At 71.0% G+C, this 57,385-nt stretch carries 47 protein-coding genes and 2 pseudogenes (2 of these 49 only partly in view); 25 read left to right on the forward strand and 24 right to left on the reverse strand.

Going from position 1 to position 57,385, the window contains the following annotated elements:
• The 5 genes from H566_RS30265 to H566_RS30450 all read left to right on the forward strand — a co-directional run.
• Positions 1-618 carry the 3' portion of an ABC transporter ATP-binding protein gene (locus H566_RS30265; RefSeq protein ID WP_051379083.1) on the forward strand. It extends 1,389 nt beyond the left edge of the window, so only the last 618 of its 2,007 coding nucleotides appear in the window; its start codon lies beyond the left edge, outside the window; it ends in the stop codon at positions 616-618.
• 295 nt (positions 619-913) lie between these two features.
• The gene (locus H566_RS0120905; protein WP_051379084.1) at positions 914-3,433 is read left to right on the forward strand and encodes a TonB-dependent receptor; all 2,520 of its coding nucleotides are present in this window, start codon (positions 914-916) and stop codon (positions 3,431-3,433) included.
• Positions 3,434-3,628: 195 nt separating this feature from the next.
• A complete protein-coding gene (locus H566_RS0120910; protein WP_028312969.1) occupies positions 3,629-4,243 on the forward strand; it encodes a MotA/TolQ/ExbB proton channel family protein in 615 nt (204 codons plus the stop codon).
• A 26-nt stretch (positions 4,244-4,269) separates the two neighbouring features.
• On the forward strand, positions 4,270-4,680 hold the full coding sequence (locus H566_RS0120915; RefSeq protein WP_028312970.1) for an ExbD/TolR family protein: 411 nt from the start codon (positions 4,270-4,272) through the stop codon (positions 4,678-4,680).
• A gap of 9 nt (positions 4,681-4,689) precedes the next feature.
• Positions 4,690-5,424: an energy transducer TonB gene (locus H566_RS30450; protein ID WP_028312971.1), complete on the forward strand. Its 735-nt coding sequence runs from the start codon at positions 4,690-4,692 to the stop codon at positions 5,422-5,424.
• A gap of 108 nt (positions 5,425-5,532) precedes the next feature.
• Here H566_RS30450 and H566_RS26795 read toward each other — a convergent pair whose 3' ends face one another.
• Entirely contained in the window at positions 5,533-6,891 is a 1,359-nt protein-coding gene (locus tag H566_RS26795) for a chloride channel protein (RefSeq protein WP_051379085.1), read from the reverse strand.
• A 36-nt stretch (positions 6,892-6,927) separates the two neighbouring features.
• Here H566_RS26795 and H566_RS0120930 point away from each other — a divergent pair, with 36 nt between their 5' ends.
• From H566_RS0120930 to H566_RS0120940, 3 genes are all read left to right on the forward strand, one after another.
• Positions 6,928-7,650, forward strand: a complete 723-nt coding sequence (locus H566_RS0120930; RefSeq protein WP_156924534.1) for a DUF1415 family protein — start codon at positions 6,928-6,930, stop codon at positions 7,648-7,650.
• Complete coding sequence (locus H566_RS30520) at positions 7,650-8,885, forward strand: pseudouridine synthase (RefSeq protein ID WP_084545351.1); 1,236 nt, start codon at positions 7,650-7,652, stop codon at positions 8,883-8,885. Before H566_RS0120930 ends, H566_RS30520 begins: the two co-directional genes overlap by 1 nt.
• A gap of 258 nt (positions 8,886-9,143) precedes the next feature.
• On the forward strand, positions 9,144-9,683 hold the full coding sequence (locus H566_RS0120940) for a CPBP family glutamic-type intramembrane protease (RefSeq protein WP_084545352.1): 540 nt from the start codon (positions 9,144-9,146) through the stop codon (positions 9,681-9,683).
• A 58-nt stretch (positions 9,684-9,741) separates the two neighbouring features.
• Here the strand turns inward: H566_RS0120940 and H566_RS0120945 are convergent, their stop codons facing one another.
• The 7 genes from H566_RS0120945 to H566_RS26810 all read right to left on the reverse strand — a co-directional run bounded on the left by H566_RS0120945 (position 9,742) and on the right by H566_RS26810 (position 17,435).
• The gene (locus tag H566_RS0120945) at positions 9,742-10,959 is read right to left on the reverse strand and encodes a DUF5666 domain-containing protein (protein WP_028312974.1); all 1,218 of its coding nucleotides are present in this window, start codon (positions 10,957-10,959) and stop codon (positions 9,742-9,744) included.
• Positions 10,956-11,837: a DUF6502 family protein gene (locus H566_RS27825; protein ID WP_051379086.1), complete on the reverse strand. Its 882-nt coding sequence runs from the start codon at positions 11,835-11,837 to the stop codon at positions 10,956-10,958. Before H566_RS27825 ends, H566_RS0120945 begins: the two co-directional genes overlap by 4 nt.
• Before the next feature lie 65 nt (positions 11,838-11,902).
• The gene (gene aldA / locus H566_RS0120955) at positions 11,903-13,342 is read right to left on the reverse strand and encodes an aldehyde dehydrogenase (RefSeq protein ID WP_028312975.1); all 1,440 of its coding nucleotides are present in this window, start codon (positions 13,340-13,342) and stop codon (positions 11,903-11,905) included.
• A 150-nt stretch (positions 13,343-13,492) separates the two neighbouring features.
• Entirely contained in the window at positions 13,493-13,960 is a 468-nt protein-coding gene (locus H566_RS0120960; protein ID WP_028312976.1) for a DUF1097 family protein, read from the reverse strand.
• 11 nt (positions 13,961-13,971) lie between these two features.
• A complete protein-coding gene (locus H566_RS0120965) occupies positions 13,972-14,817 on the reverse strand; it encodes a transporter (protein WP_028312977.1) in 846 nt (281 codons plus the stop codon).
• A 42-nt stretch (positions 14,818-14,859) separates the two neighbouring features.
• Complete coding sequence (locus tag H566_RS0120970) at positions 14,860-16,584, reverse strand: methanol/ethanol family PQQ-dependent dehydrogenase (RefSeq protein ID WP_028312978.1); 1,725 nt, start codon at positions 16,582-16,584, stop codon at positions 14,860-14,862.
• Between the two features lie 140 nt (positions 16,585-16,724).
• The gene (locus H566_RS26810; protein WP_051379087.1) at positions 16,725-17,435 is read right to left on the reverse strand and encodes a QcrA and Rieske domain-containing protein; all 711 of its coding nucleotides are present in this window, start codon (positions 17,433-17,435) and stop codon (positions 16,725-16,727) included.
• Between the two features lie 469 nt (positions 17,436-17,904).
• On the opposite strand from H566_RS26810, the gene H566_RS0120980 reads away from it, so the two are divergent.
• Together H566_RS0120980 and H566_RS26815 are read left to right on the forward strand one after the other, a co-directional pair.
• Positions 17,905-19,881 (forward strand): sigma-54-dependent Fis family transcriptional regulator, encoded by a 1,977-nt coding sequence (locus tag H566_RS0120980; protein ID WP_028312979.1) that lies wholly within the window; start codon positions 17,905-17,907, stop codon positions 19,879-19,881.
• Between the two features lie 141 nt (positions 19,882-20,022).
• Positions 20,023-21,213, forward strand: coding sequence for a mechanosensitive ion channel family protein (locus tag H566_RS26815; RefSeq protein ID WP_084545353.1), 1,191 nt, complete (start codon positions 20,023-20,025; stop codon positions 21,211-21,213).
• A gap of 163 nt (positions 21,214-21,376) precedes the next feature.
• On the opposite strand, the gene otsB is transcribed toward H566_RS26815, so the two are convergent.
• A complete protein-coding gene (otsB, locus tag H566_RS0120990; protein WP_051379088.1) occupies positions 21,377-22,180 on the reverse strand; it encodes a trehalose-phosphatase in 804 nt (267 codons plus the stop codon).
• On the reverse strand, positions 22,180-24,495 hold the full coding sequence (locus tag H566_RS0120995; protein WP_245591420.1) for an alpha,alpha-trehalose-phosphate synthase (UDP-forming): 2,316 nt from the start codon (positions 24,493-24,495) through the stop codon (positions 22,180-22,182). Before H566_RS0120995 ends, otsB begins: the two co-directional genes overlap by 1 nt.
• A gap of 262 nt (positions 24,496-24,757) precedes the next feature.
• Between H566_RS0120995 and H566_RS30590 the strand changes: the two are divergent.
• The 3 genes and pseudogenes from H566_RS30590 to H566_RS0121005 all read left to right on the forward strand — a co-directional run.
• Positions 24,758-25,627, forward strand: a pseudogene (locus tag H566_RS30590) (glutamate--tRNA ligase family protein); the annotation flags it as partial.
• 279 nt (positions 25,628-25,906) lie between these two features.
• Positions 25,907-26,815 (forward strand): annotated as a pseudogene (locus tag H566_RS30595) (glutamate--tRNA ligase family protein); the annotation flags it as partial.
• A gap of 106 nt (positions 26,816-26,921) precedes the next feature.
• Positions 26,922-27,575 (forward strand): DUF4124 domain-containing protein, encoded by a 654-nt coding sequence (locus H566_RS0121005; RefSeq protein ID WP_028312983.1) that lies wholly within the window; start codon positions 26,922-26,924, stop codon positions 27,573-27,575.
• Positions 27,576-27,649: 74 nt separating this feature from the next.
• Here H566_RS0121005 and H566_RS26820 read toward each other — a convergent pair whose 3' ends face one another.
• Complete coding sequence (locus H566_RS26820) at positions 27,650-29,569, reverse strand: acyltransferase family protein (RefSeq protein ID WP_051379090.1); 1,920 nt, start codon at positions 29,567-29,569, stop codon at positions 27,650-27,652.
• Positions 29,570-29,595: 26 nt separating this feature from the next.
• Complete coding sequence (locus H566_RS29545) at positions 29,596-29,976, reverse strand: hypothetical protein (protein WP_169732564.1); 381 nt, start codon at positions 29,974-29,976, stop codon at positions 29,596-29,598.
• A 23-nt stretch (positions 29,977-29,999) separates the two neighbouring features.
• Here H566_RS29545 and H566_RS0121015 point away from each other — a divergent pair, with 23 nt between their 5' ends.
• The 4 genes from H566_RS0121015 to H566_RS0121030 all read left to right on the forward strand — a co-directional run bounded on the left by H566_RS0121015 (position 30,000) and on the right by H566_RS0121030 (position 32,074).
• Positions 30,000-30,371, forward strand: a complete 372-nt coding sequence (locus H566_RS0121015) for a VOC family protein (RefSeq protein ID WP_028312984.1) — start codon at positions 30,000-30,002, stop codon at positions 30,369-30,371.
• A 41-nt stretch (positions 30,372-30,412) separates the two neighbouring features.
• Positions 30,413-31,111, forward strand: a complete 699-nt coding sequence (locus H566_RS0121020) for a helix-turn-helix transcriptional regulator (RefSeq protein WP_028312985.1) — start codon at positions 30,413-30,415, stop codon at positions 31,109-31,111.
• 134 nt (positions 31,112-31,245) lie between these two features.
• Positions 31,246-31,614, forward strand: coding sequence for a MerR family transcriptional regulator (locus H566_RS0121025; protein WP_028312986.1), 369 nt, complete (start codon positions 31,246-31,248; stop codon positions 31,612-31,614).
• A complete protein-coding gene (locus H566_RS0121030; protein WP_084545355.1) occupies positions 31,583-32,074 on the forward strand; it encodes a carboxymuconolactone decarboxylase family protein in 492 nt (163 codons plus the stop codon). The genes H566_RS0121025 and H566_RS0121030 overlap by 32 nt, the downstream gene beginning before the upstream one ends.
• 100 nt (positions 32,075-32,174) lie before the next feature.
• Here H566_RS0121030 and H566_RS27830 read toward each other — a convergent pair whose 3' ends face one another.
• The 3 genes from H566_RS27830 to H566_RS26835 form a co-directional block, all read right to left on the reverse strand.
• Positions 32,175-32,582, reverse strand: a complete 408-nt coding sequence (locus tag H566_RS27830; RefSeq protein WP_245591421.1) for a hypothetical protein — start codon at positions 32,580-32,582, stop codon at positions 32,175-32,177.
• 148 nt (positions 32,583-32,730) lie between these two features.
• Positions 32,731-33,039, reverse strand: coding sequence for a hypothetical protein (locus tag H566_RS26830; protein WP_051379092.1), 309 nt, complete (start codon positions 33,037-33,039; stop codon positions 32,731-32,733).
• Between the two features lie 97 nt (positions 33,040-33,136).
• Positions 33,137-33,889 carry a hypothetical protein gene (locus H566_RS26835; protein WP_051379093.1) on the reverse strand — a complete coding sequence of 251 codons (753 nt, stop codon included), beginning with the start codon at positions 33,887-33,889 and terminating at the stop codon, positions 33,137-33,139.
• Between the two features lie 108 nt (positions 33,890-33,997).
• Between H566_RS26835 and H566_RS0121050 the strand changes: the two genes are divergently transcribed.
• Positions 33,998-34,300, forward strand: a complete 303-nt coding sequence (locus H566_RS0121050; RefSeq protein WP_028312988.1) for a GNAT family N-acetyltransferase — start codon at positions 33,998-34,000, stop codon at positions 34,298-34,300.
• Positions 34,301-34,450: 150 nt separating this feature from the next.
• Here H566_RS0121050 and H566_RS0121055 read toward each other — a convergent pair whose 3' ends face one another.
• A complete protein-coding gene (locus H566_RS0121055) occupies positions 34,451-34,975 on the reverse strand; it encodes an SRPBCC family protein (RefSeq protein ID WP_028312989.1) in 525 nt (174 codons plus the stop codon).
• Positions 34,976-35,206: 231 nt separating this feature from the next.
• Entirely contained in the window at positions 35,207-36,418 is a 1,212-nt protein-coding gene (locus H566_RS0121060) for a YncE family protein (RefSeq protein ID WP_051379094.1), read from the reverse strand.
• Positions 36,419-36,617: 199 nt separating this feature from the next.
• On the opposite strand from H566_RS0121060, the gene H566_RS0121065 reads away from it, so the two are divergent.
• The gene (locus H566_RS0121065) at positions 36,618-37,373 is read left to right on the forward strand and encodes a class II glutamine amidotransferase (RefSeq protein ID WP_028312991.1); all 756 of its coding nucleotides are present in this window, start codon (positions 36,618-36,620) and stop codon (positions 37,371-37,373) included.
• A gap of 81 nt (positions 37,374-37,454) precedes the next feature.
• Here H566_RS0121065 and H566_RS26840 read toward each other — a convergent pair whose 3' ends face one another.
• Both H566_RS26840 and H566_RS0121075 read right to left on the reverse strand, forming a co-directional pair.
• The gene (locus H566_RS26840) at positions 37,455-38,033 is read right to left on the reverse strand and encodes a GTP-binding protein (protein ID WP_084545380.1); all 579 of its coding nucleotides are present in this window, start codon (positions 38,031-38,033) and stop codon (positions 37,455-37,457) included.
• Positions 38,034-38,062: 29 nt separating this feature from the next.
• Complete coding sequence (locus tag H566_RS0121075) at positions 38,063-38,917, reverse strand: hypothetical protein (RefSeq protein ID WP_028312992.1); 855 nt, start codon at positions 38,915-38,917, stop codon at positions 38,063-38,065.
• A 1,350-nt stretch (positions 38,918-40,267) separates the two neighbouring features.
• Here H566_RS0121075 and H566_RS0121080 point away from each other — a divergent pair.
• Positions 40,268-41,593: a glycosyltransferase gene (locus tag H566_RS0121080; RefSeq protein WP_028312993.1), complete on the forward strand. Its 1,326-nt coding sequence runs from the start codon at positions 40,268-40,270 to the stop codon at positions 41,591-41,593.
• 69 nt (positions 41,594-41,662) lie between these two features.
• On the opposite strand, the gene H566_RS0121085 is transcribed toward H566_RS0121080, so the two are convergent.
• Complete coding sequence (locus tag H566_RS0121085; protein WP_028312994.1) at positions 41,663-41,986, reverse strand: Rieske 2Fe-2S domain-containing protein; 324 nt, start codon at positions 41,984-41,986, stop codon at positions 41,663-41,665.
• Positions 41,987-42,169: 183 nt separating this feature from the next.
• On the opposite strand from H566_RS0121085, the gene H566_RS0121090 reads away from it, so the two are divergent.
• Both H566_RS0121090 and H566_RS0121095 read left to right on the forward strand, forming a co-directional pair.
• A complete protein-coding gene (locus tag H566_RS0121090) occupies positions 42,170-43,003 on the forward strand; it encodes an SIR2 family NAD-dependent protein deacylase (protein ID WP_028312995.1) in 834 nt (277 codons plus the stop codon).
• Positions 43,004-43,088: 85 nt separating this feature from the next.
• Complete coding sequence (locus tag H566_RS0121095; RefSeq protein WP_028312996.1) at positions 43,089-43,652, forward strand: GNAT family N-acetyltransferase; 564 nt, start codon at positions 43,089-43,091, stop codon at positions 43,650-43,652.
• A 45-nt stretch (positions 43,653-43,697) separates the two neighbouring features.
• Here H566_RS0121095 and H566_RS0121100 read toward each other — a convergent pair whose 3' ends face one another.
• The 3 genes from H566_RS0121100 to H566_RS0121110 form a co-directional block, all read right to left on the reverse strand.
• A complete protein-coding gene (locus tag H566_RS0121100; RefSeq protein WP_028312997.1) occupies positions 43,698-44,669 on the reverse strand; it encodes an isopenicillin N synthase family dioxygenase in 972 nt (323 codons plus the stop codon).
• 91 nt (positions 44,670-44,760) lie between these two features.
• Positions 44,761-45,741 carry an ABC transporter substrate-binding protein gene (locus tag H566_RS0121105; RefSeq protein WP_028312998.1) on the reverse strand — a complete coding sequence of 327 codons (981 nt, stop codon included), beginning with the start codon at positions 45,739-45,741 and terminating at the stop codon, positions 44,761-44,763.
• A 938-nt stretch (positions 45,742-46,679) separates the two neighbouring features.
• Positions 46,680-48,107 carry an amidohydrolase family protein gene (locus tag H566_RS0121110; protein ID WP_028312999.1) on the reverse strand — a complete coding sequence of 476 codons (1,428 nt, stop codon included), beginning with the start codon at positions 48,105-48,107 and terminating at the stop codon, positions 46,680-46,682.
• A 165-nt stretch (positions 48,108-48,272) separates the two neighbouring features.
• Here H566_RS0121110 and H566_RS0121115 point away from each other — a divergent pair, with 165 nt between their 5' ends.
• Positions 48,273-49,184, forward strand: coding sequence for a LysR family transcriptional regulator (locus H566_RS0121115; RefSeq protein ID WP_028313000.1), 912 nt, complete (start codon positions 48,273-48,275; stop codon positions 49,182-49,184).
• On the opposite strand, the gene H566_RS26845 is transcribed toward H566_RS0121115, so the two are convergent.
• Positions 49,082-50,188 (reverse strand): DMT family transporter, encoded by a 1,107-nt coding sequence (locus tag H566_RS26845; RefSeq protein WP_156924535.1) that lies wholly within the window; start codon positions 50,186-50,188, stop codon positions 49,082-49,084. The two genes, H566_RS0121115 and H566_RS26845, sit on opposite strands and share 103 nt — an antisense overlap.
• A 262-nt stretch (positions 50,189-50,450) precedes the next feature.
• On the opposite strand from H566_RS26845, the gene H566_RS0121125 reads away from it, so the two are divergent.
• Both H566_RS0121125 and H566_RS26850 read left to right on the forward strand, forming a co-directional pair.
• The gene (locus H566_RS0121125) at positions 50,451-52,148 is read left to right on the forward strand and encodes a ShlB/FhaC/HecB family hemolysin secretion/activation protein (protein ID WP_034412337.1); all 1,698 of its coding nucleotides are present in this window, start codon (positions 50,451-50,453) and stop codon (positions 52,146-52,148) included.
• Between the two features lie 43 nt (positions 52,149-52,191).
• The coding region annotated (locus H566_RS26850) for a YDG domain-containing protein (protein ID WP_034412339.1) crosses the window boundary (this coding region is incomplete at its 3' end): on the forward strand, positions 52,192-57,385 show 5,194 of its 9,293 nt. 4,099 nt of the annotated region lie beyond the right edge of the window.

Below are 57,385 nucleotides of genomic sequence, written 5' to 3' on the forward strand. Positions count from 1 at the left end.
GGCGTCGCGCTCACCAGCGGCAGCGCGCGGCTCGACGGCATCGACCTCATGACCGCCGACGGCCCGGCCCTGCGCCGCGCCCGCCGCGACGCGCAGATCATTTTTCAGGACCCGTTCGCCTCGCTGAACCCGCGCATGCGCGTCGGCGAAATCCTCGAAGAAGGCCTGCTCAGCCTGCGCCCCGAGTTCGACGCCGCCGAGCGCACCCGCCGCATCGACCGCCTGCTCGACCAGGTCGGCCTCGCGCGCGGCGCCCGGGTGCGCTATCCGCACGAGTTCTCGGGCGGCCAGCGCCAGCGCATCGCCATCGCGCGCGCGCTCGCGGTCGAGCCGCGCCTCATCGTCTGCGACGAGCCCACCTCGGCGCTCGATGTGTCGGTGCAGGCTCAGATCCTCAACCTGCTGCGCCAGCTCCAGGCGGACCTCGGCGTCGCCTACCTGTTCATCACGCACAACATCGCGGTGGTCGAGTACCTGGCCGAGCGCGTGGCGGTGATGCGCGCCGGCGAAATCGTCGAGCAGGGCAGCGTGCGACGCGTGCTCGAAGCACCCGAATCCGATTACACGCGCACGCTCATCGACGCGGTGCCGCAGGTGCCGGCGCGCCCAGCCGCCTGAACCCGGCGCACGGCCCGCTCCGGGCCGACACCAGCTCCCACCGGACCTCGCCCAACACAGATCAGCGTCACCCGACGGGCGTCAGCACCACCGTCTCGCGCGCGCAAGTACCACCGTCTCGGCATTGCAACGCGCGAATTGTTACGCGTTTCTCTTTCGTTGCCGATATCTGTCCCGAACCTGAAGAATTGGTTACCTAGATCGCGTTGTCCTGCGTCAATCACGGCGGCGCGATCGGGCAGCCGCGGCGCGCCAGCCACAAACAACAAGACCGTCCCTTCTTCAGGATCCGCTCATGACCTCCCTCAGGCCACTCACGCTAGGCGTCACGCTGGCGCTCACCGGTTCACTCCTGTCACTCGCGCTGCCGGTCGCCGCGCAGACCGCCACCGCCACGCTGGACCGGGTCGAGGTCACGGGGTCGGCCATCCGCCGCGTGCAGGCCGAAGGGCCGGCGCCGGTCACGATCCTGCGCCGCGCCGCGATCGAGAAGACCGGCGCCACCTCGCTCAACGAGCTGATCCAGAGCATCGCCGCGCTCGACATCTACGATCAGGGCGAGCTCACCAGCAACAGCCCGGCCGGCTCGGGCGTGAGCAGCTTCCGCATGCGCGGCCTCGACGACACCAACCTGCTCGTGCTGCTCAACGGCCGCCGCCTGCCGGTCAATGCGCTGTACGACTCGTCGGGTGCGGGCGCCTCGGCCGACATCAACATGATCCCGATCGCGATCGTCGAGCGGGTCGAGATCCTCAAGGACGGCGCCTCGGCCATCTACGGCGCCGACGCGATCACCGGCGTCATCAACATCATCACGCGCAGCAGCTACAACGGCGCCGAGGTGTACACGAGCCAGGGCATCAGCAGCCGCGGCGACGGCCAGGAGCAGCGCTACGGCATCGTCGGCGGCTTCGGCGACCTCGCCGAAGACCACTGGAACATCATCGGCACGATCGACTACTTCAACCGTGACCCGATCCTGCGCAAGGACCGCGCGCTCACGCGATCGTCGGACTTCCGCCGCTACGGCGGCCCGGACACGCGCAGCGGCTTCACCGGCTACGGCAACTACGTCGATCCGGCTACCGGCGAATACACCGGCAGCTCGGTCCGTCCCTGCCCGGCCGACCAGTACAACGAGTACTGCCGCTACGACGTCAACGCCAGCACGCTCACCGCCTACAACGGCGCCGACCGGCTCAACACGATGCTGCTCGGCACCCTCAATGCGCGCGACATCACCTACACCGGCCAGTTCCTGTACTCGCAGGCCAAGGACCGTTTCGCGGGTCATCCGGCGCTCGACTGGTTCCCGCTCGATCCCGACGGCAACAGCGTGGCCGCGATCCGCGTGATGCCGGCCGGCGACCGCATCACCGACCGCAAGTCGGTCCTCTCCAGCGGCAACCTCGGCGCCAGCGGCTTCTTCGGCGAGCACGAATGGAAGGTCGATGTGGGCCGGTCGTCGAGCCGCATCACCAACCGCGACAGCAACTACCTCGACGCCAGCCTGTACGACGCGAGCGCCAACGGACTGATCGACCTGACCGATCCGAACCTGCCGCAATCGGCGCTCGCTCCCTACCGCGTCACGCCGCGCCGCGACGGCTTCTCGACCACCACCTACGTCAACACGCTGCTGCGCGGCGAACTGCTGCCGCTGCCCGCGGGCGCGCTCGGCTACGCGGTCGGCGCGCAGTACCGCCGAGAGACGCTCACCGATCGCCCCGACGGTCTGACCCAGCAGGGCCTGGTGGTCGGCAGCATCCAGCAGGCGGCGGTGTCGGCGGCGCAATCGGTCAAGTCGGTGTTCGCCGAGCTGTCGGTGCCGCTCGCGCGCGGCCTCGAAAGCCAGCTCGCGTTGCGCCGCGACGAGTACTCGAACTACAGCTCCAACAGCCCCAAGTTCGCGCTCAAGTACGAAGCCACGCCCGAACTGGCCTTCCGCGCCTCGGCGGCGCGCAGCTTCAAGGCGCCGGCGCTCAAGCAGCTCTACGGCACGCAGGACCAGGGCGCGCTCGACATCACCGATCCCGAGCAATGCCAGCTGCTCGGCCTCGGCAGCTCCTGCAATGTGAGCGGCTTCCTGGTCGGCGGCTCCAATCCCGATCTCAGGCCCGAGAAGGGCAAGTCGTACGACCTCGGCGTGCTGTACGAGCCGAGCCCGCTGTTCAGCAGCTCGGTCGATTTCTGGTGGATCTACAAGACCAACGAGATCAACACGCCCACCACCGCCCAGGCGCTGCGCGCCGGCCTGTTCGGCTATGACGCCACCGGCCGGCTGCTCGTCTATTCCAACCTCCAGAACTACCAGCAGCGCGCGGTCAACGGCGTCGACATCGACCTGCGCGGCAAGCTGCCGGTACCCGGCCTCGGCCAGTTCAGCTGGAGCAATGCCTACACCTACACGGCCAGCAACCGCATCCGCCGCAACGACGGCACGGTGGACGAGCTGGCCGACACCTATGCCTACCCCAAGTACCGCAATGTCGCGACCGTCGGCTTCGAGCGCAACGCGGCCTCGGTGCAGACGGCGGTGCGCACGATCGGCGGCTTCTGGGATACCGACGAACCGCACCCGATCGCGACCGACACGCACCGTGTCGCGCCCTACACCGAGGTGGACCTGACCTCGCGCTACGCGGGCTTCAAGGACGTGACGCTCGACCTCGGCGTGCGCAACGTGTTCGACCGCCAGCCGCCGATCAGCTTCACCAACGCCGCCAGCGGCCTCTATTCGCAGATGGGCTTTGCCGAGCTGTACTCGGTGCGCGGACGCTTCTTCTACGGCCGCGTCAGCTACCGCTTCATGTGACAGTGGCGGCGCTCTCGGCCGCCACTTGACGGGCTCCCCTTCCGACGGACGGGGAGCCCGTCTTGCGTCGGGCCATACTGCGGCGCCCCACTTTGCCCCCCGCCTGGGTTACAAAGCCCGCCGCAAGCCAGCGCCGGTCAAGCTGCCCGACTGCCAGCCACGCCTCCGATCCACCTTTGCCAAGAACGATCCATCGTGCTCGACACCCTCATCCAGTACTCGAAGGACTCCTGGGGCCTGATCCCGCTGCTGCTCCTCGTCTTCATCATCGGCGTCGCGGTCATCGTCGAACGCTTCTTCTACTTCCAGCGCAGCATCAAGGCCGGCGCCACGCTCGAATACGACCTGCGCCAGGTGCCGGCGGGCGATGCCACCAAGGCCCAGGCCGTCGCCACGCACTACGCCGCGACGGTGCAGGCGGAACTCGTGAAGACCGCGCTCGACGCGCGCGGCAAGCCGGAGGACGCCTTCGACCGCGAGGTGGAGGAAGCCATCATGTTCCAGATGCCCAAGCTCGACCGGAACCTCTGGGTGCTCGACACCTGCGTCACGCTCGGGCCGCTGATGGGCCTGCTCGGCACGATCATCCACATGATCGAAGCCTTCAGCGCGCTCGCCGCCAACGGCGGGCAGAACGCGCATTCGGTCACCGGGCCGATCTCGCATGCGCTCGTGGCGACGGCCGTGGGCCTGTGCATCGCGATCGTCTGCGTGGTCTTCCTCAACTACTTCAACAAGCGCATCCGGCTGCTCATCAACCAGATGGACCTCATCAAGTCGATGCTGGTCTCGCGCTTCGCCTCGGCCTGAGCGCCTTGCCGTAAAGGAGCATTCCGATGGCAAGAAATCACCGGGGCCACTACTTCGGCGCCGAGCACGGAGCACGCATCGAGATCATCCCGATGATCGACGTGATGATGTTCCTGCTCGTCTTCTTCGTGCTGATCATGCTGGAGATGATCCAGGGCGCGGGCATCACGCTCGACCTGCCGCAGTCCACCACGGCGCAGCAGCTCGAAACCGTGAAGATCTCGATCGGCGTGGCGAAGGACGGCGCCATCTACCTCGAAGGCCAGCCCATCACCGACGACGCGCTCACCGCGCGGCTGCGCGAGCTGGCCGCGAGCAAGAAAGTTGACGTGATCATCTCGGGCGACAAGAACGGCGCCTACCAGAACATCATCAAGGTGATGGACCTCGTGCGAGCCGCCGGCATCAGCGCCATCGGCTTGGCGACGGCGAGCTGAGGGCGCGCGATGGCAAGCAAACGCCCGGGCGCTCTGTGGGCGACGGAAGAGGCCGACGAGCAGAAACGCCTGCCGATGCCGGTGGCGATCGGCGTCGCGGCGGCGATCACGGTCGGCGCGGTCGTGGGCCTGAGCTTCGTCGATTTCGACCAGGTGATGGCCGAGGCGAAGCGCATCACGCGCGCGACCATCGTCGAGAACGAGCCGCCGCCTCCGCCCCCTCCGCCGCCGAAGGAAGAACCGCCGCCGCCCAAGCCGGTGCAGAAGATCGTCAAGGCGCCGCCCACGCCCGTACCGACGCCGCCCAGACCCGACCCCACGCCACCGCCGCCGAGCGCCAACATCGCCGCCGCCGAGAAGCCCGCGCCGACCGCGCCCGCGATCGCGACGCCGGCCGCCACCGGCCCGGCGACGGCGCCGATGGTGAGCGCACCTCCCGCGCCGCCGGCACCGCCGGCCAAGGCGCACGGCACGGGCGGTCCGGTGGAGATCGGCCTCGTCTGCCCGCGCCAGGTGAAGCCGGAGATTCCGCGTCGGCTGCTGCAGCTGGGGCTGAGCGGCAATTTCGTCGTGAAGGCGCTCATCACGGTCAAGGGCGGCAAGGTCACGGACGTGAACATCGTGCGCGCCGACCGGCCCGAGCTGCGCAATGCCGTCATCTCGGCGGTGAAGCAGTACGACTGCCAGACCAATGGCGACGACGAAGTCGTGGGCCAGCAGGAGTTCGAGTTCCGGCTCGAATGAAGTGGCGCCCGCCTCGGGCAGCCGCCGCCCGCGCGACATGGCGCCGCGCGGGCGCCAGCACCGAACCCGGCCTCGCGCCGGGTTTTTTCATGTACGGCGCACGGCCGCTCAGGCGCCGACCGGCGCGTCGCGCCGCGCGGGCTCGGCCACCGCCGCCTGCTCGGCATAGCGCCGCGCGAGCGCCGGATACAGCGGCGGACAGAACAGCCGCGACACCGCCGTCGCCAGCGCGGCGGCGGCCATGAGCGACAGCACCATGCCGTGGTTGTCGATCATCTCCATCACGATCACGAAGGCCGTCATCGGCGACTGGGTGACCGCCGCCAGGAAGGCGACCATGCACAGCGCGCCGAGCGCCCCCGGCCCGAGCCCCGGAAACAGCGCCGACAGCTTGGCGCCGATGCCCGCGCCCACCGCGAGCGACGGCGCGAACAGCCCGCCCGGAATGCCGCTCAGGAAGGACACGAGATTGGCCAGCAGCTTGGCCGGCGCATAGATCCAGCCCGCGCCCGGCTCGCCCGCCAGCAGCGCCCGCGCCTCGTGATAGCCGCTGCCGAACACGCTGCCGCCCGCCGCGAGCCCGAGCAGCGCGAGCGCCAGCCCGCAGCCGGCCGCGAACCACACCGGCCGCTCCAGCCGCAGCGCCAGCAGCCGTGCCGGCATCCAGCGCGCGCTGTGCAGCAGCAGCCACGAAAACCCGCCGCCCGCCGCGCCGCACAGCACGGCGGCGACGGCCACCGGCAGCAGCATCTCCAGCCCCGGATCGCCCGCCGTGATGCGCCCGAAATAGACGTAGTTGCCCTGGAAGCCAAGCGCCACCACGCCCGCGAGGATCACGGCCGCGATCGTCGCGCCGTTGGTGCGGTGCTCGAAGCTGCGCGCCAGCTCCTCGATGGCGAACACCACGCCTGCGAGCGGCGCGTTGAAGGCCGCCGCCACGCCGGCCGCGCCGCCCGCCGCGACGAAATGCCGCATCGCAGCCATCGACACGCCGCCGCCCGCCGCGCCGCGCAGTTGCAGCACCTTCCACGCGACCGCCGCGCCCACCTGCACCGAAGGCCCCTCGCGCCCGGCCGAGAAGCCGCCGAGCAGCGCCGCGCAGCCGAGGCCGATCTTGCCGAGCAGCACCCGCCAGTCGAGCAGCCGGGCGGCGGTCGCGGCCGTCGGCGCGTCGAGCGCCGCAATCACCTGCGGAATGCCGCTGCCCTCGGCGCCCGCGCTCCAGCGCCGCGTCGCCCACACCACGCCCGCGCCCACCGCCGGCGACAGCACGAAGGGCACCCACGCGCCCCAGTCGCGCGCATGGCGGAAGCCCTCGAAGGCCGCGTCCGCCAGCCGCGCGAACAGCACCGCCGCCGCGCCCGTGCCCAGCCCCGCCAGCCAGAGCAGGCCGAAGCGCAGCCAGGCACGGCGCAGGTTGCGGAAGAAGCGGTCTGGCTGGAGCGCGAGCGGAGTTCGGGTCTTCATGACGGCGATGATCGCGCGCGATGGGACAATCGCGGCATGAACACGCAACATGACCCCAAGGCGCCCGGGGATGAATCCGGCGCCGGCGGCAACGGCGCCGACAGCGCCGCGCCCGCCCCGACGGCCGCCGCCAGCGCGGCCACGCCGTCCGACACCGCCCGCCTCGACGCCGCCGCCGAAGGCGAGACCCGTCCCAACCAGATCGGCGACCCGGCCGTTCTCGACGGTACGCGGCGCTGGCTGGAGCGCGCCGTCATCGGCCTCAACCTCTGCCCCTTCGCCAAGGCGGTGTACGTGCGCAACCAGGTGCGCATCGTCGTGAGCGAAGCGCCCAATGCCGAGGTGTGGTTTGCCGAGGCCGAGCGCGAGATGGAACTGCTGGCCGAAACCAGCGCCGACATCATCGACACCACGCTGCTCGTGCATCCGAAGCTGCTGCGCGACTTCATGGACTTCAACGAGTTCGTCGGCATCGTCGAGGAGCGGTTGGAAGAACTGGAACTCGACGGCGTGCTCCAGGTGGCGAGCTTCCACCCGCGCTTCCAGTTCGACGGCACCGCGCCCGATGAGATCGGCAACTACACCAACCGCTCGCCCTGGCCGACGCTGCATCTCATCCGCGAGGCCAGCATCGACCGCGCGGTCGAGTCGATGCCCGACACCGACGAGATCTGGAAGCGCAACGTCGCGACGATGGAGGCCCTCGGCTACGACGGCTGGAACGCGCTCTGGAACGACGATCCCGAAGGAGCGCACTGATGGCCCGCCCCGACGACGACGATCTCGACGCCGCCCCCACGCCGCCCGCGCCCGGCCCCGGCGAAAACAGCGGCCGCCTGCGCCGCGTCGCCGCGCCGCCGAGGCCAGCAGCGGCGGCCGGCGCCGGTGAGCGCGGTGAGCGCGAACGCCAAGCTCGCCGCGATGCCGGTGACCGCCCGCCGCGCGACGGCGACCGCCCGTTCCGCAATGATCGGCCGCGCGACGACCGCCCCTTCCGTGCCGAGCGCCCTTCACGCGACGGCGACCGGCCTTTCCGCGACGACCGCGCGCCGCGCGGCGCCTACGCCGACCGCGACCGTCCCGCCTACGGCGACCGCGAGCGCAGCTTCCGCGACGACCGCGACCGCCCGTCGCGCCCCGTCCCGCAACCACCCGCCGGAGCCGCAAGCCGGCCGCCCGCCGCGCCCGTCGAGCCACAGGAGCGCCTCCCCGCCGCTCCCGCCCTCCACCTCCCGCACGATTCCGACGCCGCCGACGCCCATGACGGCCGCGTGCGCGTGAGCAAGCTGCTGTCCGAACGCGGCATCTGCTCGCGGCGCGAGGCCGACAGCTACATCGAGCAGGGCTGGGTCACGGTGGACGGCAAGGTGGTGGAGGAACTCGGCGCCCGTTGCGCGCCCGAGGCCGTCATCGAGCTGAGCAAGGACGCGCGCGCGGTGCAGCAGTCGCGCGTCACCTTCCTGCTACACAAGCCGGTCGGCTATGTGTCAGGTCAGGCCGAGAAGGGCTACAAGCCCGCGTCGATCCTGCTCGACGGCCCCACGCAATGGGAAGGCGACAAGAGCGGCCTGCGCTTCGCGATGAGCCAGCTCAAGGGCCTCGCGCCCGCCGGCCGGCTCGACATCGACTCGACCGGCCTGCTCGTGCTGACGCAGGACGGTCGCGTCGCGCGCCATCTCATCGGCGACGAAACCAAGGTCGAGAAGGAATACCTCGTGCGCGTGAGCGGCCGGCTCGACGAGGAAGGCATGGCCCTGCTCAACCACGGCCTCGAACTCGACGGCAAGCCGCTGCGCCCGGCCAAGGTGAGCTGGCAGAACGAGGACCAGCTGCGCTTCGTGCTGCGCGAGGGCCGCTACCGCCAGATCCGCCGCATGTGCGAGCTGGTGGGCCTGCGCGTCGAGGCGCTCAAGCGGGTGCGCATCGGCCGCATTCCGCTCGGCGCGATCCCGCCCGGCGAATGGCGCTTTCTCCTGCCCTGGGAAAAGTTCTGACGCATCGCGTCCGCGCCGGTGTCCTGGCGGGGCCGGCACGGCGCGGGTCGCCCTTGCGATGGCGGATGCCGCCGCAAGGCCGGGCGAGCACGCTGCTGGCTCGCGCATGACGGCGGTTGCCCCGCCATGAACGGCATTGCTCCGGACCGGCAGGCGTTTCTTTTCGCGCACCGGCGCTCATGACGTGTGAAGCTTGTGGTGGGAAATTATCACACGTAAAGTCCGGGCAATCTAAGCCAACACCGCGCCGGACACCCGATGACGCCTTCCTCCCTCGCTCCCTTGCGCGCCCGATTCGCCCACCGTCGTCTGCCCGATGCCGGGCAGCGCTGGCTGATCGGCGCGGCGCTCGCCATGCCGGTGCTGGCCGGCTTTGCGGCGCTGGCCGGGCCGGACGGTTGCGGGCACACGGGGCAGCGCCCCGGTCATCCGCCGTCCTTCTGGCTGCTGCTCGGGCCGGTGGTGGAGGAATGCGCGCTGCGCGCCGGCTTCCAGAACGGTCTGCGCGAACTGTGGCCGGGCGCGCGGCGCTGGCGGATCGATGCCTGGCTGGCGAGCGCGGTGTATTCGCTGCTGCTGCTCGGCCACCGGCATCCGGCCCAGCTGCTCGCGCTGGCGCTGGCCTCGCTGGTGATCGGCCTGGTGCATGCGCGCCTGCGCGACGCGGCCGAGGCGGGGCGCGGCGGCGTGTTCGCCGGACTCCCGCAGGCGATCGGGCTGCATGCGCTGTTCAACCTGTCGCTGCTGCTGACCTGCGGCTCGCCTCCGCCGCCGATCATTCCGCTGCCGCTGTTCTGAGGCGGGCGCAACGCGACGGCGCGGCGCCCGGCGGGCCGGCCGCCCGTCCTCCCCCGACTCAGTTGTCGAACTTCACCTCGATCGCTACCACGGTCCTGCCGTCGGTGCCGAGCAGGCCCTTGATCTCGACATTCGAGCCGAGCCGCAGATTGGCCGCCGTGCCGTCGCTGAACTTCACGCCCGCGTTGCTGGCATCGACGGTCACGCCGCGCACCACGAAGCGCGCGAGGCTCGTGAAGCTCGTGACCGTGCCGTGCAGCTCGAACTCCTGGGCATCACGGTCGTCGTCGCTCTTGAGCTCGACCGTGGTCGCAACCAGCACGCCGGCCTTGACCGTGCCCTTTGCCTCGACGCGATCGCCGTTGGCCAGCGCGGCGAGCGTGCCGCCGCTGAAGCTCGCGCCGCTCGCGTCCACGTCGATGCCGGCCACCTTGAAGCGCGCCGAGCCGGTCGCGCGGCCCGACACCACGCCCTCGATCTCGACCTTGCGGCCGTCCCCGCCGCTCGTGACCGGATTGCTCGACGGCGCGCCGCCGAAGGCGTCGATCGCCTCGACCGAGCTGGCCGCCAGCAGCCCGCCGGCCGGCGGCGCGACGGCGCGCACCCGCACCACCAGCCCGACCGTGGGCGTGCCCGAATCGATGTCGCTGAAGTTGGCGCCGGCATAGGCGACGCTGAGCGCGCCGACCGTGAAGCGCCTGAGACTGGTGTTGACCGCCGTGATCGCGCCCGTGAGCTTGTAGCCGGCGAGCGGCGCGGCCTTCAGCTCGACGCGGGTCGCGCTCACCGCGGCATTGGCCGCGTCGAGCACGCCCCAGACCTCGACCGCGTTGCCGACCGCCAGATCGCCGATCGCGCCGAAGCCCGACAGCACCGCCGTCGCGGCCAGCTTCACGGTCTGGCCCAGTACGGTGAACGTGCCGGCCGCCGCGTCGATCGCGCTGATGAGGCCCACGAGCTGGCTCGTCACGCGGATGCTCGTCGCCTTGCCCGTGCCGCTGCCCGATTGCGTGCCGTCCACCCGCACCATCATGCCGAGCGCGATCGCGCTGGCGGCGAGGGTGGCGCCGCTGTCGTCGGTGATGGCGGCGGCGCTGTCGTCATAGCGCGTGCCGCCCACGATGATCGAGCCGAAGCCGCTCACGGGGCCGATCGTGGTCGAGCCGGTGCCGCCGCTGCCAACGCTTGCAAGCGAGCCTCCGCCTCCGCCGCACGAGGTGGTCATCAGGCCGAGCGCGGCCAGGCCGAGGCCGAGCACGGTGCGTCGTTGGGTCATGGCGCTTCTCCGTTGTCGTTGTTGGCGGGCGCGTCAGGGCGCGCCCCGGCAGCCTGCTGCGGCGCCGCCTCGTGGAACATGTACAGGCCGAGCCGCAGGCGCAGCGCGTCGTCGCTGCCCGTGGCGCGCGCCTCGGCGGCTTCGAGCATCGGCACCAGGCGCTTGAGCATCAGCGGCCATTGCTCGCGCGCCAGCGCGCGCGCGGCCTCGACCGCCGCGCGGTCCACCGGCGCGGCCCACACGGCCTGCTCGAAATGCACGGGTTCGGGCGCGCGCACGTTGCGCACCGCCGCGAGGAAATGGTCGCCCACGTTGGCGCCGACGAAGTCGATGAGGGCGCGCGTCTCGCCGCTCGGCACGAAGCCCACGCGCGTCAGGCGCAGCCAGCCGTCCTCCTCGGCCACGAGGTCGAGGCGCATGAGTTCGTCGAGCACGGTGCGCGGATGCACGTCCTGGCTGATGCTCGCGCACAGCTGGGCGAAGTTGGGTCGCTGCTCGGTTTGGAGATTGGCCGGCAGCGCGCGCGGATTGCCCTCGGCATCCAGAAACTCGGGCGAGCTGCGCCAACGCGTGAACACCAGCGGCGCGACCGAGCGCGGCGGCCGGGCCACCGGCGATTCGGCCTCGGCCAGCAGCCGGTGCACATCCTTGCGATGCACGCCGGTGGCCACCGACAACGCGGACTCGGTCACGCGCGCCTTCGGGCCCTTGGTGTTGCGGATCTCGGCCGCCGCCGCATCGACGAGCGCGACCTTGAGCGCCTCGGTCAGCTCTTGCAGCTTGAGGCCCTGCGACAGGGCCAGCTCGGCCAGCGGGCGCAGCAATTCCGCCAGCACGGGCCGGGCCCAGTCGGATTCATTGCCGGGGTTTGTCTCCATGTACCGAGAATACCGCCCCGCAGTCTGCCTGTGCATTTATCACAGGCGGATTTCGCCCATCTGTTTCAGCGCGACTGCAAATAGACGACATGGGTTTCCGTGTACTCCAGCAAACCGTGCCGTCCGTCGGCGCCGCCGATGCCCGACTTGCGCCGGCCGGCGTGGAAGCCCTGCATCGCCTCGAAGTGCTCGCGGTTCACATAGGTCTCGCCAAAGCTCAGTTCGCGGCAGGCCTTGAAGGCGGCGTCGATGTCCTGCGTGAAGATCGACGAGGTCAGGCCGTATTCGCAGTCGTTGGCGAGCGTGATGGCTTCGTCGAGATCGGCCACGGTCTGAAGCGGCAGCACCGGGCCGAAGATCTCCTTGCGCATGATCTCCATGTCGGCGCGGCAGCCGGCGATGACGGTCGGTTCGTAATGGAAGCCGGCCCCGAGGTCGGCCACCTTGCCGCCGAGCAGCACCTGGGCGCCCTCGCCGCGCGCGCGCTCGACCATCGCCGCCACCTTGTCGAGGCCGACCTGATTCACGAGCGGACCCATGTCCAGCCCGTCCTCGCGCAGCGGATCGCCGTAGCGCGTCGCGGCCATGAGCTTCACCACCTTGTCGGCGAAGGCCTCGGCCACCGACTCCTGCACGTACACGCGCTCGGCGCAGTTGCAGACCTGGCCGGTATTGATGGTGCGCGAGGCGACGATGGACTTCGCCGCGAGATCGAGATCGGCGCTCGCCAGCACGATCGCCGGCGCCTTGCCGCCCAGCTCCAGGTTCACGCGCGTGAGGTTGGCGGCGGCCGCCTTCATGATTGCCTGCCCGGTCGCCACACTGCCCGTGAAGCTCACGAGGCCCACGTCCGGATGGCCGGTGAGCGCCGCGCCCGTCGTCGCGCCCCGGCCCGAGACGAGGTTGAACACGCCGGGCGGCAGATCGGTCTCGGCCACGAGCTTCGCGAACTCGAAGGCGTTGACCGGCGTCTCCTCGCTCGGCTTGACGACGATGGTGTTGCCGGTGACGAGGGCCGGCGCCATCTTTCGCGCGATGAGGAAGAACGGGAAGTTCCACGGCAGGATGCCCGCCGTCACGCCGATCGGCTTGCGCAGCAGGAAGATGGTTTCGTTCGGCCGGTCGCTCGGGATGACCTCGCCCTCGATGCGGCGCGCCCACTCGGCCATGTAGTCGATGTAGTCGGCGGTGAAGTCCACCTCGATGCGCGCGAGCGGCAGCACCTTGCCCTGCTCGCGCGTGATGACCTCGGCCAGCCGGTCGCGCTGCTCGCGCAGCTTCGCCGAGATCTTGCGAAGGTAGCCGGCGCGCTGGATCGCGGGCAGCTTCTCCCAGCCGCGCTGGGCCTGGCGCGCGGCGGCGACGGCATCGTCCACCACCGACGGCGCGCTGTCGGGGATGAGCGCGATCAGCGCGTGGTCGGCCGGATTGCGCACCTCGATCGTCGCCTCCGACGCCGGCGACACGAACTCGCCGTTCACGTAATTGCTGTACTTCGTGACCATGGGAACTCCTCGGAATGCCGGCGGGCAGCCCGCCCGCCGGCGGATGACGGAATGAAGATTCGGATGAAATGAGGGTTCAGGCCGCGCCGCCGCGATGCCGGCGGCGCGGTGAGCTGCCGGCGCGCCGCGATCGGCGCGCGCTCGCCGCCGTCAGGCCGGCCTGGCGATGCGCTTGCCCGCCGCCTCCGACGCGAAGCCGAAGGCCAGCCCGACGAGCCAGGTGAGCGCGACGAAGATCACGCTCTCGTCCACCTTGCCGCCCGAGCCGAAGAAGGCCGCCGCGCCCAGAAAGGCCGCCGGCGTGTACGACAGCAGCGGCAGGTCGGCCATCATCACGAGCACGAAGGCGAGCAGCGCCACCACCGCGATCAGCGCCGCCAGCCCGCCGCCGAGCGCGGCCACGATGAACAGCGCACCCGCCGTCAGCCCGATGCCCGCCAGCCCGGCCGCGAGCGCCTTGCCGAAGCCGCCCTTGCCGCCACCGGCCGCGAAGAACGCGGCCCAGGCGACGAAGCCGATCCACGGGTTGAAGCGCAGCCCAGGCTGGCCCACGCTCAGGAACACCCAGACGGCGACGAGCGCGCCGATGCTCAATGCAAGCGCATGCAGGATCTTCATCGCTGCCTCCTTCACCAGACGTAGGCGTACTTGAGGTTGAGGCTGTTGTTCGCCGCGTGGTTGCGGCCGTTGACGCTGGCGGAGTAGCGCAGCGTGATCGACTGGTTGTCGAAGGTGTGGAACATCAGGCCGGCGCCAAGGTCGGTCGCGCGGCTCGACGGCAGCGTGCCGCGCGATTGCGCGTTCTCGTAGTCGAAGGCCACGAAGGGTTCGAGCAGCGCGTTGGCGCGCCAGCCGAGGCGCTGGTTGGTGTGGAAGCTGTTGCCCGGATGCAGGCCGTCGCTGCGCTTGCCCTGGAACACATAGCCCGCGTCCGCCGTCCAGCCAAAGCCGGCCGGCAGCCGCACATCCCACAGGAAGCTCGACAGGTTCTTCCAGTTGCGGTCCGACACCTCGGTGCTGCCAGCCGGAATCTGCACGAAGGACTGGAAGCCGAAGGTGGATTCCGGAGTCGGCTTCATCCAGATGGCGAAGCCCGTGAGCGGATCGCCGATGCCGCTGGCCTGGGTTCCGGCGCGGCCATCGCGCACGCTGATCTCGGGCACGATCGCCTCCCAGGCGAGGCCGATGTTGGGATTGCCTTCGGGCGTCCAGAAGCGCACGTACTTCGACAGTCCGACGATGGCCTGCGAGCCGCTGCCCTCGACCTTGTCGCCCTTGTCGTCGTACACGCGCCTGTTGTCCTGCACATAGCCGTACTGCACGAACACGTTGAAGGGCTTGAAGCCCGTCGGCAGTTCGTATTCGTGCGGTCCGATCACGTCGAAGGTGGTCTGTGCAAGGGCTTGCGAGGCGAAGCCGGCGCCTGCCAGGCAGCAGGCGGCCAGCGCCGCCCGCGCGAACGGGTTGCGTTTCATGGGGTGTCTCCTCTGGGGGTGGTTTGCTGCTGTGTCAGCCGGTCACTTGCCGACCTTGAAAACCCACAGCACGCCGCCCTGCGGGACGACGGTCTTGTGGTCGAGCACGGCGTCGAAGGCGCCCTGCATGCGCTGCGCGTCCACGCCCCAGCCCGACTGCACGGCGACGTACTGCTCGCCGTCGATCTCGAAGGTCGAGGGCACGCCGGTCACGCCGGAGTTGGTCGGGTACTCCCAGAGCAGCTTGCCGGTCGTGGCGTCGAAGGCGTGGAACATGCGGTCGTTGGTGCCGCCGCCGAACACGAGGTTGCCGCCGGTGGTGAGCAGCGGGCCCCAGTTCATCTCGGGATAGGTGTGGGTCCAGACCTTCCTGCCGGTCTTGAGGTCCCAGGCCTGCACCTCGCCCACGTGCTTGCGCGATTCGGGCGTCATGCGCACGTTGGTGAGGATGTTGTCGAGCGCGACGCCGATGTAGAGGTCGCCGGCCTTGTAGCTGGCCTTCTCGCCCGTGAGTTCCGAACAGAGGTTGTTGTTGGCCGGGATGTAGAACAGGCCGGTCTGCGGGTTGTAGGCCTCGGGCGGCCAGTCCTTGCCGCCCCACAGCGAGGGGCAGAAGCGCGTGGTCTTGCCGATGCCGGGCACCTTGCCTTCGTTGTAGGTGGGCCGGCCGGTCCTGGGGTCGAGGCTCTTGAAGACGTCCTGGTTCACGAAGGGCCAGGCGTCCACATAGCCCACCTTGTCGGCGCTGCGCTCCAGCATCCACACATAGCCGTTGCGGCCGGCGTGGACCAGCGACTTCACCTTGCGGCCCTTGTGCTCGATGTCGATGAGCAGCGGCGCCGAGACCTCGTCCCAGTCCCAGCCGTCGTTCCAGTGGTACTGGTGATAGCCCTTGAGCTTGCCGGTATCGACATCGAGCGCGATCGTCGAGTTGGCGTAGAGGTTGTCGCCGGGGCGCGAGTCGGGCGTCCACGGGCCGGCGTTGCCGACGCCCCAGAACGCGAGGTTGGTGTCGGCGTCGTAGGTGCCGGTGATCCACACCGAGCCGCCGCCGCGCTTGTAGCTGTCGTCCCTGGGCCAGGTGTCGCCGCCGGGTTCGTCGGGGCCGGCGACGGTGTGGGTGCGCCAGGCTTCCTTGCCGGTCTCGGCGTCGAAGGCGGCGATGAAGCCGCGCACGCCGTACTCGCCGCCCGACGAGCCGACCATGATCTTGCCCTTGGCCGCGAGCGGCGCGAGCGTCATGTAGTAGCCGCTCTTCCAGTCGGCCACCTTGGTCACCCACAGCTCCTTGCCGGTGGCGGCGTCGAGCGCGACGAGGTTGGCGTCGGTGGTGGCGAGGAAGACCTTGTCGCCGTAGAGCGCGACGCCGCGGTTGGTGGGGTGAAGCTGCTGGAGCTCGTCGGGGATGGTCTTCTTGTAGCGCCACAGCTCCTTGCCCGTCTTCGCCTCGAAGGCGATGACCTGGTTGTTGGGCGTGGTGACGAACATGTAGCCGTTGTTGACCATCGGCGGCGCCTGGTGGCCTTCGGTCATGCCGCTCGAATAGGCCCAGGCCAGCGTGAGCTTGCCAACGTTGCCGGTGTTGATCTGCTTGAGCGGGCTGTAGCCCCAGCCCGAGTAGTTGCCGCGATACATGAGCCAGTTGCCCGGCTCGGGATTCTTCAGGCGCGCGTCGGTCACGGGCGAGTAGGCCGGCAGCGCTGCGGTCGCTGTCGCGGTGGCGGCGAGCGCGGCGATGACGCCGAGCGCGACGATGGTCTTCTTCATTGCATGTCCTCCTCTGGGTGGCGCCGGGCTTGTCGTGGGCGCGAGCGCCCCCGTCCGTCCCGCCGGCTGGGCGGACGTTCCTGCTGGGAAAGAAAAAGGCCGGACGCGCGCATGCCCGCGTCGCGCCGGCAAGGAGAGGCTCAGGCGGGCTTGGCGGGGCCGGGCTTGGCGCTGAAGCCGGCCGCGACCACGAGCTTTCCGCCGTCGATGCGCAGCGGCAGCCAGGGCAGCGCCTTGGACGCGGGGCCGGCGGCGACCTGGCCCTTGTCCTTCGGGTCGAACTGCGAGAAGTGGCAGAAGCACAGCAAGGTGCCGGCCTTGTCGTTCCACTCGGTCACGTCGCAGCCCTGGTGGGTGCAGACCGCCGAGTAGGCAAGCACGCCGCCGGCCGCGCGCTGGGCCGCGTCGCCGTCGAGCGCGGCCGGATCGACGCGCACGAGGGCGATCTTGTTGAAGCGCGAGCCGTTGCGGATCGTCTTCGTGGCCGGATCGACCGGGAAGACGTGCAAAGGCTTGCAATTGCTGGCGACGGCATCGGCGGTGACGGCCTTGGTGGCGTCCTCGTCGGTGGCGAGCACGAGCCAGTCGCCGACCTGGGGGCGAGCGTCGGCCGGGTCGTCGGCGAAGGCGGGACGCAGCGGGATCGCGCCGGCCAGCGCGGCGCCGCCGAGGGCGGTGCGCAACGCGGCGCGGCGCGCGGCGGAAGCGGCGACGCAGGGCGGGCCGGTATCGGCGGGCGCGCTTGCGCCGGTGCAGGCCGACATCTGGGCGTCGCGGCGGGCGGGCAGCGCGGCATCGGGTCGGGCCGACGCGGCAGGAGACTCGGGGCGGGGCGGAATCGTCGGGTTCATGGCGGTGATGCGGCGGAGTTGCGAGACGGAAGCTGCCTTGCCCGTCGCACGCCGGTCGGAGCCGACAGGCGGTGCGACACAGAAGGCGCCGGACGCTTCTCCTTCGGCAACCGCCGTGCCACGGCAGGCCGACCGCGTCGTCCTGTGCACCGCCGCATGCCCGGCACCGCCGGCCGTTCGGCCTTGCGAATCAGTCACTTGCACGGCTTCGGCCGGGCGGCGCGCCGGCAGCGCCATCGCAGCCGCACATGCGCTCGGTCGGGCGAGACGGCCCCCGCGCGTCTCACGAGACTGAGACGCCGGCGTGAGACGCGCCCTGCCGCGCTGAGACGCGGTGGCGCCGCCGCACGACAACCGGCCTCGCCCGCATTGCCGCCCGCGCCCGCGCTGGCTAGCCTTGAAGCCGACAAGAAAATGCATCTTCGCGGCGCGGCCATGCCCGGCCCGCCGCGCCGAGGAGACCAGCCCGATGCAGCAGATCACCCGAGGTCACGACGATGACCAGCAACCGGCACTCGCCGACCGCATCGCGCGCTCGTGGCAGCGCTCGGTCGAGCATTACCGGCTCGACCCGCATGCGCCGCGCCGCCCGCGCATCCTCGGCAGCGCCGAATGCCGCGAGCTGCGCGAGCGCTCGGAAGTGCTGCTGCGCGCGGCCCAGTCGCGGCTCACGCGGCTGGAGCGCCAGATCGTCGATGGCGGCTATTGCGTGCTGCTCACCAACGAGCGCGGCGAGACCATCGACTTCCGGGGCGGCGCGGCCGAGCGCGTGTTCGGCCAGCGCGGCCTGCGCATCGGCGCCTGCTGGTCGGAGGATGAGGAAGGCACGAACGGCGTCGGCACCGCCCTCGTCGATTGCCAGCCCACGCTCGTGCACAAGCACGAGCACTTCCGCGCCCACAACGCCGCCATCACCTGCAGCGCCGCCCCCATCCTCGGGCCTGACGGCCGCATGCTCGGCGTGCTCAACGCCACCAACTGCGACGCGCCCGACGACCGCCGCAGCCAGGCGATGGTGTTCCGCCTGGTGCGCGACAGCGCGCTCGCGATCGAGGACGCCGTGTTCGCCGACACCTGGCGCCATGCCTGGCTGCTGCGCCTGAGCGCGGCCGGCGAATCGGGCGGCTGGGACGACGGCCCGCTCATCGCCTTCGATGACGGCGGCCGCGTGCTCGCCGCCAGCCACCGGCTCCAGCTCGGCTGGCGCCCGCGTGCCGCCCTGCCCGATTGCCAGCTCGCCGACCTGTTCGAGCTGCCGCGCGACGGCCTCACCGGCCATGCCCACCGCCATCCGGGCCAGCCCGTGGCCCTGCGGCATTTCGCGAGCGGCGCGCTGTTCCACGGCCAGTTGCGCGCGCCGGCACGCGCATTGTCGCGGCCGGTGCCGCGCGAGGCCGCTGCGCCGGCCGAGGGCTTCGACGCGCTCGCCGTGGGCGACCCCGAGGTGCGCCAGCTGGTCGATCGCATCAAGCGGCTGGCCGATTCGCGCCTGAGCATCCTACTGCTCGGCGAAACCGGCAGCGGAAAGGAAGCTTTCGCGCGCGCCATCCATGCCCACAGCCAGCGCCGCGAACGACCCTTCGTCGCGGTCAACTGCGCGGCCATTCCCGACACGCTCATCGAGAGCGAACTGTTCGGCTACAAGGAAGGCGCCTTCACCGGCGCGAAGTCGCGCGGCATGGTCGGCAAGATCCAGCTCGCCGACGGCGGCACGCTCTTCCTCGACGAGATCGGCGACATGCCGCTCGCCTCGCAGACGCGGCTGCTGCGCGTGCTGGCCGAGGGCGAAGTGATGGCGCTGGGCGCGACGCGGGCCGAGCGCGTCGATCTGCACGTGGTGTGCGCGACCCACCGCGATCTCGCCGCGATGGTGGCCGAGGGCCGCTTCCGCGAGGACCTGTACTACCGCCTCAACGCCGCCACCTTCCGCCTGCCGCCGCTGCGCGAGCGCGCCGACCGGCGCGACGTGATCGCGGCCGTGTTCGCCGACGAGACGCACGCCGCCGGCCGCGATCTCGCGCTCGGCGAAGAGGTGCTCGACCGGCTCGACGCCTACGACTGGCCCGGCAACATCCGCGAGCTGCGCAACGTGCTGCGCTATGCGATCGCGGTCTGCGCCGAACCGCGCCTGCGCGCCGACCACCTGCCGGCGGCCGTGCTCGCCGGGCCGGCGCAGCGCCCGCGCGCGCCGCGCGCCGAGGCCGGGCATCCGCCGCGCGCCGCCTCCGCCACGTCCGCCGCCGCACTTGGGCGCCGTACCGGTCACGCCGCCAGCGAACGCAGCCTCGCCGCCGACCGCGACGAATGCCTGCGCCTGCGCCAGGCCCTCGCCGACTGCGGCGGCCATGCACCGAGCGCGGCCAGGCGGCTCGGCATGTCGCGCGCGACCTTCTACCGCCGGCTCAAGGACTACGGCATCGCGCCGGGACGCGCGGGCGAAGACTGAAGGGAACGGCAGGCAGCGGCGCGCCCCGGCATCGACGGCCGGCCATTGCCGTGCAGGCGGCGTCCGCGAGCGTTCCGCTGTCGTTTCAGCGAGTGTTTCGCGCCTTGCCCGGGCGTCGCGTGGCGGCTTTGATGCGAAGCCATGCCTACCCTCTCCTCCCTCAGCCGCCACGATCCGTGGATCGCGACGCTGATCGCCGCCGGCATCGCGCTCGCCGTCGCCTTCATCGTCTTCAAGCTCGGCGATGCCGTGATCCGGCGCGCCGTCGCGCGCTCGCCGGTCGCGCAGTCGGTCGCGCGCAGCGCGCGTCATCCCGCCGCCTGGGCGCTGCCGGTCGCGGCGCTCGAATTCGTCTTCCACGCGGCGCCCGACAGCCTCGACGGCATCGAGACCGTGCGTCACGCGAGCAGCGTGCTGCTCATCGGCGCCGTCACCTGGCTGCTCGTGCGCTGCGTGCGCGGCTTCGCGGCGGGCGTCATCGGCGCCCATCCCTCGGACGTGGCCGACAACCTCAACCTGCGCCGCCTCGCCACGCAGACCCGCGTGCTCGCGCGCACCGCCATGTTCGCGATCGGCCTGATCGGCACCGCGCTCATCTGCATGACCTTCCCGAGCGTGCGCCAGATTGGCGCCAGCCTGCTCGCCTCGGCCGGCGTGGCCGGCCTCATCGCCGGTATCGCGGCCCGGCCGGTACTCGGCAACCTCATCGCCGGCCTGCAGATCGGCCTGGCCCAGCCGATCCGGCTCGACGACGTGGTGATCGTCGAGGGCGAATGGGGCTGGATCGAGGAGATCACCGGCACCTACGTGGTCGTGCGCCTGTGGGACCAGCGCCGGCTCGTCGTGCCGCTGCAATGGTGGATCGAGCATCCGTTCCAGAACTGGACCCGCAACAGCTCGGAGCTGATCGGCACCGTCTTCCTGTGGGTGGACTACCGCATGCCGCTCGACCCGCTGCGCGCCGAACTCAAGGCCGCCTGCGAGGCCTCGCCCGACTGGGACGGCCGCGTCGCGCTGCTGCAGGTGACGGAAGCCGGCGACCGCGCAATGCAGCTGCGCTGCCTGGTCAGCGCCGCCAGCTCGCCGCGCGCCTGGGATCTGCGCTGCCATGTGCGCGAGCGCCTGCTGGTCTTCATGCAGCGCGACTGGCCGCAGTATCTGCCGCGCCTGCGCGCCGAAATGAACATGCCCGAACGCGACGGCCTCGCGGCCCCGTCGCCCGCCGCGCCCGCGCGCGGCATCACCGGCACGGAGATGGAGGCACCGCAGCGTGTGCCTGCTCATGCACCAGAAGTAAGAGCCGACCGGCTCGCGCCGTCGGCTCCTTCGTGAGATCTGCAAGCGCCGTCACGCCGCGGGAAAGTTCAGCAGGCTGAAAGCGCTTGCATCGCGGAAGCCGAGGCGCGCCGGCGACGGCGCGGCCAGTCGCGGCGTGGCCTTGCGTTGCCTGACCGAGGCCCGGACTTCGCGGCCGCGCCCCGTGTCGCCGGTGCGGTCAGCTGCGTCGCGCGACGATCGCCCGGATGAGCGAGAGCACTTCGGACTGGTCGTTCACGAACCAGCGCGCCTCGCTGTCGGCCGTGGCGCCGACGCGGATCGTCATCCAGTTGGGCGGCGCGTCGGCGAAGGCGTATTCATCGGTGATGTCGTCGCCGATGAACAGCGCATGCGAGCAGCCGGTATGGCTCAGCACCGCTTCGAGCGCGTCATGCTTGGTGAGCGAATGCTCGGGCAGCAGGTTGACGACGTAATGCCCCTCGATGAGGCAGGGCGTGGGCCAGAGCCGGTCGATGAGCTGGTCGATGCATTCGCGCGCGGCGATCTGGTCGGGCGCGCGGCGGTAATGCAGCGAGATGCCGATGCCCTTGAACTCGATCTCGACACCGGGGCAGTGCACGCCCACGTCCATGCCGATCTCGAGCTGGTTACGCCATTCCTCGCAGATCGCGCCGAACTCGGCCACGCCGGGCAGCGCGCCGAAGGGCAGCGGCAGCCCTTCGTTGCCATGGTTGCCGACCGCGTAGCGCACCGTGCCGGGCAGGCGCGAGCGCAAGTCGCTCACCGAGCGGCCCGAGATGACGGCCACCGGCGCGCGCGAACTGAGCGCCACCAGCGCCGCCTGCATGTCGGGCGTCATCGCGGCATCTGCCACGCGCGAGGTGATGGGCGCGAGCGTGCCGTCGAAGTCGAACGCGAACAGCGTGCGTGACGAAGCCAGTGCATCGAGTGCCGCATTCCCCGCTTCGGAGAACAGGTAGTCCATGCGCAGGCCCGGCGTGTAGAAAGGGTCACCCCACATTAGTAGCGCTCCGAGGAGGAAGAGAGCCTGTCGATTCGATCGCGCGTTTTAGCGCTGTTTCTTTCCCGCGAGGCATCGAGAAGCATGCGGCCTGCCCAGCGGTAGATGTTGAAGTCTTCGACGATGCCGCGCAGCGACCGCATGCGCTCACCCTGTTCCGCCGGGTGCATCGTGGCTGCCTGGTAAAGCACATCGGCGGTCTGATCGACATGGTACGGATTGACGATCAGCGCTTCGGTCAGCTCGCCGGCAGCCCCGGCAAACTGGCTGAGGATGAGCACGCCCTGCTCGTCATCCCGCGCCGCGATGAATTCCTTCGATACAAGATTCATGCCGTCATGCAGGCTGGTGACGAGGCAGATGTCGCAGGCACGGAAGTGGGCGAACACCGATTCGCTGCCGTGCTGCTCGACCAGCAGTCTGATGGCTTCGGGCCGGCCCGGCGCGGCAAAGCGCTCGTTGATGCGCGCCGCCTGCTCGCGCACGCGCTGCTCGAAATTGCGGTAGTCGTCGAGCACCGAGCGCGTCGGCGCGGCGATCTGCACCAGCGTGAATCGGCCGACCATCTCGGGATGCTTGGCGAGCATCGCTTCCACGGCATGGAAGCGCTCGACGATGCCCTTGGTGTAGTCGAGCCGATCGACGCCAAGCGCGAAGCGGTGCTCCGGCCCGAACCCGTAACTGGCGCGCAACCGCTCCCGCGCCATGACGGCGGCCTGGCGCTGCTCGGGCGACAGCGCCTCCCAGTGGATGGAGATCGGGTAGTCCTGCACCTTGGTGCGCCGGCCGTGGAAGGTGACGACCGAGTCTTCGCGCGTGATGCGGGCTTCAAGGAATCGGTCCACGGCTTGGAGGAAGTTCTGGCAGTGATACGGCGTGTGGAATCCGAGGATCGTGCTGCCCAGAAGACCTTCGAGTATCTCGGTGCGCCAGGGGCAGATGCCGAAGGATTCGGGGTTCGGCCAGGGAATGTGCCAGAAGGTGATGATGGTCGCCTGAGGAAGTCGTTCACGAATCAGCCGGGGCAGGAGCGCGAAGTGGTAGTCCTGTACGAGTACCACCGGGTCGCGCGTGCGGGCTTCCGCTACGACGGCATCGGCAAAGCGCTTGTTCACCGCCAGGTATTGCTCCCAGTCGGCCTCGCGGAAGATGGGGCGCACATGCGCGATGTGGCACAGCGGCCAGAGCCCTTCGTTGGCGAATCCAAAGTAGTAGCCGCGCTCTTCCTCCTCGCTCAGCCACAGTCGGCGCAGCGTGTACGACGGGTTGTCGGGCGGCACGGCCACATGGCCCTGCTTGTCGGTCACGTCGGCGTCGGCGCTGCCGCTGCCGTGCGCGATCCAGGTGCCGGAGCAGGCGCGCATCACAGGCTCGACGGCAGTGACGAGGCCGCTCGCGGGACGCTTCACCACGATGCGGCCGTCGTCGTTGCGGCTGTGGATGTAGGGCTCGCGGTTCGACACGACGATGACCTGGTCGCCGTACAGGTGCTCGCGCAGCAGCAGGCGCAGGGTCTCGGGGCGCCATTCGATCGTGGTGTCGTGGAGGATGCGGCGCTCCTCGTTCACCTGGCGCAGCAGCTGGCGCATGTCGGACACGAGCGGCGCGATGTCGGGATCGGTACGTTCGAAGGGCCGAACCAGCCCCTCGCCGCGCAGGAAGGCGCGCGCGCCCTCGACCCAGCCGCGCCAGCTCAGGTGGGCGACGAGCACGGTGATGAGCGCGACGATCGCGCCCATACCGGCCACCAGCATCACCACGTAGCGGCGGGTTTCCTCGCTGCGGCGCAGCACATAGCTCGTGTCATGCACCAGCACCAGCGCGCCGAGCGTCTCGCCGTCGCTCATGACCGGGCGTTGCACCACGTGCAACGCCTCGATCGAGCCGGGTCGCGCGTCGGCGAGCTGGGCGGGGTCGGCATGGCGGGTGGTGCAGTCGAAACCGGCGGGAAACTGCCGGGTACGCACCAGCAGCCGACCCTCGGCATCGCAGTAGGCGAGCGCATACAGGCGTTCGTCATGCGTGGCGCGTTCGAGCGCGCGCGAGATGCGGCCGATCGCGCCATCTCGCGCCGCGTCGCCGATCTGCTCGTCGAGCGCGCCGGCGATGAGCTGGGTGCGCGCCTCGATGTCGCGGATGGCCCAGCCGAACATGAGCCGATCGACGAGTGGCACGACCGCATAGGCGAACAGCCCGAGCGCGACCGCCAGCGGCACGATGAAGCGCAGCGAAAGACGGAAGGTGCGCAGGAAGGAGACATTGCGGCTGCGGCGCGCCGCCGGCGAGGAGGGCATGGTGTGGAGTCGTGCGGACATGCGGCGAGCCTGCCGACCGATGCGCCGTCGCGCTGTAGGACGCAATTACCGCCGGCTGACAGCCGATCGTCCGCCGACACCCCCGCCACGCCGGCCAAAGACGGCCGTCACGATTGGCTACACTGCCGCGAAACTGCCACGGCCCGCCGCCGACGGCGCGGTTCCGGCCCTGTCCGCCCCGCCCTCGTCGCTGCCGCGCCCGCGTGCCCCGCCCGGCGCGCCGGCCCCGATTCCACGCGCACCGCGCGATCCGCCACCGACCATGAGCAAGCAAGACGCCGCATCCAAGGCCGAAGGCCACGTCACCAACTTCCTGCGCAACATCATCGACGCCGACCTCGGCGCCAACCGATTCGCGCAGCGCCGCTGGGCCGGCACGCCGGGCGACGGCATGCACCACGCCCAGGCGCCGATCGACACCCAGCGCATCCGCACCCGCTTCCCGCCGGAGCCGAACGGCTATCTGCACGTCGGCCACGCCAAGAGCATCTGCCTCAACTTCGGCCTCGCGCGCGACTACGCCGGCCAGTGCCACATGCGCTTCGACGACACCAACCCGGTCAAGGAAGACCAGGAGTACGTCGACACCATCCTCGACACCGTGCACTGGATGGGCTTCGGCTATCACGAGGAAGGCCCGGCCGGCGTTCACGACAACCAGTTCTACGCCAGCGACTACTTCGACGACCTCTACCGCTTTGCCGAGTACCTGATCGTCACCGGCCACGCCTATGTCGATCAGCAGAGCGCCGAGGAGATGCGCGCCAACCGCGGCACCCTCACCGAGCCGGGCAAGCCCAGCCCCTGGCGCGACCGCCCGGCCGACGAATCGCTCGCGCTCTTCCGCGAGATGCGCGACGGCAAGCATGCCGAGGGCAGCATGATCCTGCGGGCCAAGATCGACATGGCCTCGCCCAACATGAATCTGCGCGACCCGGCGCTCTACCGCATCCGCTACGCCGACCATCACCGCACGGGCAGCAAGTGGTGCATCTATCCGATGTACGACTTCACGCACGCGGTGTCGGACGCACTGGAGAACATCACCCACTCCATCTGCACGCTCGAATTCCAGGACCACCGCCCGCTCTACGACTGGAGCGTCGAGCGCATCGTGCCGGTGCTGCGCGAGCCGCAATGGCTGGCCGGACTGGAACTGGTGAAGGGCATTACGGCCGCCGGCACCGAGGCGCAGAAGGAGTTCGCGAAACGCTGCTTCAAGCTGCGCTACAAGCTCGCGCCGCACGGTCCCGAGGCCGAACTGCGTGCGCTGCTCGACGCCTGGAAGGACGACGAGGCGCGCATCGACGCCGACCTGCCCGCCTTCTTCGCGTTGCTGACCGGCCCGCAGGCGCACCAGTTCACGCCGCTGCTCGCGCATGCGCTGGAGCCCGTGAAGGCCGACGTGTTCGCGCTGCCGCGCCAGTACGAATTCGCGCGGCTCAACCTCACCTACGTCATCACCTCCAAGCGCAAGCTGCTCCAGCTCGTGCAGGAAGGCCATGTGAGCGGCTGGGACGATCCGCGCATGCCGACCATCGTCGGCCTGCGCCGGCGCGGCTACACGCCCGAGAGCCTGCAACTCTTTGCCGAGCGCATCGGCGTGAGCAAGAGCGATGGCTGGATCGACTACAGCGTGCTCGAACAATCGCTGCGCGACGACCTCGACCCGAAGGCGCCGCGCACCGTGGCCGTGCTCGATCCCGTCAGGCTCGTGCTGACCAACTGGGATGCCGATCGCGTCGAGGACTGCACCGCGCCGGTCCATCCGCACCATCCGGAACTCGGCCAGCGCCATTTCCCGCTCACGCGCGAGCTGTGGATCGAGCGTGAGGACTTTGCCGAGGTGCCGCCCAAGGGCTTCTTCCGCCTGTTCCCGGGCAACAAGGTGCGTCTGAAATACGGCTTCATCATCGAATGCACGGGCTGCACCAAGGATGCCGACGGCAATGTAGTCGAGGTGCAGGCCACGGTCATCCCCGACACCAAGAGCGGCACGCCGGGCGCCGACAGCATCAAGGTGAAGGGCAATGTGACCTGGGTGAGCGCGGCCCATGCGGTCGCCGCCGAGGTGAGGCTGTACGACCGGCTGTTCGCCGATCCGCAGCCGGACGCGGGCGGCAAGAACTTCCTCGATGCGCTGAATCCGGCGTCGATGAAGGTCGTGACGGGCTATCTGGAGCCGGGCACGCAGGCCGAGCCGGGCCAGCGCTGGCAGGTCGAGCGCTTCGGCTACTTCATCGCCGACGCGAAGGAATCGACGCCCGCGAAGCCGGTGCTCAACCGGATCACGACGCTCAAGGATTCCTGGGGCAAGTGATGCGCGTGTGCGCTGCCGCACGGCGGCGGCGCGCGGCTCAGGCTCGCAAGTGGCAACGGCCCGGCAACATCCGGGCCGTTTTCATTTCCGTCGCCGGTGCGCCGCCATGTCCAAGCGCTTCCTCACCGCCAGCATCGTGTTTTCGACCGCCTGCGTGTGGGCTGGTCTGGCGTTGCTGGGCGGACGCATCCATCTGCCGTTCGCCGACGGCAAGGGCGGCGCGGCCGCCGACCGCGCCTTCGCGCCGAACCAGGAAAACCGGCCCGCGAGCGGTTCCCGGCCCGACCGGACCGCGCCGGGCGGCGTCGGGCGGGTGGAGGTGAGCGAGGTGGGCCCCCGCGCCGACCTGCCGCCGGCGGACGACGCAGCACAGGCCCCGGCGGGCGGCGTCTGGCGCTGCACCGATGCACGCGGGCGCACCAGCTATTCCGACCACCCCTGCGCCGACGGCCGCGCCCGCCCGGTCGATACCCGGGATGCCCTGCGCGGCTGGGACGGCCAGCGCAATCTCGCCGATGCCAGTCGCCGTGACGCGATCCGGCAGCCGGCGGCGCCCGTCGTGCAGATGCCGGCAATCGCCACGGGCGGCGGCACGACCGGCGACAGCACCGGCTCCTGCGCCATGCTCGGTCAGGAGATCGCCCGGCTCAACGCGCTCGCGCGCCAACCGCTCGCCGGCTGGCAGCAGGACCGCATCCGCGAGGAATTGCGCGCGCTGAACGACGAACGCGGCCGGCTCGGCTGCCGCACCCTCGACTGAGAGCGACGGCACAGCGCGCAGTCCTTCGACCACAGACCATCGACAGCCGGCCCCGGCGTGCGGCGCGGCCAGCCTCAGTGCACCAGCGCCGTCACCGCTGGCAGCGGACCGTCGGCCTGCAGGTCGCCGATCTGGCCGAGGATGCTGCGCGCGACGATCTCCGAACCCTCGACCGTGAGGTGGCCGTAGTCGAACTGCATCGGCACGCCCTCGCGCGCATAGGCGCGACAGTCGCCGTCCTTGCACAGCATGTCGACCAGCGACACGTAGTGCAGCTTGCCGCCCGCGAACTGGCGTTTCATCTCGGCATCGAGCCGGAAGATCTCGCTCACCAGACCGCGCCGCACCGCCGTCGGGTCTTCCGCCTGCATCGCGTGGACGATGATGCGCGGCAGCGCCGTCGCGTACTGCGGGATCGGGCCGACCAGCACCACGCGGTCGGCCGAATCCTCGACGGCCGCGAGCGTCTGGCGCAGCGCCGGCAGGTCGGCGCGGGTCCAGCGGCCGGCCACCACCAGCGTGCTCACGCGATGCGTCGGCAGCCATTCGCCGAGCACGTTGCGGAAGAAGCCGCGGCAAGGCGCCTCGCCCTTGGCCTCGGGATTGATCGTCGGCCGGCAGCCGGTGGCCGTGGCCTGGAGCACGTCCATGCCATGCGCCTCGGCATGCATGCCGGGCCACAGATGCGCGCCATGGCTGTCGCCGACGATGAGCAGCGCCGGCCTGTCGCCGCTCCTGGCCAGGCACTTGGCGGCGTCGAAGGGATCGTCCGGCTGCACCACGAAGCATTCACCGCCGCGATAGGCGCGGTCGCCCTCGTAGCCCTCGTAGCCGGCGATCGTCAGCTCCTCGGGCGTGAAGCGCGCCGGCAGGCCGTGGCTCACGATGCCGAGCACGCCCGTCAGCACGAAGCCCGCCGTCACCAGCCCGCCCGCCCGCAGTACGCGCGGCGTCGTGAAGCGCTTCGCGTTCACGCGGAAGGGCTGCTCGACGAAACGCCACGACAGCCAGGCCAGCAGCATCGATACCGCCACCAGACCGCACTTGACTGCGAGGGTCTGCTCCAGGAACAGCGCCGACTGGCTGTAGACGATGACCGGCCAGTGCCACAGGTAGAGCGAGAACGAGATCAGTCCGATGAACACCAGCGGCCGCAGCGACAGCAACCGCCCGACCATGCACGGCCCGTAACCCGTCGCCGCGATGATGGCCGCCGCGCCGAGCACCGGCGGCAGCGCGCCCAGCCCCGGAAAAGGCGTGGCCTGGCTGTAGAACTTGACGGTCCACAGGATGGCCAGCAGCCCGGCGATCGACACCACCTCGCGCAGCGCGCGGTTCCGGAGTACCGGCATCGGCAGCAGCGCCACCAGCGCGCCGGCGAGCAGCTCCCAGGCGCGCGACGGGATCAGATAGAAGGCGGCGCTCGCATCGCGCGGCAGCATCACCAGTGCCGCGATGAAGGACGCGATGCCGATGCCCAGCGTCATGCCCACCGCGCCGCCGCGCTTCTTGCCGAACCCCCACAGCAGCAGCGGCCAGACGAGATAGAACTGCTCCTCGACCGCGAGCGACCAGGTATGCAGCAGCGGCATGCCATGTGCCTCGGGACCGAAATAGCCCGATTCGGTATAGAAAAGAATGTTCGACGCGAATGACCAGGTCGAAACCACCGATCTGGCGAAACTCACCAATTCGAGGGGCAATCCGCTCAGGGTGGCGACGATCGCGCTCACGGCCACCATCACGAACAGCGCCGGGAAAATGCGCAATATGCGCCGGCGATAGAACTCGGCAATCGAGAAGCGGCCATCCACTACTTCGCGCGCGATGATTCCGGTAATCAGGAAGCCCGAAATCACGAAGAAGACATCGACGCCGACAAACCCGCCGTAGAAGCCCGGAAATCCGGCGTGGAACAGCAGGACGGGCAGGATCGCGAGCGATCGCAGACCGTCGACTTCCGGGCGATAGGCGTGGGCGTGGACTTGGCTCATGCGGGGCGGGGAGAAGGTTGTTCTGGTCATGAACCACGCGCCGGCGCAATTGCCGCAAGCCGATCGGCAGGATTGCCGGAGCAATTGCCGCGAATATTGGCCGGCGGATTGCGCGGCGAATTGCCGGAGAATCGGCGGGAAGCGCATTGCGCGATCCGCCGGAACGCGCGGAATTCGGGATGACGCAATCGTGTCGGTGCCGCGACTTTCAGGACGGATCGGAATTGCAGCCGGAAAACCGGCGGCGCGAAGGCCGGTCGAGGATAGCCGCCGGGCTCGCCGGCTCGAATGACGGAATTCGCCGTCGCCGGCCGTTTTTCACGAATCGGCGCGCGCCGGCCAAAACGCACCGCGCGCGGCTGCTGCCATGCCGCTGTCAGCAGGGGGTCCGCATCGTGGCGGCTCATCCACTTCAGCCCCGGAGGGCAACATGAGCAACGTCATCCACTGGTTCGAGATTCCCTGCGCCGACCTCGACCGCGCCAGCGCCTTCTACGAAGGCGTGTTCGGCGTGACGCTCCGGCGCGAGCCGATGGGCGCGGTCGAGATGGCCGTGTTCCCCTACGGCGACGGCGTGGGCGGCGCGCTGGTGCAAGGGCCGCAGTTCCAGCCGTCGGCCCACGGCGTGCTGCCCTACCTCGGCGTGAGCGACGTGGCAGCAGCGCTGGCACGCGCGACCGAGCGCGGCGCGGCCGTGCTCATGCCCCTGACCACGCTGCCTGACGGTATCGGCGACATCGCGGTGTTCCGCGACAGCGAGGGCAATTCGATCGGCATCCATGCGGAAGCCGCGGCGGGCTGAAGGCGCATCCTTCGGCTCCCTCCCTTCATCCCCGTTCCGTCATGCGCCGCGCCGACCGCCTGTTCCGCATCGTCCAGACCCTGCGCGGCCGCCGGCTGACGACCGCCGCGCAACTGGCCGAGACGCTCGGCATCTCGGTACGCACCGTCTATCGCGATGTGCGCGACCTGTCGCTGTCGGGCGTGCCGATCGAGGGCGAGGCGGGCGTCGGCTACCGGCTGCGCGCCGGTTTCGACGTACCGCCGCTGATGTTCGACGCCGCCGAGTTGGAAGCCCTCGCCCTCGGCGCGCGCATGGTCGGCGCCTGGGCCGGCCACGGCATCGCCGACGCCGCACGACGCGCGCTGGAGAAGATCGCCGCCGCCGTGCCGGCCGAGCGCCGGCCGGTGCTGGAGCTGCGCACACTCGGCGCGCCCGACTACTTCATCGACCGCGCCTGGCGCGAGCGCTTCGACCTGTGCAAGCAGGCGGTGGACGGGCGCCGCGTGCTCGTCTTCGGCTACCGCGACCGCCAGGGCGCGCCCAGCCGGCGCGAAGTGTGGCCGCTCGGCCTGCATTTCTGGGGCAGCGAGGAGGCGACGCCGCGCTGGACCCTCGCCGCCTGGTGCGAGCTGCGCGGCGGCTTCCGCACCTTCCGCATCGACGCGCTCGACGAACCGCAACTGACCGAGCGCCGCTTTCCCGACGCCGACGGCCGTCGGCTGCGCGACTACCTGCGCGCGGTCAGCGCCCGGGACTGACACCGTGCGGCGCTCCGGGCCGGCGCGGCCAGCGCAGCTGCTCGCGCGGCTCGCCGTCCGGCCGGCCTCCGTCAACCCATGCGACCGGCATCGTGCTTGACTTGGAGCGCACTCCAACCCTCAGCCTCCCCGCCATGACGAAGCCCCGCCGCATTTCCGATGTCGCCGCCGCCAGCGGTCTCAGCGCCCACACGCTGCGCTGGTACGAGCGCATCGGACTGATCGACCCGGTCGCGCAGACCGGCGGCGCACGCCGCTACGGCGACGGCGATCTGGTCTGGATCGCCTTCCTGCAACGGCTGCGCGCCACCGGCATGCCGATCCGCGAGATGCAGCGCTACGCGGAGCTTCGTCGCCAGGGCGATGCCACGCTCGCCGAACGCCACGCCCTGCTTGCCGACCATCTCGGCCGCATGCGCGCGGCGCGCGAGAGCCTGGATCGCAGCATCGACGCCATCGAGGAGAAGCTCCATGTCTATCGCCAGCAGCTCGACCGCCGCTGAACATCCGCCGGCCGACACGGTCCGGTCCCCTTACGCCGACGCCGGAACGAATGCCGATGCCGACATCACTGCCGGCCCCGGCACCGACCGCCGCGCGCGCGGCCTGCGCACGCTCGACGCCGTGACCGCCAACGCCGGCACCACGGTGGTTGCCGGCCTGCGCGATCTCGCGCCCGACCTCGCCGACTTCATCGTCGATTTCGCCTACGGCGACGTGATCGCACGGCCCGGCCTCGACCTGCGCACGCGCCAGCTCGCCACCGTGGCGACGCTGGCGGCGCTGGGTCATGCCCAGCCGCAACTCGCGGTCCACATCCAGGGCGCGCTCAACGTGGGCGCGACGCGGGCCGAGATCATCGAAGTGCTGCTGCAGACCGCCGTGTACGCGGGCTTTCCGGCGGCGATCAACGCGATCAACACCGCGCGGCGGGCATTCGCGGAAGCGGACGGAGCGGGCTGAGCGGACGCCCCCGCACCGCGACGGCGGGCATGCCGGCCGATTGCCCGGCGTTCGGCGTTCGGCGTTCGGCGTTCGGCGTTCGGCGTTCGGCGTTCGGCAATCAGCGTGGCGTGAGCCGGTCGAGCTTCTCGATCGCGCCCTCGTCGGCGCCGAGCTGGGCATCGGCGAGTTCGTCGGCGGTCGCGTCGGAGGCGCCGACGCCGGCGGCTTCCTCGGCGTCGGCCAGGGTTTCCTCGGGCAGGTCGAGATCGACGATGGAATCGATCTCGGCATCGGGCGCGATGTCGGCGCCCGGCTCGTCCATCGGATCGCGGCCGACGGCGCCGCGTTCGCCGGTGCCGTTGCGGTCGGTGTCGGAATCGAGGTTGGAATCGCCGAGTCCGGCGCCAGCGCCGGCCACGTCGCTGCCGGAATCCGAGCTGTCGCTCGGGCCGAGCGCCTCGGTGCCATGCCCGGGCGGGAACGCCGCGACCGCGTCGGGCGAGAGGGTGAGCGTGCTGTCGGCCATGACCGTCTCCTTCATGCGTGATGAAGGATCAGCCTCGGCCCGTGCCCGGCGCGCGGTCAGTCGGCGGTTGCAGCCGGTTGCCTTGGTTGCACGCCGTCGGCCGGGCCACGCCGGCGGCGGGACAGCGGGACGCGCCCGCCTCGCGGAGTTACTGCAACTCGCCCGAAGCGCGCTTGGCGTCGGCGATGAGGCCTTCGAACACGAGATCGGGCTCGCCGCCGTCGAGACGGTGCACGCCGTACCAGGCGACGATCAGGCTGTTGACATTGCCTTCATGCGCGAGCACCGCGTCGGCATCGACGCCGGTGGCGACGCACACGGCGCGTACCGCTTCGAGGTCGAAGCTGATGGCGCCGGTCTCGGCGTCCCTGGCCAGCTTGAGGTCGGTGAAGGTCATGCCGTCGGGCACGACGACGCGGATCTTGCCGGCGGGTTGTTCCTGGGCTTGCTCGGTCATGGCGGACTCTGGTCGTGATTTGTGATGGCGGGGCATGTCGGCAAGCCGACATGCGTGGCCTGCCGGAGCAGGCAATGCAAGTGTCGAACCGGAACGCTCAGGCCGCGTCCCATTGCTCGCTGCTGAGCGCGGCGGCGACGGCCTGGGCGCGTGCTTCGAGCAGGGCGTGGTCGAGATCGTCGGACTTGAGGCCGGGATGGCCGGCGGCAAAGTCGCCCGCGTCGATGGCGCGGGCGGCGGCCAGCGCCCGGCGGAACTTGTCGGCCTTGCCGTAGGGCTTCACGTCCTGGCCCGGATAGGCGTGGAAGTCGCAGGTGGCGATGACGAGCAGGCGCTCGAAGCGCTCGGGCCGTGCCAGCCCGTCGAGCCGGGTGATGAGCATGGTGATCGCGCCGGCGCGCATGTCCACCGCGCGATGGATGCGGTCGCATTCGTTCACGGTCAGCAGTGCGAGGTCGCGGGTTTCGTCGTCGAGGCCGAGACGGTCGCAGATCGCGTGCACGAGCGGCGTGCCGCGCCGTTCGTGATGCAGATGGCTCGGCAGGAACTCGGGCGGCGAATCGGCCTTGCCGACCTTGTGCAGCAGCGCGGCCCAGCGCATGCACGACGGCAGCCGGCGCCGCGCGGCCTCGTCGATCATGCGCAGCTGGTGGTAGCCGATGTCCACCGTCTCGGGGTCGTCGCAGCTTTGCGGGATGCCGAACAGCGCGTCGAGTTCGGGCAGCACGCGCGTGAGCACGCCAGACTCGTGCAGGCGCTCGAACACGGCGGACGGCAGCTCGCTCATGAGCGCCTCCGACAACAGCGGGCCGACGCGCCCGGGCGCGGCATGGAGAAGTTGATCGATCATCGGAACAGCCGCGACAAAGCCGACATCGGTCGGCGGGATCGCGCCACCGATGCCAGAGCCGTGCCATCCCCGTCGATGCGCGCGGCGCCAACCTCCAGGGAGTCGCCGATGAATGCCGCCAGCCCGACCGATGTGCAGGTCGTCCACAACCCCGGCGCGAGCCGCTTCGAGGCCACGGTCGAAGGCCAGCTCTGCGTGGCCGACTACTACCTCGACGGCCAGCGCATGGTCATGAACCACACCGGCGTGCCGCGCGCGCTCGAAGGCCGGGGCATCGCCGCCAGGCTCGTGGCCGCCGCCTTCGCTCACGCCGCGCGCGAGGGGCTGACGATCGTGCCGCAATGCAGCTACGTGGCGGTATGGGCGCGCCGCCATCCCGAGCAGGCGGCGGGCGTGGTGGCGGGCGGCTGACGCAGGCGGCGGGGATTGGCGGGCGCCTGACGGCAGACGGCGCGCGCGGCGGCAGGCGCCCGACGCGCGCGCCGGAAACGACAACGCCCGGCATGCACCGGGCGTTGCGAAGCGCTGGCCGCGAGGTCGGCGGGCGATGCCGCCGGCCTGCTACTTGCCCTCGACCGACTTCTTGAGCGCGTCGAGCCCGCTCTTGTAGATGCCGGTCACGGCCTTGATCGCGGCCTCGTCGTTCTGCTCGGGCGGCGGATCGTTGTTGAGGAAGGCGCGGTAGAAGGCGCCGCGCCATTCGACCGTGCTGGTCGCGCCGCTGCCGCTCACGCTGATGGTCGAGGTGTAGTTGTTGACCGGCACCGGCCCCGGATCCTTCATGCGGTAGCCGTACTTGTGGTCGGCGTCGGAATAGCTTTCGAGCGTCTCGACGATGGTGCCGCCGCCCTTGAGCGCGATCGTGCGCACCGAGCCGACCTTGTTGCCGTCGGTGGCGGTGGTGCCTTCGACCGCCGGATGCCAGCCCAGATCGCCGAATTCCTTGATGCGCTTCCACACCGCATCGGCCGGCGCGTCGATGGTGATGGTCTCGACGACCTTCTGGCGGGTCGGTCCGTGGGCGTGGGCGGCGCCGGCGATGCAGATGCCGGCGAGCGCGAGCGCGGCGCTGAATGAAACGCGCATGGGTGATGTCTCCTCGTTTTCCCTTGGGGCTCACGGCCCGGGAGGCCGGGCCGCGAATCAATGTGCCACAGGCTTCGCATGCGGCAACGCAGCGAAAGGCGGCTGGTGAAGATTGCCCGCGCATCGATTGCGGCGGGCTGTCGGCGCCGGTGACGACGCTTTGCCGGGGCACGGGAGTGGCCGTACCGCCGGCATGGTCGCCGGCGCGCCTCGTCACGGCCGGCAACGGCCTCAGCGCCCGGTGAGCATCCGGCCGAAGCCGCGCGGATTGCGGCCGAGGGCAACGCTGGCGAGGCGCCTGCCGCTCGCCGGATCAAGCAGCACGGCCTCGTCGTTCATCCAGCTCACCACCAGCAACCGGTCGCCGGCCAGCGCGATGCCCTCGGGATAGTCGGCCGCGCCGACGAAGGTGGCGACCACGCGCGGGGTGAAGCGCACACCGGCCGGGCCTGGCTGGCCGGTCTCGCCGGCCGGGACGGTCGCATTCGCCAAGCTGCTCGCACTGGCCGAGCCGGTCACACCGGGCTGTCCGGTCCGGTCCGGCGCGCCGGACCCGCCCTGCCCGCCCGCCTCCTCCGCCAGCGCGAGCCGCGACACCGATTCCTCGTGCTGGTTCGTCACCCAGGCGCGGCGGCCGTCAGCCGAGAACGCCACGCCATAGGGCGCGAGGCCGACCGGAAGCGTTGCCGTCACGCGACGGGCCGCCACGTCCACCACGCTCACGTCATTGCTGACCACGTTGAGCGCGAGCAGCTCGCGTCCGCCCGGCGCCAGCTCGATCGCGAACGGATGCTCGCCCACGCGGATGCGTGCGCGCGGCGCGAGCGTCGCGGCGTCGAGCATGGCGATGCAATCGTCATCGCGCTCGGCCACGTACACGGTGGCGCCATCGGCCGACACCGCGATGCCGGCCGGCGCGCGCCCGACCGGCGTGCTCACCACCACCCGGCCGGCGGCCACGTCGATCGCGTCGAGCCGGTTGCCGTACCAGGCTGCGACATACACCCGCCGCCCGTCCGGCGCCGCCGCGATGCCGACCGGCCCGTCCGGCACCGGTACCGTCGCCACGACCGCGCGCGTCGCGATGTCGATGACCGACACCGATCCGCCCTCGGCATTGGCGACGAACACCCGTCCGGCCGCCTCGCTCGCCGCCACACCGGCCGGCGCCTTGCCGACCGCCACCGTCGCCACCACGCGCGCCGCCGCCACATCCACCACGCTCACCGAATCGGAGCCCTGGTTGGTGATCCAGGCGAAGGGCGCGGCTTGCGCGGCCGGCAGCGCCGAGCCGAACAGCGCGGCCAGCAGCCAGCCGGCTCGCCGCCGGCCCGCACGATGCTGCCGACAGGTCGCGCCGGATGGTCCGGACCGCCCGACCCGCGCGCGCGGACGCAGGCAGGCAATCGGATGGGCAAGCGGACGATCAGGCAGGCAAGCCAATGGACGGCAAAGCAGACGGGCAAGCGGACGGCCGAGCCGGTTCAACAGGTAGAGGCAACTTGTCATGGGGCGGGAATGGCGCGGATCACGGCCCGCGAGCTTGCCCGCCCGCGCGCACCGCCGGTAAGCGGTGACAACCCGCGCGCCATCTGGCGACAATCGCCGGCTCACCGCACCGACTGCATTCCGAGGCCCGCCGATGTGCCAGCTCCTGGCGATGAACTGCAACGTCCCGACCGACATCGTCTTCAGCTTCACCGGCTTCGCGACGCGGTCCTGCGAGCATGCTGACGGCTTCGGCATCGCCTTCTTCGAGGGACGCGGCGTGCGCTGCTTCGTCGATGCCCAGCGCGCCGCCGACTCGCCCATCGCCGAGCTGGTCAAGCGCTACCCGATCCGCAGCACCAACGTCATCGCCCACATCCGCAAGGCCACCGTGGGCCGCGTCGCGCTGGAGAACACGCATCCGTTCATCCGCGAGCTGTGGGGGCGCTACTGGGTGTTCGCGCACAACGGCAATCTGACGGACTACCGGCCGCAACTGCACGCCGGCTTCCAGCCCGTGGGCGACACCGACAGCGAGCGCGCCTTCTGCTGGCTGATGCAGGAGTTAGCCAAGCAGCACGCCCGCGTGCCCCGGCCGCTGGAGCTGGCCGAGACGCTGGCCGAGCTGCTGCCCGCCGTCACCGCCCACGGCAACTTCAACTTCACGCTCAGCAACGGCGAGGCGCTGTGGGCGCATTGCTCCACCCATCTGCACTACATCGCGCGCCGCCATCCGTTCTCGACCGCGCGGCTGCAGGACGAGGACATGCGCATCAACTTCGCCCAGCACACGACGGCCGGCGACCGCGTGGCCGTCATCGCCACCGAGCCGCTCACGGCCGACGAGACCTGGACCGCGTTCTCGCCGGGCGAGCTGAAGGTGTTCGTGGACGGCGCGCCGCTGGTGTGACGGCACGCGGGGGCGGACGACCGGACCGCCGCGATGCCCGGCGGCGGCACAGCCCCGCGCCCATCCGCCGCCCAGCCGGCCTCAGCCGCCCAGCCGCCCCGGCGCGAAGCGGCTGTGCGACATCTGCACCCGGTCCTGCGAGGCGATCAGCCCCGCCAGCGACAGCAGCATGCAGCGCACGTCGGCGCGCCGGCGCGCATCGACATCGAACACCGGCACGGTCAGGCCGAAGCTCTGCACCAGCGCGCGGTAGTTGTCGATCGCGTTCGGATCGTCGCCAAGGCGGGGCACGCCCACGACCATCGAGCCGCGCGTGCGCGTGAGCAAGGAATGGAAGGCATCCATGTAGGCCGCCAGATCGTCGAGCGGTGCCTGCTCCTCGTGGTTGAGCAGCAGCACCAGTCCGAGCGCGCCGATCGACAGCACATCCCACATGAAGTCGAAGCGGCGCTGGCCCGGCGTGCCGTAGAGGTGGATCGCGTACTGCTCGTCGAGCTTGAGCACGCCGTAGTCCATCGCCACCGTCGTGCTGTTCTTCATGAAGCGCAGCTCGTCGGTCGGCGCCACGTCGGTACCCACCACGGGAATGTCGGACACCGCCGAGATTGCGGTGGTCTTGCCGGCGCCCGGCGGGCCGGCGAAAAGGATCTTGAGGTTCACGCGCTCCGGGTCCGCGACGACGGCCCGCGTCACAGCGCGCGCAGTCGCTTGAACAGCGACGACACCCAGCCGCGCGCCGGCGCGGCTGGCGCGGCGGCCGCCGCCTCGTCGGCCTCGCTGGCCAGGTGCACGTCGGCCCGGCGCCGGTCGGCCGCCTGCGCTGCGCCGCCGGCCACGGTGCGCGCGGACCGGTCGGAGTAAGAGTGCCCTGCCCCCGGCGCCGTGCCGACCAGCGCGCGCGCGGCGGCGCCACCCGCGACCGGCGCCTGGCCGACAGGCTCGTCATTGGCCGGCTCGCCGGGCACCGCCGCGAGCGGCTGGCGTCGGTTGATCACCTCGACCAGCCCCGCCGCCAGCCCCGCCGCGTAGATGCGGTTGATCTTCTCCATCTCGATGCCGGTGATGCTGCGCGCCAGCGCGATCGAGGTCGGATGGCGCGTCAGCAGCGCGAGCAGGCGCACGCAATCCTCGTCATGCGGCAACCGGGAGAGATTGGGCCAGTCGGTGAAGCGCACCACATCGAAGCGCGAGCTGCCCTGCACCGGCAGTCCGCCCGAGCCGAGATAGCCGATGCGCCAGCGCAGCTCGGCCAGGGGGCGCGGACGCAGCATGGGCTGGCGCGCTTCCTCTCCGTAGCTCAGCGCGATGTCCTCCGGCCGGATCGCGCAGAGCAGATCGACGTCCGCTCCCGCCACGTCGCACAGCCGGCGACGCGGATCGACAGTCATTCCCTGGCCACGGCCGCCCCTCAGCGTCAGCCGGGCGGGCTGGCCCACACGCTCGACATGGTCGAGCACGCCCAGCAACGAATCGGCGAATTCGAAAGTCGTGGCACGCGCGGGTACCGCGGCAATTCCGCGTGAAACTTCGTGATTGAGGATCATTGCTTGCCTTTCCAGTCGGCTTTCGGAATTGGACTGCCGGCGCCCACACCTCCGGGGGACGCCGCTTCCGATGGCGCGGCTCCCGGAATCTGCGCCCCGGTCACGTCTGCCCTCCTGTCGGATGCGAGGTGCCGCAAGGGACATACCCGCACGCACGCCGGCTGAAGACGGCAGACGAGATCTGTGACGTGATTAACGAATTCGAGCAGAAATCCCGCCGACGACACGATGACCCGACCCGTCACTGCCACACGGACGGCGACGACAGTCTGCATCCGGCCCGAATCCCACGACTCCGAATATGCCGCCGGTGCCCCACACTCGGTGCAGGTTTGTCGCAAAACGAACGTAATAGCGTGACGAATCTTTCATTCATCATCGGGGAAACATTGGACCGGCCACCGTATTTCATCGACTGCTTGCCGTGATTTGGCACGACCGGGATTCTTCCCGAATAACGAGAATTTGCAAGTCAATTCCACATGAATGAATCCGGCCAATTCAATCAACAATTGGCATTCGCGATCCGGAATCAGGCAGCCGCGCAACCGCGATGCAGGAAATGCCAGACGCAATTCAGCCGGACCGGATCATCCTGACAGGCGAGGCGCATCATGGTTCACAGGCCCGGTCGGCCGGTGGCATCGGCTGGTGTCATGCCACGCCACGACGGCACCTGCGCGCGACACCTAGAGGATCGCGGCCGTGATCCTGGCGGGAGCGCCTTGGCGATTCGTGGAGCCGAGCACCGATTGCCTGCGCAGGCACGCCTCCAGCCGCGCGAGTGACCTATCGTGACCACATGCGAACCCCGGTTGCACCTCGTCGAAGGCAGGTTGCCGACCACGGGAATCACCGCTGCCTTCCCGCGTCAAAGCGAGCCTCATCCCCCGCTGATTCACCTAGCCACACCACGGTTTCGTGCGGAACCTCACCTAGGACTTTTGTGGCCTTGGAGATTCCGGATCACGGAAATCGAGCCATTGACTGGATCATGGGCCAAATGGCGCAATCTCCGCACCACCCGTCACTCCGTCGGGCGAAGGTGAATAGCGATGGCATGTCCGGCAAAAGCGGCATGAATCCGGCGGTACGACCAGCGGCATCGCCGCCCGAAACATCAGCGGAAGCAGGCGTTGACACGTACCCGGGGGCGCCGCCCCGTCATGTGAATTGAGGCGCGAATGGGCACCGCACCGATTGACGAAATGCGACGGATTGCAGAGTCGTACCGACGTCGCATCGTGGCGACCACCGGGAGGTATCCGGCGTTCCGCCGGGAAGAATTGGCGAGATGAATCGCCCGCCTTGTCCATTACGACCGCGTACACGAACAGCGAGGAAACGCACATGAATGTCGTCTGCCTCAACGCGGGCTACTCGACGCCCGACGCGCCGGCCGCCGCACTGCGGACGATCGCGCGCGGCCTGGTCCAGCGCGGCCACGAGGTGACGGTGGTGGCGCTGGACGAGCCCGGGGGCGCGCCCGACGAGGCGATCGATGGCGTGCGCGTGCTGCGACTGGCACCGTCGCGGCCCACGCCGCTCACGCTCTGGCACTGGCTGGCGCGCGACGGTGCGGGCCGCCAGGACGCTGCGCTGGCGCTGCTGCTGCGGCGGCTGTTCTCGACGCGCAAGCCCGATGCCGTCTGCGTGCATGACCTCGGCCCGCTCACGGCGACCGCCTGGCGCATCTGCGCCGAGGCCGGCGTGCCGGTGGCCCAGGTGCTGCACGACTACCGCGTGATCTGCGAACGCCGCACCTTGCTGCGCCAGCCGGCCTGCGCCCTGCCCTGCGACAACTGCGTGGCGGCGCAAGGCCAGTTGCGCGCCGCCTCCGGCCGGGTCGACGCGGTCGTGGGCGTGAGCCGCGCCGTGCTGCGCGCCCACCTCGCGGCGGGGCTGTTCGCCGGCGCGCGCTACGAGGCGGTGATCGAAAGCGCGCTCGATCTGGCGCCGGCGCCGGTGCCACCGCGCCGCCGGCCGAGGTTGGAGTTCGGCTATCGCGGGCCGATCGCGCCGGGCAGCGGCGTCGAGACGCTGTGCGCGACCTTCGCCCGGCTGCATGCGGCGCATGGCGACGCGATCCGGCTGACGGTGTCGGGCACGGGCAACGCGGGCACGCATCCCTGGCATGGCAACACCGTCGGCGCCCCCCGCCAGGCGATCGGCCGGGATGGCCATCACGCCCAGGCCGAGCTTCCGGGTCACGAGACGCCGGCCGACGACGCCGCGCACGCCGCGCTGCTGCGCGCGCGCTACGGCCGCGACCACGGCATCGAGTTCACCGGGCCGATGCCGGCGCGCGACTTCCACGCCGGACTCGACCTGAGCATCGCGCCGGCCGAATGGGAAGTCCCCTGGCCGACCGCCGTGATCGAGTCGATCGGCCACGGCGTGCCGGTGGTGGCGGCGCGACGCGGCGCGCTCACCGAAGTGATCGCGCCGGGCGTGAACGGCCTGTTCTACGAACCCGACGCCGCCGACGGACTGGCCACGGTGCTCGACATGCTGATCGATGACCCGCTGCGCATCCGCGCGATGCACCGACGCTGCCGGCCGAGCATCGCGCGCCTGCTCGATGTCGAACGCATGATCGATGAGCATGAGGAGGTCATCCACGCGCTCACGCTGCCGCGCCGCGAGCATGCGCGGCGCCTGCACCCGGCGGACTGAGAAGGCCGGAAGCCCGGCATCGACGCCGGGCCGATGGCTTGAGGTCCGGCATCGACGCAGGGCCGGGGCTCAGAGCTCGGTATCGACGTCGATCTCGACCATGCCGTCACCGGTCATGCGGATCGGGAACTCGGTGAGCTTGCAGCCCTGCGGGTCGAGGCCGTTGCCGTCGCGGCCGTCGAACACCCAGCCATGCACCGTGCAGATGAGGATGCGGCCGTTGAAGTCGGAGTTGTTGACGAGCGACTGGCGGTCGTGCGGGCAGACGGCCTCGTAGGCGCGGGGCTGGCCGCCGTCGGGCCACATGACGATGACCTCGCGGCCATCGACCGCGAAGGGCACCGTCTCGCCCTCGGCGATGTAGCGCTGCTTGCAAAGGGTCTGGAAGGGCATGGTTCTTCTCCGTGAGTGCGCCGCGCCGGGCGACGCAAGCCGCATGCCGTCGCAAACCCGACGCTGGCGCTCGGGCATGGCGGCCGACGCAGGTCCGGCGCCATGCCGGGGATCGGCCGGCTCGCGCGGCGTGGTCGGCAACAACCACTGCCCGGCGCCCGCCCGCCATGCCACATTCGCGCCATGGACAAGCTCATCGAGGGCGTGCTCGCCCGCCTCGCCCAGGCCGACGGCCTGCTCGTGACCGCCGGCGCCGGCATCGGTGTCGACAGCGGACTGCCCGACTTCCGCGGCGACGCGGGCTTCTGGCGCGCCTATCCGGCGCTCGCCGCCGAGGGCACGCCGTTCTGGCGCATCGCCTCGCCCGACAGCTTCCGCCAGCGCGCCGAGCGCGGCTGGGGCTTCTACGGCCACCGGCTCGCGCTCTACCGCCGCACCGAGCCGCATGCGGGTTTCGGCCTGCTGCGGGCGCTCGGCGCGCGGCTGCCGCGCGGGCTGTTCGTGTTCACGAGCAATGTCGACGGCCAGTTCCAGCGCGCGGGCTTCGACGCCGATCGCATCGTCGAATGCCACGGCTCGATCCATCACCTGCAATGCCTGCGTCCCTGCGGCGACGCGATCTGGCCGGCCGAAGGTTTCACGCCCGACACCGACGACGCGCGCTGCCTGCTCGTCAACGCGCCGCCGCGCTGCCCGCGCTGCGGCGGCGTGGCACGGCCCAACATCCTCATGTTCGGCGACGACGGCTGGATCGAGGCCCGCAGCCAGGCCCAGCACGAACGGCTGCTGCGCTGGCTCGCGGGCACGCGCCGACCGCTCGTGATCGAGCTGGGCGCGGGCACGGCGATCCCGTCGGTGCGGCGGCTGGGCGAGACGGTCGCGCGCGACGGGGTCGGGCTCATCCGCATCAACCCGCGCGAGCCGGAGGTCGATCATGCGGCCGACATCGGCCTCGCCACCGGCGCGCTCGACGCGCTGCGGCGCATCGAGGCGGCGCTCGCCGCGAGCCGGCACTGACGCCGGCCGCTCAAGCCCGGACCCGACGCCAGGTTCCACGCCGACGTCCCGGCAACCGGCCACAACCCACGAAGGAGGCAGCCCGATGAGACCCCCGCCCGACAGCATCGAGACCGCGCGCGCCACGCTGCGCCGGCCGCGGCCCGGCGACGCCGACGCCGCCTTCCGCCACTGGGCCGGTGATCCCGAGGTGTTCCGCTACCTCGGCAACCGCGCCCACGAGACCAGCGAGCAGACGCGCCAGCAGCTCGACTGGGACCAGGCGCGCTGGTTCAAGAAGACCGCCTTCGTCTGGCTGATCGTGCCGCGCGGCGAGACCGAGAACGTCGGGATGATCGAGCTGCAACCCGACGCCCATCCCAATGACCATCGCGCCCGGCTCGGCTTCGCGCTGGCCCGCGCACGCTGGGGCCAGGGCCTCATGAGCGAGGCCGCCGGCGAGGTGCTGCGCGTGGCGCTGGAGCAGTGCGGGCTGTGGCGCATCGATGCCGTCTGCGATGTCGAGAACCCCGGCTCGGCGCGCGTGATGGAGAAGATCGGCATGCAGCGCGAGGGCCGGCTCGCGCGCTACATCGTCCATCCCAACGCCGGCCGCGCGCCGCGCGACGTGCTGCTCTACGCGCGGCACCGAGACCATCCGGGCGGCTGAGGAAGGCAGCCGGACAGCCGCTTGGCGACAGGCCGGAAACCCGCATCAGCCCTCGCCGTAACTCAGGCGGTACATCAGGTCGAGATGCTCGCCCGCCGTGCGCGGCGCATGCCTGGCCTCGCTGCCCGGCGCGGCGAAGGCCGGCAGCCGCTCGACGCGCGCGAAGTAATCCAGGTCCATGAAGAAGGGCACCGAATACCGGTGCCGCTCGGGCGAGCGGTTGCGCACGCGGTGCGGATTGGAGTGGTAAGCGCCGTCGGTCCACACCGGCATCATGTCGCCGACGTTGACGACGAAGGCGCCCGGCAGCGGCTCGGCATAGAGCCACTCGCCGCTCGCGGCCTGCACCTCCAGGCCGCCGGTGTCGTCCTGCACCAGCAGGGTGATCGCGCCCCAGTCGGTGTGGGCGCCGCAGCCGATCCGGTTGCCGACTACCGCGCCGGGCTGGGGCGGGTAATGGATCATCCGCAGCGTCGCCATCGGCTCGCGCAGCATCGGCTCGAAATGGTCTTCGGGCAGGCCGGCGACGGTCGCGAAGATGGCCATGAGCATGCGCGAGATCTCCGCCGCCTCGGCAAAGTAGCCCTCGCAGAAGGCGCGGAAGCCCGGCAGCGCCGCCTCGTCCGGCCACTGGTTGGCGCCGTAGTTGGCGAGGCCCGCGAGCACATAGGGATGGTCGGGCGGATTGCCACGGCCGATGAGCATCGACTCCTTGAGGTCAGGCGGCGCGTCGAAGTCGAGCGATTGCAGGCCCATCGGCTCGTAGCCGCGCCGGTTGGCGGCGACATGCAGCGCCTGCTTGGCTTCGAGCGGCAGCACGAAGAAGCGCTCGGCCTCGCGCAGGATGCCTGCCATGCGCGCCGGCGCCATGCCGTGCCCGGTCAGGTAGAAGAAGCCGATCTCGCGGCAGATGCGATCGAACTCGCGCGCGACGCCGGGCTTGTCGCTGCCGTCGCGCCAGCGCGCGATGTCGAGCACCGGCGCGAGCGCGCGAACGGGCGGGACGTACTGGACCATCTCGGCTCCTGGGCGATGACGCGGCCCGCGCGCGGCGGGCCGGGAATGGCGGCGACGGGCGCCCGACGGCACGGACACCCGCCGTCAGCGGTCAGGGCTTGGGCAGCCCGCTCACGTACTTGAGCGTGTAGGCCTTGCGGTAATCGACCTTCGGGTTGAGCAGGTGCGTCGAGACCATCACGTCGTAGGTCTGCTTCCAGCGCGCGTCGGTCATCGCGCCGATGCCGAGCGTGGCCGCGTCGCCGCCGGTGACGAGTCCGTACTGCTTCATCTTCGCGATGCCGTAGGCGATCTGCTCGTCGGTCATCTTGGGGTTGTCCTGCTTGATGAGCGCGTTGCCGGCCGACGGGTCCTTGAAGTAGGCGATCCAGCCCTCGGCCGACGCCTTGACGAAGCGCGCGAGCGCGTCGCCCTTTTTGTCGAGCGTGGACTGCATGGCGACGAGGGTGGTGGCGTAGGGCGGATAGCCGGCGTCGGCGAGCAGCAGGATGGTCGGCTTCACGCCGCCCTGCTCGATCGCGTAGGGCTCGCTCGTGACGTAGCCCTGGGTGGCGCTGTTCTTGTCCACCAGCATCGGCGTGACGCTGAAGGCGTAGGGGCGCTTCTGCGCGTCGGTGTAGCCGTACATCGACTTGAGCCACGGCCAGAAGCTGACCTCCCCGCCACCGGCGATGAACAGGGTGCGCGTCTTGAGATCGGCCCAGTTCTTCACGTCGGGATGGGCCATGAGCGCCTGCGGGTCCTTCTGGAAGAAGGCGGCGATGGTGGTGACGGGCACGCCCGACTCGACGGCCTTGAGGGTCTGGAAGTCGTAGCCCATCCAGAGGTCGAACAGCCCGCCCGCGAGCGACTGGATGCCGTTGACCTGCGGGCCGCCCATCTTGATGGTCACGTCGAGGTCGTACTTCTTGTAGATGCCGGTGGCGAGCGCCTGATAGAAGCCGCCGTGCTCGGCCTGGGCGAACCAGTTGGTACCGAACACGATCCTGTCGGCGGCGGTGGCGGCGGTCGCGCCCGTGAGGCCGATCGCGGCGAGGGCGACGACGAGCAGGCGGCGGGTGGGGGATGGCATGGGCTGCGGCTCCTGGCGGCGTGTGAGGTTTGCGGCGTGCGTGCAAGCGGCATGCCGCGGGGGGTTGTTCGACGAACGGCGCCGACCGGGTTCGGGCCCAGGCCGGGCCGACTGGCGCGCCCGCCTGCGGCGGGTGCCCTCGCTCACGGCGATGACGGGGGGCCGGTCCGCCAACTCGCCTTGCCCCGCCGGGGCAAGGCTCAGACATGCGGACCTGAGCGCCTGCGGCGCTCTCCCCCCGCCATCGCCTCCGCTCGGCGCGCCAGACAGCCCGGCTTGGGCCCGAACCCGGTCGGCGCCTCGGTGAAGGGGGTGGGGGGTTGGGGCTTGGGTCGCAGAGCGGGCGGGGCGCAAGCGGCGCAACGCGCGCGGTTCGCGGTTCGCGGTTGGCGCGCTACTCGATCGGGCGCGAGGCATCGATGCAACGCCATGCACCGTCGCGGCGAGCCGGCCCGTCGATTGGGCACGGTTCGCACCAGATTTGTATTCAATTCGAGGAGGCCGGCAGGGTCGGCCGGTGTCGGCGCTGGCGGTCGCTAGGGATGCCGATGCGCAGCGAGGGAGGAAGCGCAAGCCGCCGGCAGCCAGCCCGCAACCCGTCGCGCGCAGCGCGACCATGGGCCGTCGAACAAGGTGGCGGGCGGGGGCTGCGGCGGTGGGCGGCTGTCTGGCGCGCCGAGCGAACGAGGTAGGCGCGGGGGAACGCCGCAGGCGTTCAGGCTTGCCTGTCTGAAGCCCGGCGACGCCGGGCTGAGTTGGCAAGCCGACCCGCGACCTACCGAAGGGCGGAGGCGGAAGAGGCTGCGTGCCTGCGCACGCAGCCCCGCCGGAGCGCCTTGCGGCTTGCAAGCCGCAAGGCTCCGCGAGGGAAGCCGGCCCAGCGGGCCGGCCGCGCCAGTCAGCCGCCCACCGCCGCAGCCCCCGCCCGCCGCCGTCACTCAAGCAGCCACAGCGCGCCGCTCCAGCGCCGCGACGGCCTCCCGCGCCGACCGCCCGAGCGCCCGCAGATCGACCCCCGCCACCCGCCCATCCCGCACCACCTGCCGCCCCGCCACCCACAACCCCGCCAGCCGCGCCGCCCCGCCGCAAGCCACCGGCGCAATCCCCGCATCCAGCATCCCGAAGTAGCGCGGATCCTCGGTCAGCGAGTACAGCGCGATGTCCGCCGCCCTGCCCGGCGCGAGCGCGCCCACCGCGTCCAGCCCCAGCACCCGCGCCCCGCCCGCCGTGCCCCAGCGCACCACGTCCTCGACCGTCGCCGCGTCGGCACCCGCCTCGCCGCGCCCGCCGTGGCAGCGCGCGCGGCTCGCGTCGCCGGCCTTGGCGCGCGCCATCAGCCAGGCCGCGTGCACCTCCGAAATCATGTCCGCCGCCTCGTTGCTCGCCGCGCCGTCCACCGCGATCGACACCGGCGAACCCGCGTCCTCCAGCGCCCGCACCGGCGCGATGCCGCTGCCGAGCCGGCCGTTGCTCTGCGGGCAGTGCGCGATGCCCGTGCGCGTCTGGCCGAGCAGCGCGATCTCGTCGGCATCCAGATGCACGAGATGGGCGAACCACACGTCCGGCCCGGTCCAGTCGTGCTCGGCGCAGAAATGCACCGGCGTGCGCTTGTGCATCGAATGCACGCTGTCCTGGTAGCCCACGGTCTCGGACAGATGGCTGTGCAGCCGCAGCCCGCGCGAGCGCGCGAACTGGGCCACCTCGCGCAGCTCGCTCGGGCTCATCGAATAGGGCGGCGTCGTCGGCGCGGCCACCACGCGGCGCATCGCGTCGGGCGCGGGGTCGTGGAAGCGGGTGGCGAGGCGGTCGAGGTCGCTCAGGAAGGCGTCGAGACTTTCGGGGCGCAGCGCCTGCGGCAGGTCGGCTTCGAGCTGGCGGGTGCGGGTCTGGCCGCCGCGGCACAGCACCATGCGCAGGCCGAGCTTTTCGGCTTCGTCGAAGACGATTTCCGAGCTGTCGAAGGCCATGCCCGGGTAGTAGAGGTAGTTGTGGTCGGCCACCGTGCCGCAGCCCGACAGCGCCAGTTCGACGAGTCCGATGCGCACCGCGAGCCGGAAGCTGTCGGCGTCGAAGGCGCCCCGGTACTTGTAGGGCGTGGCGCCGAGCCAGGGCGTGAGCGTGAGGTTGATGCCGGCCGGGTCGCCTTTTACGAGCGACTGGAACAGGTGATGGTGGGTGTTGACCCAGGCCGGGTAGATCACGCAGTCGGTCGCGTCCACCGTGGCCTCGCCCGGCTCGGGCGCGAGGCGGCCGAGCGCGGCGATCTTGCCGTCGCGCACCCGCAGGTCCGGGCCGGCGGCGCGGGCGGCGTCGCCCGGCAGGCCGGTGAGGATGGCGGCGGCGTTGCGGATCAGGAATGAGGTCATGGCTGCGGCTTCGGATGGCGGAACGGAGCCGCCCCCTTGCAAGCGCGGTGCCATCGCACGGACGGGGGGCTTAGCATCGGGCGGATCGCCGGGCCGGCCCTGCCCGCGGCGGCGCGCGCCGCCGTGCTCCCGCCCCGCCTTCCGGCCCCTTCCCTGCCCAGCGCCATGGACCTGAACCAGCTCCGCACCTTCGTCACCGTCGCCAGCCTCGGCAACCTCACGCGCGCCTCCGAACGGCTGTTCCTGAGCCAGCCGGCGGTGAGCGCCCAGCTCAAGCAGCTCGAATCGGAACTGGGCGTGGGCCTGTTCACGCGCAGCGCGCGCGGCATGCAGCTCACCGTGGCCGGCGAGCAGTTGCGCGCCGAGGCCGAGGCGGCGCTCGACGCGGCCGAGCGGCTCAAGGCGCGCGCGAGCCGGCTGCGCGCCGACGAGGTGGCGGGCGAACTGCGCCTGGGCACGGTGTCGGAGCCGGCCATCCTGCGCCTGACCGACACGCTCGGCCGGCTGGTCGAGCGCCATCCCGGTCTCGTGCTCAAGCTCGCGCAGCGCGTCTCGGGCGAGGCGCTGGAGCAGCTGGCCGACGGCCGGCTCGACGCGGCCTGGGTGATGGGCGAGGTGGACGACGCGCGTCTCGCCAGCCTGACGCTCGGCCGCCTCGATCTCGTGGTGACCGCCCCGGCCGCCTGGGCCGCGCGGCTCGACGGCGCCGACTGGGACGCGGTGTCGGCGCTGCCGTGGATCTCGCTCGTGCCGCACTGCTCGCTCACCGCCACGGCGGCGCGCGTGTTCGCCGACCGGCGCAGCCAGTTGCGGCCGGCGCCGGTCCAGCCCGACAACGAGGTCAGCCTGCGCAATCTCGTCGCCGCCGGCCACGGCCTCGCGCTGCTGCGCGCCGACCTAGCCTCGGCCGGCGTGGCCGACGGCACGCTCGCCATCTGGCCGGGGCTGCGCGAATCGATCGCGCTGCGCTTCGCCTATCCGCGGCAGGGCGCGGACTCGCCCCGGCTCGCGGCGCTGATCGACGCGGTACGCGCGAGCTGGGCGCTGCCCGACGACGACCGCGCCGTCGCCGCCTGAGCCGACGGCGCGGCCGCCCCCGCCGCCCCCGCCGACCCCGCCGACCCGATCGACCCCGCCGCACCGGCACGCCGCGCCGCCGCCCACGCCATCCGCCGCTGCGCGAGGTTGTTCGCCACCAGCGCGGCCATCGTCAGCGCCGCGCCCGCCACCTGCGCCGGCGCCGGCGGCACGCCCATCAGCGTCGAGACCGTGAACGCCGTGACCGGCACGAGGTTGATGAACAGCACCCCGTTGAGCGGCGAGATCACCGCCAGCCCGGTGTTCCAGGCCAGCACCGCCACCACGCCGCCGAGCAGCGTCACATAGCCGAGGTGGGGCAGCGTCTCGCCCAGCGCGGCGAGGCGCGGCCGCGCGATCGCGCCGGTGGCGATCAGCAGCAGCTCGGCCGCGATCAGCGTCGTCGTGCCGAGCAGCGTCGTGAGCGCCGTGTAGCGCAGCGGGCTCCAGCCTGCGAAGGCGGTCGCGCCCAGCGTGTAGCCGACCCAGCACAGCGCGCCCGCCAGCAGCAGCGGATTGGCCAGCCACGGCCCGTCGGCCGCGAGCAGCCGGGCCGGCTCGCCGCGCGTCACCACAAGCAGCACGCCCGCGAAGGCCAGCGCCACGAAGCCGACCGACACCAGCGGCGGCCGGCGCTTCCACAGCGCCCAGGCCACGAGCAGGCTCATGAGCGGCATCGTGGCCATCATGATCGAGGCGTTGAGCACGCCCGCCGCCCCGAGCATCCGCTGGCCGCAAAACACCAGGAAGCCGAAGCCGGTGAAGCCCGCCGAGCCGAGCGCCCAGGCCAGCCTCCAGCGCTCGCCGCGCAGCCGGAAGGCCGCCCGCCCCTCGCGCCACCAGAGCAGCGCGGCAAACACCAGACCCGCGAGCGAGTAGCGCAGCGTGGTGAGCGTGTAGGGGTCCACATGGCGCATGGCGTCGGCCATGACGGGAAACATCCCGCCCCAGGACAGGGTGGCGACGAGACAGGCGATGACGCCCAGGGCATGACTGGCGGGCATGGCTGCATCCGGTGAGGAGGGAGGCCGCCGATTCTGTCGAGCCGGTCGCGCGCCGGCCAATCACATCGGTGGAAGGCGGTCATCGGCGGCGCCGATGCCCCTTCCAGCCCGAGCGCCGCAACTGTCTGACAAGCGCCGAAAACGCGCGTGCAAACAAGCCTGTTCCACGCGATGAAAAGCACGCCGTCCACCTACCGTCCCCTCATTGCTCAACCGTGCGGGCGCGTATCCACGCCGCCCCCACGACCGCTCCGGGACACCCATGAAATCCCCCGCCTCGCTCGCCTTCTGCATCGCCGCCGGACTGTCCGGTCTGCCGCTCGCCGCCCTCGCCCAGACCCCGCCGCAAGCCGGCGACCTGCTGCGCGAGCTCGACCGCCAGCCCCAGCGCGACGCGCCCGCCACGCTGCCGCCGCCGGTCGCGCCCGCCGGCCCGGCCGCCCCCGCCGCCGGCCCGCGCGTGGACGTGACCGCCTTCCGCATCGAAGGCGCCACGCTCGTGCCCGAGGCCGAATTGCAGGACGCGGTCGCGCCCTGGGCCGGCAAGCCCGCGAGCTTCGCCGACCTGCGCCGCGCCGCCGACGCCATCGCCGCGCGCTACCAGGCGCGCGGCCTGCTCGCGCGCACCCTGCTGCCCGAGCAGGACCTGGCCGGCGGCGTGGTGGTGGTGCGCGTGATCGAGGCCCGGCTCGGCGCAGTGCGCATCGACCGCCCCGACGGCGCGACCCGCATGAGCGACGACACCGCCACCGGCTACCTCACCGCGCGCCAGTCGGTCGGCGATCCGGTGCGGCCCGACGACCTGCAACGCGGCATCAGCCTGCTCAACGACCTGCCCGGCACCAGCGCCACCTCGCTGCTCGAACCCGGCGCGGCCGAAGGCGAATCGCGCGTGGTCGTGGCGTTGCGCGACAAGCCCGTCTTCACCGGCCTGGCCAGCGTCGACAACGCCGGCGCCAAGGCCAGCGGCACGGCGCGCGGCTCGGTCGGGCTCCAAGTCAACAGCCCCTTCGGCCTCGGCGAGCAGCTCCAGCTGCTCGGCAACAAGAGCAGCGGCACCGACTACGGCCGCGTCCAGCTCGGCATGCCGCTGGGCAAGGACGGCCTGCGCGCCAGCGTCAACGCCTCGCGCCTGAACTACGGCTACACCCTCTCGGGCAACCGCTACACCGGCTCGGCCAGCGTGCTCGGCGCCTCGCTCGGCTATCCGCTGCTGCGTTCGGCCGGCAGCAATCTCACGCTCCAGCTCGACCATGACCGCAAGCGCTTCGACAACGAGGTGCAGGCCATCGCCATCAGCAACAAGGACGTGCGCCTGACCACGCTCGCGCTCTACGGCGACCGGCTCGACGAGTTCATGGGCGGCGGGATGACGCAGTTCAGCGTCTCGATCGCGAGCGGCACGCTCGACCTCGGCCGCAACCCGGGCGACCTCGCGGCCGACCAGTTTCCGGGCGGCCCCGACCGCAACGGCAGCTTCACGCGCACCAACTGGTCGCTCACGCGGCTGCAACGCCTGACCGCCGCCGACACGCTGGCGCTGATCGCCTCGGGCCAGATCGCCAGCCGCAACCTCGACGCCTCGGAGCGGCTGACCGTGACCGGCCCCTACGCCGTGCGCGCCTACACCAGCTCGGAGCCGGCGGCCGACGACGGCACGCTGGCCAGCATCGAGCTGCGCCACCAGTTCGCCGACCAGCTCACGGCCACCGTGTTCCACGACCGCGCCCAGGCGCGCCGCGACCACGAAGTCAACAGCGCCACCGCGCGGCCCAACGCCTACCGGCTCGCGGCCACCGGCCTGGGCCTCGCACTCGGCAAGCCAGGCGATCTGCTGCTGCGCGCCACCGTCGCCTGGCGCAACGGCGACAACCCGACGCGCAATCCGGCCACCGGCCTCGACGCCGACGGCACGCGCCGCAACCCGCGCCTGTTCCTGACGCTGACCAAGAACTTCTGATCCGCCGCGTCCCGCCCGAATTCAAAGAACACGAGAGACCACCATGCACAACGGCCCCGGCTCCATGAACCGCATCTACCGCCTGATCTGGAACGAGCTGACCGGCAGCTTCGTCGCCGTGGCGGAATTCGCGCGGGCGCGCGGCAAGCGCAGCCGGGGCATCGCGGGCGCGGTGCTCGCGGCCGGCGGCGTGGCGCTCGCGGCGCCGGTATCGGCCCAGGCGCCACCCGATGCCGGCCGGCTCGCGGCGGCGGTGGCGGCGCGCAACCTGGCGGGCAATGCCCTGCCCACCGGCGGCAACGTGGTGGCGGGCTCGGCCACGATCGGCCAGAACGGCGCGCGCATGGACATCAACCAGTCGAGCCAGCGCGCGGCGATCAACTGGCTCGGCTTCGACATCGGCGGCCAGGCCCAGGTCAACTTCAATCAGCCGAATGCGAACTCGGCGACGCTCAACCGCGTGACCGGCGCCGATCCGTCGGCCATCCTCGGGCGGCTCACGTCGAATGGCCAGGTGCTGCTCGTGAATCCGAACGGCATCGTGTTCGGCCAGGGCTCGCAGGTGAACGTGGGCGGCATCGTCGCCTCGACGCTCGATCTGGCCGATGCCGATTTCATGGCCGGCAAGCTTAACTTCACGCGCGGCGCCGGCGCGGGCGCGGTGCTCAACCGGGGCGCGATCACGACGGCGGCCGGCGGCTACGCGGCGCTGCTCGCGCCCGAGGCGATCAACGAGGGCGTCATCAGCGCGCGTCTCGGCACGGTGGCGCTGGCGGCGGGCGACGCCGTCACGCTCGATGTGAACGGCGCCAGCCTCGTGGGCGTGCGCGTCGATCCGGCCACGGTCAAGGCGCTGGTCGAGAACCGCCAGATGATCGTCGCCGAGGGCGGCCGGGTGGTGATGAGCGCGGGCGCGGCCCAGCGCCTGCTGCAGGGCGCGGTGGCCGGCGGCGCCGACGGCGCGCTGGTGGACGACGGCGGCCGGGTGCGCATCGTGTCCAACACGGGCACGGTCAGCGCGGCCGGCGGCGCGGTGAAGGTCGAGGGCGGCAACATCGACCTCGCGGGCAACATCGACGTGGGCGGCGCGAGCGCGGGCACGGTCGCCATCGGCGGCGACTACCTGAGCCAGTCGGGCCGCGTCGAGGCCAACGCCACCGGCGGCAAGGGCGGCGGCATCGCCATCCAGGCCGACACCGTGGTGCAGACCGCGAGCGCCCATCTGGGCGCCGACGGCAGCACGGGTGGCGGCAGCATCCGCGTCGAGGGCGCGGCGGCCGGCGCGACCGGCACGACGGCGCCGGGCATGGTGTACAGCTCGGCCACGATGAGCGCGCGCGGTCTGGGCGACGGCGCCAAGGGCGGCGACATCGCCATCACCGCGAGCGACGTCGAGCTGCGCGCGGCGGCCATCAACGCGGCCGGCGACGGCGGCGGCGGCCGGGTGCGCATCGGCGGCGGCTTCCACGGCCTGGACAGCGGCATTGCAAACGCTGTCAACGTCGGCGTGAACGCGAGCACGGTCATCACGGCCGACGCCGGCACGCACGGCGACGGCGGCGAGGTGGTGGTGTGGTCGGACGGCAAGACGGTGTTTGCCGGTCTGGCCTACGCGCGCGGCGGCACGCAGTCGGGCAACGGTGGCAAGGCCGAGTTCTCGGGCGCGCAGACCCTCATCTTCCAGGGCGATGCCCAGCTCAATTCCCGCGCGGGCGGCGCGAAGGGCCAGCTGCTGCTCGACCCGCGCAACATCACCGTCGACGAGATCAACAGCGCCCTCGCCACGCTGGCGATGAGCGATCCGACGCCCGGCAACACCAGCGGCTTCGGCACCGTGACGCGCGTGCTGTCCAACGGCAACGTGGTGGTGACGGCGCCCTATGCCGACACCGGCGCCACGGCCGACACCGGCGCGGTGTACATGTTCGACAGCCGCAGCGGCGCGCTGCTGAGCAACCTGCGCGGCACCAACGCCAACGACCACATCGGCAGCGCCGGCATCCAGACGCTGGCCAACGGCAACTACCTCGTGCTGAGCCCCGACTTCGAGACGGTGGGCAGCCGCAGCTACTACTTCATCAAGAACTACGACGCCGGCCAGCAGACCGGCGCCAGCAGCTACGACTACACCAGCTCCTATCCGCGCCTGACCGGCAACGTGTCGTCGGGCGCGATCACCTGGCAGAGCGGCAGCACCGGCGGCGGCAGCTCGCTCGTGAGCAGCGGCAACAGCCTGACCGGCAACAGCGCGTCCTACGACGTGGTGGGCGGCACCAACGTCTATGCGAACGACCGGCTGGGCCAGATCACCCAGGTGTCGGTCACCGGCTACGCAAACGCGATCGCGGTGCCGCGCACCACCACCATCGTCGAGCTGTCGAACGGCAACGTGGCGATCGCCACGCCCACCTGGTTCAACGGCCGGGGCGCGGTCACCTGGCTCAACGGCAGCAACGGGCAGCTCGCCGACGGCAGCGCGGGCGGGCGGGTGTCGTCCACCGTCTCGCTGGTGGGCAGCACGGCCATCCGCTCGACCGCGCCGATCGAGGGTGACGGCAGCGGCCACAACGTCTATGTGCTCGACTGGAACTCGGCGCTGTCAACCACGCTGATCGGCAGCACCGGCAGCGCCGTCCGCACCACCACGCCCGCCGCGCCCGGCGACTTCGTGGGCGAGGATCTGGTGGCGCTCGGCAACGGCAGCTACGTGGTGGGCAGCCGCCATTTCACCAACGGCAGCGCCACCTATGCCGGCGCCGTGACCTGGGGCAGCGGCAGCGGCGGCACGGTCGGCGCCGTGAGCAGCAGCAACAGCCTGGTGGGCGGCAGCAAGTACGACTTCGTGGGCAGCGGCGGCATCCGCGCCGTGGGCAGCACGCAGCAGAACTACCTCGTGCTCAGCCCCGAGTGGTCGGCCACCGGCAATGCCGCCGCCGGCCGCTACGTCAACAACGCGCCCAACGGCGCGGTCACCTGGGTCGATGGCAGCAACGGCCAGTCCTACGGCAGCGGCAGCGCGGGGGCGCTGGTGTCGTCGTCGAACAGCCTGATCGGCAATGCCGGCGACGGCGTCGGCGCGCTGAGCAATTCGGTCGGCTCCTACACCTACTCGGCCAACTCGCAGACCAGCACCTATCTGTACGTGAGCCACACCGCGCACAGCACCTCGGCCGACGGCCTGCGCGTGCTGGCCAACGGCAACTGGCTGGCGGTCGACACGAGCTGGAACAGCAGCGCCGGCGCGGTGACCTTCGGTCTCGGCGCGAGCGGTCTGGCCGGCGTGGTGTCGTCGTCCAACAGCCTCGTCGGCAGCACCGCCAGCGATGGCATCGGCAACAGCGTGCTGCTGCTCGACAACAGCAACTGGGTGACCTGGTCGAGCGTCTGGGACAACGGCGCCGCCACCAACGCGGGCGCCGTGACCTGGGGCTCGGGCACGACCGGCCGCACCGGCGCGGTGAGCGCGTCCAACAGCCTCGTGGGCAGCGATGCCTACGAGACGGTCGGCTCGAACGGCGTGCTCGCCGTGGGCGCGGCCGGCAGCGGCGGGCTGCGCGCCAACTACCTGGTCATCAGCCCGTTCTGGGGCAACCGCTCGGGCCAGCAGTACTCGACGGTCAACTACGGCGCCATCACCTGGGGCAACGGCAGCACCGGCACGAGCGGCGCGGTCAGCTCGTCGAACAGCCTCACGGGCAGCAATGCCGGCGACTACCTCGGCAGCTATCACTACAGCGACAGCCGGGGCAGCGACAACTACTTCTACAGCGCGAGCTGGAACGGCGCGGTCAATCCGTATGCCTGGACGGCCAACGTCACCACCACGGTGGACGTGCTCGACAACGGCAACTACATCGTGCGCAGCCCGAGCTGGAACGGCGGGCGCGGCGCCGTGACCTGGGGCAGCGGCGCGGCCGGCATCACCGGCAACGTGAGCTCGGCCAACAGTCTGGTCGGCAGCACCGCCGACGCCTACACCACCGTCACCACCAGCGACGGCAGCAAGACCTTCACCGACAACAGCACCGGCAGCACCGTCAGCGCCACGTTCTCGCGCGTCACGACCTACCAGACGATGACGGGCGACCATGTCGGCCTGCTCGGCCAGGCCCTGAGCGGCGGACGTTACATGGCCGTGAGCCCGACCTGGGGCGACGGCAAGGGCGCGCTGTCGATGATCGGCGCGAGCGGCACGACCGGCACCGTCGGCAGCGGCAACAGCGTGCTCGGCAGCACCGCCGACGTGTACACCGACGCCAACCGCACCGCGCTGGTCTCGACCGGCGACCGCCTCGGCACCCTGCCCGACCTGCTGATGCTGCCGACGCAGTACACCTCCACCGCGACCAGCGGCGGCAAGACCTATGTGGAGAACGGCTCGACCACGCGCCGCCTCGGCCCGCTGTGGCTCAACCACACGGCCAACAGCACGAGCGAGACGAGCTATCGCGGCAGCACCGGCTTCACCTACAACGCGGTGAGCAACTGGTACGTCACCGGCTTCACGCTCAACTACTACCCGATCATCAAGGAGCTCTCGAACGGCGCGGTGCTGGTGGCCAGCCCGGGCTGGAACAACGGCAGCAACATCTACGCGGGCGCGATCACCTGGTTCAGCAGCGCCGGCCAGCTCGCCGACGGCAGCAGCGGCGGCACGCTCGGCACCGGCAACAGCCTGGTCGGCAGCCATGCGCGCGACTGGCTCGGCTACCGCCTGCCGGTGGACGGCGTGGTCGAGCTGCAAGGCCCGAACGCCGGCGGCTTCGTGCTCGTGAACCCGCAATGGTGGGATGACCGCGGCGCCGTCACCTGGGGCAGCGCGAGCGCCGGTGTGGTCGGCACCGTCGGCTCGGGCAACAGCCTTGTCGGCACGCGCGGCGCGACGCGCCCGGCCACGACGCTGGTGCCGCGCGTCTCGTACAACGGCGAGACCGGCACCTGGTACAGCTCCTGGGCGGTGCGCGACAACACCACCGGCCAGGTGGCCGGCGCGGTCACGCGCGACGGCGACCGCGTGGGCGCGGGCGGCGTGTTCGCGCTGGCCGACGGCAATGCGGTCGTGTCCTCGCCGTTCTGGGACTTCAACGCCACCGGCCTGAGCCAGGGCGTGTACCTCGGCTGGGGCGCGCCCAATTCGCGCGGCGCGGCCACCTGGCTCAACGGCGGCACCGGCAACTACTACGGCGGCGGCGCGGGCGGCGCGATCAGCAGCAGCAACTCGCTGGTCGGCAGCAACT

The organism is Derxia gummosa DSM 723 (assembly GCF_000482785.1).
Lineage (GTDB): Bacteria > Pseudomonadota > Gammaproteobacteria > Burkholderiales > Burkholderiaceae_E > Derxia > Derxia gummosa.

Bases quoted from the DNA above. Each gene is read 5' to 3' on its own strand.
- H566_RS0120905 (WP_051379084.1), top strand. From the start codon at position 914: ATGACCTCCCTCAGGCCACTCACGCTAGGCGTCACGCTGGCGCTCACC.
- H566_RS0120915 (WP_028312970.1), top strand. From the start codon at position 4,270: ATGGCAAGAAATCACCGGGGCCACTACTTCGGCGCCGAGCACGGAGCA.
- H566_RS30450 (WP_028312971.1), top strand. From the start codon at position 4,690: ATGGCAAGCAAACGCCCGGGCGCTCTGTGGGCGACGGAAGAGGCCGAC.
- H566_RS26795 (WP_051379085.1), bottom strand. From the start codon at position 6,891: ATGAAGACCCGAACTCCGCTCGCGCTCCAGCCAGACCGCTTCTTCCGC.
- H566_RS0120930 (WP_156924534.1), top strand. From the start codon at position 6,928: ATGAACACGCAACATGACCCCAAGGCGCCCGGGGATGAATCCGGCGCC.
- H566_RS30520 (WP_084545351.1), top strand. From the start codon at position 7,650: ATGGCCCGCCCCGACGACGACGATCTCGACGCCGCCCCCACGCCGCCC.
- H566_RS0120940 (WP_084545352.1), top strand. From the start codon at position 9,144: ATGACGCCTTCCTCCCTCGCTCCCTTGCGCGCCCGATTCGCCCACCGT.
- H566_RS0120945 (WP_028312974.1), bottom strand. From the start codon at position 10,959: ATGACCCAACGACGCACCGTGCTCGGCCTCGGCCTGGCCGCGCTCGGC.
- H566_RS27825 (WP_051379086.1), bottom strand. From the start codon at position 11,837: ATGGAGACAAACCCCGGCAATGAATCCGACTGGGCCCGGCCCGTGCTG.
- aldA (WP_028312975.1), bottom strand. From the start codon at position 13,342: ATGGTCACGAAGTACAGCAATTACGTGAACGGCGAGTTCGTGTCGCCG.
- H566_RS0120960 (WP_028312976.1), bottom strand. From the start codon at position 13,960: ATGAAGATCCTGCATGCGCTTGCATTGAGCATCGGCGCGCTCGTCGCC.
- H566_RS0120965 (WP_028312977.1), bottom strand. From the start codon at position 14,817: ATGAAACGCAACCCGTTCGCGCGGGCGGCGCTGGCCGCCTGCTGCCTG.
- H566_RS0120970 (WP_028312978.1), bottom strand. From the start codon at position 16,584: ATGAAGAAGACCATCGTCGCGCTCGGCGTCATCGCCGCGCTCGCCGCC.
- H566_RS26810 (WP_051379087.1), bottom strand. From the start codon at position 17,435: ATGAACCCGACGATTCCGCCCCGCCCCGAGTCTCCTGCCGCGTCGGCC.
- H566_RS0120980 (WP_028312979.1), top strand. From the start codon at position 17,905: ATGCAGCAGATCACCCGAGGTCACGACGATGACCAGCAACCGGCACTC.
- H566_RS26815 (WP_084545353.1), top strand. From the start codon at position 20,023: ATGCCTACCCTCTCCTCCCTCAGCCGCCACGATCCGTGGATCGCGACG.
- otsB (WP_051379088.1), bottom strand. From the start codon at position 22,180: ATGTGGGGTGACCCTTTCTACACGCCGGGCCTGCGCATGGACTACCTG.
- H566_RS0120995 (WP_245591420.1), bottom strand. From the start codon at position 24,495: ATGTCCGCACGACTCCACACCATGCCCTCCTCGCCGGCGGCGCGCCGC.
- H566_RS0121005 (WP_028312983.1), top strand. From the start codon at position 26,922: ATGTCCAAGCGCTTCCTCACCGCCAGCATCGTGTTTTCGACCGCCTGC.
- H566_RS26820 (WP_051379090.1), bottom strand. From the start codon at position 29,569: ATGAGCCAAGTCCACGCCCACGCCTATCGCCCGGAAGTCGACGGTCTG.
- H566_RS29545 (WP_169732564.1), bottom strand. From the start codon at position 29,976: ATGAGCCGCCACGATGCGGACCCCCTGCTGACAGCGGCATGGCAGCAG.
- H566_RS0121015 (WP_028312984.1), top strand. From the start codon at position 30,000: ATGAGCAACGTCATCCACTGGTTCGAGATTCCCTGCGCCGACCTCGAC.
- H566_RS0121020 (WP_028312985.1), top strand. From the start codon at position 30,413: ATGCGCCGCGCCGACCGCCTGTTCCGCATCGTCCAGACCCTGCGCGGC.
- H566_RS0121025 (WP_028312986.1), top strand. From the start codon at position 31,246: ATGACGAAGCCCCGCCGCATTTCCGATGTCGCCGCCGCCAGCGGTCTC.
- H566_RS0121030 (WP_084545355.1), top strand. From the start codon at position 31,583: ATGTCTATCGCCAGCAGCTCGACCGCCGCTGAACATCCGCCGGCCGAC.
- H566_RS27830 (WP_245591421.1), bottom strand. From the start codon at position 32,582: ATGGCCGACAGCACGCTCACCCTCTCGCCCGACGCGGTCGCGGCGTTC.
- H566_RS26830 (WP_051379092.1), bottom strand. From the start codon at position 33,039: ATGACCGAGCAAGCCCAGGAACAACCCGCCGGCAAGATCCGCGTCGTC.
- H566_RS26835 (WP_051379093.1), bottom strand. From the start codon at position 33,889: ATGATCGATCAACTTCTCCATGCCGCGCCCGGGCGCGTCGGCCCGCTG.
- H566_RS0121050 (WP_028312988.1), top strand. From the start codon at position 33,998: ATGAATGCCGCCAGCCCGACCGATGTGCAGGTCGTCCACAACCCCGGC.
- H566_RS0121055 (WP_028312989.1), bottom strand. From the start codon at position 34,975: ATGCGCGTTTCATTCAGCGCCGCGCTCGCGCTCGCCGGCATCTGCATC.
- H566_RS0121065 (WP_028312991.1), top strand. From the start codon at position 36,618: ATGTGCCAGCTCCTGGCGATGAACTGCAACGTCCCGACCGACATCGTC.
- H566_RS0121075 (WP_028312992.1), bottom strand. From the start codon at position 38,917: ATGATCCTCAATCACGAAGTTTCACGCGGAATTGCCGCGGTACCCGCG.
- H566_RS0121080 (WP_028312993.1), top strand. From the start codon at position 40,268: ATGAATGTCGTCTGCCTCAACGCGGGCTACTCGACGCCCGACGCGCCG.
- H566_RS0121085 (WP_028312994.1), bottom strand. From the start codon at position 41,986: ATGCCCTTCCAGACCCTTTGCAAGCAGCGCTACATCGCCGAGGGCGAG.
- H566_RS0121090 (WP_028312995.1), top strand. From the start codon at position 42,170: ATGGACAAGCTCATCGAGGGCGTGCTCGCCCGCCTCGCCCAGGCCGAC.
- H566_RS0121095 (WP_028312996.1), top strand. From the start codon at position 43,089: ATGAGACCCCCGCCCGACAGCATCGAGACCGCGCGCGCCACGCTGCGC.
- H566_RS0121100 (WP_028312997.1), bottom strand. From the start codon at position 44,669: ATGGTCCAGTACGTCCCGCCCGTTCGCGCGCTCGCGCCGGTGCTCGAC.
- H566_RS0121105 (WP_028312998.1), bottom strand. From the start codon at position 45,741: ATGCCATCCCCCACCCGCCGCCTGCTCGTCGTCGCCCTCGCCGCGATC.
- H566_RS0121110 (WP_028312999.1), bottom strand. From the start codon at position 48,107: ATGACCTCATTCCTGATCCGCAACGCCGCCGCCATCCTCACCGGCCTG.
- H566_RS0121115 (WP_028313000.1), top strand. From the start codon at position 48,273: ATGGACCTGAACCAGCTCCGCACCTTCGTCACCGTCGCCAGCCTCGGC.
- H566_RS26845 (WP_156924535.1), bottom strand. From the start codon at position 50,188: ATGCCCGCCAGTCATGCCCTGGGCGTCATCGCCTGTCTCGTCGCCACC.
- H566_RS0121125 (WP_034412337.1), top strand. From the start codon at position 50,451: ATGAAATCCCCCGCCTCGCTCGCCTTCTGCATCGCCGCCGGACTGTCC.